Annotated in this window: 50 protein-coding genes and 2 pseudogenes (1 of these 52 only partly in view); 36 read left to right on the top strand and 16 right to left on the bottom strand. The window is 69.7% G+C overall.

What is annotated here, in order from left to right:
• A protein-coding gene (locus ACFT7S_RS31495; RefSeq protein ID WP_382737583.1) for an exodeoxyribonuclease III crosses the window boundary here: on the top strand, positions 1–635 show its 3' portion. Its footprint begins 181 nt before the window's first position; only the last 635 of its 816 coding nucleotides appear in the window; its start codon lies off the left edge, out of view; the stop codon is at positions 633–635.
• A gap of 30 nt (positions 636–665) precedes the next feature.
• Here ACFT7S_RS31495 and ACFT7S_RS31490 read toward each other — a convergent pair whose 3' ends face one another.
• Positions 666–1,310, bottom strand: coding sequence for a MerR family transcriptional regulator (locus tag ACFT7S_RS31490; protein WP_382737630.1), 645 nt, complete (start codon positions 1,308–1,310; stop codon positions 666–668).
• Between the two features lie 168 nt (positions 1,311–1,478).
• On the opposite strand from ACFT7S_RS31490, the gene ACFT7S_RS31485 reads away from it, so the two are divergent.
• From ACFT7S_RS31485 to ACFT7S_RS31470, 4 genes are all read left to right on the top strand, one after another.
• A complete protein-coding gene (locus ACFT7S_RS31485) occupies positions 1,479–3,035 on the top strand; it encodes a flavin-containing monooxygenase (protein WP_382737581.1) in 1,557 nt (518 codons plus the stop codon).
• A complete protein-coding gene (locus tag ACFT7S_RS31480) occupies positions 3,032–3,961 on the top strand; it encodes an alpha/beta fold hydrolase (RefSeq protein ID WP_382737579.1) in 930 nt (309 codons plus the stop codon). Before ACFT7S_RS31485 ends, ACFT7S_RS31480 begins: the two co-directional genes overlap by 4 nt.
• Positions 3,958–4,842: an SDR family oxidoreductase gene (locus tag ACFT7S_RS31475; RefSeq protein ID WP_382737577.1), complete on the top strand. Its 885-nt coding sequence runs from the start codon at positions 3,958–3,960 to the stop codon at positions 4,840–4,842. Before ACFT7S_RS31480 ends, ACFT7S_RS31475 begins: the two co-directional genes overlap by 4 nt.
• Before the next feature lie 94 nt (positions 4,843–4,936).
• On the top strand, positions 4,937–5,131 hold the full coding sequence (locus ACFT7S_RS31470) for a hypothetical protein (RefSeq protein ID WP_382737575.1): 195 nt from the start codon (positions 4,937–4,939) through the stop codon (positions 5,129–5,131).
• Positions 5,132–5,360: 229 nt separating this feature from the next.
• Here the strand turns inward: ACFT7S_RS31470 and ACFT7S_RS31465 are convergent, their stop codons facing one another.
• Entirely contained in the window at positions 5,361–8,807 is a 3,447-nt protein-coding gene (locus ACFT7S_RS31465) for a S41 family peptidase (protein WP_382737573.1), read from the bottom strand.
• Positions 8,808–8,990: 183 nt separating this feature from the next.
• On the opposite strand from ACFT7S_RS31465, the gene ACFT7S_RS31460 reads away from it, so the two are divergent.
• Positions 8,991–9,563, top strand: a complete 573-nt coding sequence (locus ACFT7S_RS31460; protein WP_382737571.1) for a TetR/AcrR family transcriptional regulator — start codon at positions 8,991–8,993, stop codon at positions 9,561–9,563.
• A gap of 119 nt (positions 9,564–9,682) precedes the next feature.
• The gene (locus ACFT7S_RS31455) at positions 9,683–11,920 is read left to right on the top strand and encodes an MMPL family transporter (RefSeq protein WP_382737569.1); all 2,238 of its coding nucleotides are present in this window, start codon (positions 9,683–9,685) and stop codon (positions 11,918–11,920) included.
• A gap of 176 nt (positions 11,921–12,096) precedes the next feature.
• Here ACFT7S_RS31455 and ACFT7S_RS31450 read toward each other — a convergent pair.
• Positions 12,097–12,447, bottom strand: a pseudogene (locus ACFT7S_RS31450) (SsgA family sporulation/cell division regulator); the annotation flags it as partial.
• 180 nt (positions 12,448–12,627) lie between these two features.
• On the opposite strand from ACFT7S_RS31450, the gene ACFT7S_RS31445 reads away from it, so the two are divergent.
• The 8 genes from ACFT7S_RS31445 (at position 12,628) to ACFT7S_RS31410 (ending at position 19,850) form a co-directional block, all read left to right on the top strand.
• The gene (locus ACFT7S_RS31445) at positions 12,628–13,677 is read left to right on the top strand and encodes an energy-coupling factor ABC transporter permease (RefSeq protein ID WP_382737567.1); all 1,050 of its coding nucleotides are present in this window, start codon (positions 12,628–12,630) and stop codon (positions 13,675–13,677) included.
• Position 13,678: 1 nt separating this feature from the next.
• Complete coding sequence (cbiQ, locus tag ACFT7S_RS31440) at positions 13,679–14,440, top strand: cobalt ECF transporter T component CbiQ (RefSeq protein ID WP_382737565.1); 762 nt, start codon at positions 13,679–13,681, stop codon at positions 14,438–14,440.
• Positions 14,437–15,207 carry an energy-coupling factor ABC transporter ATP-binding protein gene (locus tag ACFT7S_RS31435; protein WP_382737563.1) on the top strand — a complete coding sequence of 257 codons (771 nt, stop codon included), beginning with the start codon at positions 14,437–14,439 and terminating at the stop codon, positions 15,205–15,207. Before cbiQ ends, ACFT7S_RS31435 begins: the two co-directional genes overlap by 4 nt.
• Positions 15,204–15,683 (top strand): MarR family winged helix-turn-helix transcriptional regulator, encoded by a 480-nt coding sequence (locus ACFT7S_RS31430; protein WP_382737562.1) that lies wholly within the window; start codon positions 15,204–15,206, stop codon positions 15,681–15,683. Before ACFT7S_RS31435 ends, ACFT7S_RS31430 begins: the two co-directional genes overlap by 4 nt.
• A 98-nt stretch (positions 15,684–15,781) precedes the next feature.
• Entirely contained in the window at positions 15,782–16,945 is a 1,164-nt protein-coding gene (locus ACFT7S_RS31425) for a serine hydrolase domain-containing protein (protein WP_382737628.1), read from the top strand.
• Complete coding sequence (locus ACFT7S_RS31420) at positions 16,942–17,742, top strand: SDR family NAD(P)-dependent oxidoreductase (protein WP_382737560.1); 801 nt, start codon at positions 16,942–16,944, stop codon at positions 17,740–17,742. Before ACFT7S_RS31425 ends, ACFT7S_RS31420 begins: the two co-directional genes overlap by 4 nt.
• A gap of 648 nt (positions 17,743–18,390) precedes the next feature.
• Positions 18,391–18,831 (top strand): hypothetical protein, encoded by a 441-nt coding sequence (locus ACFT7S_RS31415; RefSeq protein ID WP_382737558.1) that lies wholly within the window; start codon positions 18,391–18,393, stop codon positions 18,829–18,831.
• Positions 18,832–18,920: 89 nt separating this feature from the next.
• Positions 18,921–19,850 carry a hypothetical protein gene (locus ACFT7S_RS31410; RefSeq protein WP_382737556.1) on the top strand — a complete coding sequence of 310 codons (930 nt, stop codon included), beginning with the start codon at positions 18,921–18,923 and terminating at the stop codon, positions 19,848–19,850.
• A 10-nt stretch (positions 19,851–19,860) separates the two neighbouring features.
• On the opposite strand, the gene ACFT7S_RS31405 is transcribed toward ACFT7S_RS31410, so the two are convergent.
• On the bottom strand, positions 19,861–20,373 hold the full coding sequence (locus ACFT7S_RS31405) for a YbaK/EbsC family protein (protein WP_382737555.1): 513 nt from the start codon (positions 20,371–20,373) through the stop codon (positions 19,861–19,863).
• Positions 20,374–20,479: 106 nt separating this feature from the next.
• Between ACFT7S_RS31405 and ACFT7S_RS31400 the strand changes: the two genes are divergently transcribed.
• Positions 20,480–21,064 carry an exonuclease domain-containing protein gene (locus tag ACFT7S_RS31400; protein ID WP_382737553.1) on the top strand — a complete coding sequence of 195 codons (585 nt, stop codon included), beginning with the start codon at positions 20,480–20,482 and terminating at the stop codon, positions 21,062–21,064.
• Between the two features lie 69 nt (positions 21,065–21,133).
• Here ACFT7S_RS31400 and ACFT7S_RS31395 read toward each other — a convergent pair whose 3' ends face one another.
• The 7 genes from ACFT7S_RS31395 to ACFT7S_RS31365 all read right to left on the bottom strand — a co-directional run bounded on the left by ACFT7S_RS31395 (position 21,134) and on the right by ACFT7S_RS31365 (position 28,504).
• Positions 21,134–22,768: a penicillin-binding transpeptidase domain-containing protein gene (locus ACFT7S_RS31395; RefSeq protein WP_382737551.1), complete on the bottom strand. Its 1,635-nt coding sequence runs from the start codon at positions 22,766–22,768 to the stop codon at positions 21,134–21,136.
• 259 nt (positions 22,769–23,027) lie between these two features.
• Complete coding sequence (locus tag ACFT7S_RS31390) at positions 23,028–24,287, bottom strand: tyrosine-type recombinase/integrase (RefSeq protein ID WP_382737549.1); 1,260 nt, start codon at positions 24,285–24,287, stop codon at positions 23,028–23,030.
• Positions 24,288–24,739: 452 nt separating this feature from the next.
• Entirely contained in the window at positions 24,740–24,961 is a 222-nt protein-coding gene (locus ACFT7S_RS31385; RefSeq protein WP_382737547.1) for a helix-turn-helix domain-containing protein, read from the bottom strand.
• A 249-nt stretch (positions 24,962–25,210) separates the two neighbouring features.
• Positions 25,211–26,854: an ATP-binding protein gene (locus tag ACFT7S_RS31380; RefSeq protein ID WP_382737545.1), complete on the bottom strand. Its 1,644-nt coding sequence runs from the start codon at positions 26,852–26,854 to the stop codon at positions 25,211–25,213.
• The gene (locus ACFT7S_RS31375; RefSeq protein ID WP_382737543.1) at positions 26,851–27,453 is read right to left on the bottom strand and encodes an HNH endonuclease; all 603 of its coding nucleotides are present in this window, start codon (positions 27,451–27,453) and stop codon (positions 26,851–26,853) included. Before ACFT7S_RS31375 ends, ACFT7S_RS31380 begins: the two co-directional genes overlap by 4 nt.
• Before the next feature lie 2 nt (positions 27,454–27,455).
• Positions 27,456–28,244, bottom strand: coding sequence for a hypothetical protein (locus ACFT7S_RS31370; RefSeq protein ID WP_382737541.1), 789 nt, complete (start codon positions 28,242–28,244; stop codon positions 27,456–27,458).
• Complete coding sequence (locus ACFT7S_RS31365; protein ID WP_382737540.1) at positions 28,241–28,504, bottom strand: hypothetical protein; 264 nt, start codon at positions 28,502–28,504, stop codon at positions 28,241–28,243. Before ACFT7S_RS31365 ends, ACFT7S_RS31370 begins: the two co-directional genes overlap by 4 nt.
• A gap of 316 nt (positions 28,505–28,820) precedes the next feature.
• Here ACFT7S_RS31365 and ACFT7S_RS31360 point away from each other — a divergent pair, with 316 nt between their 5' ends.
• Complete coding sequence (locus ACFT7S_RS31360) at positions 28,821–29,150, top strand: GntR family transcriptional regulator (protein ID WP_382737538.1); 330 nt, start codon at positions 28,821–28,823, stop codon at positions 29,148–29,150.
• Between the two features lie 160 nt (positions 29,151–29,310).
• Positions 29,311–30,558 (top strand): XRE family transcriptional regulator, encoded by a 1,248-nt coding sequence (locus ACFT7S_RS31355; RefSeq protein WP_382737536.1) that lies wholly within the window; start codon positions 29,311–29,313, stop codon positions 30,556–30,558.
• Between the two features lie 553 nt (positions 30,559–31,111).
• Here ACFT7S_RS31355 and ACFT7S_RS31350 read toward each other — a convergent pair.
• The gene (locus ACFT7S_RS31350; RefSeq protein WP_382737534.1) at positions 31,112–31,405 is read right to left on the bottom strand and encodes a hypothetical protein; all 294 of its coding nucleotides are present in this window, start codon (positions 31,403–31,405) and stop codon (positions 31,112–31,114) included.
• A 1,630-nt stretch (positions 31,406–33,035) separates the two neighbouring features.
• Positions 33,036–34,802: a dolichyl-phosphate-mannose--protein mannosyltransferase gene (locus tag ACFT7S_RS31345; RefSeq protein ID WP_382737533.1), complete on the bottom strand. Its 1,767-nt coding sequence runs from the start codon at positions 34,800–34,802 to the stop codon at positions 33,036–33,038.
• Positions 34,803–34,855: 53 nt separating this feature from the next.
• Between ACFT7S_RS31345 and rsmI the strand changes: the two genes are divergently transcribed.
• The 6 genes and pseudogenes from rsmI to ACFT7S_RS31315 all read left to right on the top strand — a co-directional run bounded on the left by rsmI (position 34,856) and on the right by ACFT7S_RS31315 (position 39,308).
• The gene (gene rsmI / locus ACFT7S_RS31340; protein WP_382737532.1) at positions 34,856–35,746 is read left to right on the top strand and encodes a 16S rRNA (cytidine(1402)-2'-O)-methyltransferase; all 891 of its coding nucleotides are present in this window, start codon (positions 34,856–34,858) and stop codon (positions 35,744–35,746) included.
• 165 nt (positions 35,747–35,911) lie between these two features.
• Positions 35,912–36,265, top strand: a complete 354-nt coding sequence (locus ACFT7S_RS31335; protein WP_382737531.1) for a hypothetical protein — start codon at positions 35,912–35,914, stop codon at positions 36,263–36,265.
• 55 nt (positions 36,266–36,320) lie between these two features.
• Positions 36,321–37,187, top strand: coding sequence for a TatD family hydrolase (locus ACFT7S_RS31330; protein ID WP_382737530.1), 867 nt, complete (start codon positions 36,321–36,323; stop codon positions 37,185–37,187).
• Positions 37,188–37,233: 46 nt separating this feature from the next.
• Positions 37,234–37,461 (top strand): annotated as a pseudogene (locus ACFT7S_RS31325) (ubiquitin-like domain-containing protein); the annotation flags it as partial.
• Positions 37,462–37,521: 60 nt separating this feature from the next.
• Positions 37,522–38,406, top strand: coding sequence for a 16S rRNA (adenine(1518)-N(6)/adenine(1519)-N(6))-dimethyltransferase RsmA (rsmA, locus tag ACFT7S_RS31320; protein ID WP_382737529.1), 885 nt, complete (start codon positions 37,522–37,524; stop codon positions 38,404–38,406).
• Entirely contained in the window at positions 38,403–39,308 is a 906-nt protein-coding gene (locus tag ACFT7S_RS31315; protein WP_382737528.1) for a 4-(cytidine 5'-diphospho)-2-C-methyl-D-erythritol kinase, read from the top strand. Before rsmA ends, ACFT7S_RS31315 begins: the two co-directional genes overlap by 4 nt.
• A gap of 76 nt (positions 39,309–39,384) precedes the next feature.
• On the opposite strand, the gene ACFT7S_RS31310 is transcribed toward ACFT7S_RS31315, so the two are convergent.
• Positions 39,385–40,041: a lipoprotein gene (locus ACFT7S_RS31310; protein ID WP_382737527.1), complete on the bottom strand. Its 657-nt coding sequence runs from the start codon at positions 40,039–40,041 to the stop codon at positions 39,385–39,387.
• 147 nt (positions 40,042–40,188) lie between these two features.
• Between ACFT7S_RS31310 and ACFT7S_RS31305 the strand changes: the two genes are divergently transcribed.
• The 8 genes from ACFT7S_RS31305 to galK all read left to right on the top strand — a co-directional run bounded on the left by ACFT7S_RS31305 (position 40,189) and on the right by galK (position 52,176).
• Positions 40,189–42,006, top strand: coding sequence for an ABC-F family ATP-binding cassette domain-containing protein (locus ACFT7S_RS31305; RefSeq protein WP_382737526.1), 1,818 nt, complete (start codon positions 40,189–40,191; stop codon positions 42,004–42,006).
• 82 nt (positions 42,007–42,088) lie between these two features.
• Entirely contained in the window at positions 42,089–43,783 is a 1,695-nt protein-coding gene (locus ACFT7S_RS31300) for a PQQ-binding-like beta-propeller repeat protein (RefSeq protein ID WP_382737525.1), read from the top strand.
• Between the two features lie 243 nt (positions 43,784–44,026).
• A complete protein-coding gene (locus tag ACFT7S_RS31295) occupies positions 44,027–45,904 on the top strand; it encodes a PQQ-binding-like beta-propeller repeat protein (protein WP_382737524.1) in 1,878 nt (625 codons plus the stop codon).
• A gap of 55 nt (positions 45,905–45,959) precedes the next feature.
• On the top strand, positions 45,960–47,789 hold the full coding sequence (locus ACFT7S_RS31290; protein WP_382737523.1) for a PQQ-binding-like beta-propeller repeat protein: 1,830 nt from the start codon (positions 45,960–45,962) through the stop codon (positions 47,787–47,789).
• Between the two features lie 237 nt (positions 47,790–48,026).
• A complete protein-coding gene (locus ACFT7S_RS31285) occupies positions 48,027–48,722 on the top strand; it encodes a LuxR C-terminal-related transcriptional regulator (protein ID WP_382737522.1) in 696 nt (231 codons plus the stop codon).
• A gap of 270 nt (positions 48,723–48,992) precedes the next feature.
• Positions 48,993–50,036 (top strand): galactose-1-phosphate uridylyltransferase, encoded by a 1,044-nt coding sequence (galT, locus tag ACFT7S_RS31280; RefSeq protein ID WP_382737521.1) that lies wholly within the window; start codon positions 48,993–48,995, stop codon positions 50,034–50,036.
• Complete coding sequence (galE, locus tag ACFT7S_RS31275; protein WP_382737520.1) at positions 50,033–51,010, top strand: UDP-glucose 4-epimerase GalE; 978 nt, start codon at positions 50,033–50,035, stop codon at positions 51,008–51,010. The genes galT and galE overlap by 4 nt, the downstream gene beginning before the upstream one ends.
• A complete protein-coding gene (gene galK, locus ACFT7S_RS31270; RefSeq protein ID WP_382737519.1) occupies positions 51,007–52,176 on the top strand; it encodes a galactokinase in 1,170 nt (389 codons plus the stop codon). Before galE ends, galK begins: the two co-directional genes overlap by 4 nt.
• Here galK and ACFT7S_RS31265 read toward each other — a convergent pair.
• Positions 52,169–52,615 (bottom strand): GNAT family N-acetyltransferase, encoded by a 447-nt coding sequence (locus ACFT7S_RS31265; RefSeq protein ID WP_382737518.1) that lies wholly within the window; start codon positions 52,613–52,615, stop codon positions 52,169–52,171. The genes galK and ACFT7S_RS31265 overlap by 8 nt on opposite strands.
• 241 nt (positions 52,616–52,856) lie before the next feature.
• Between ACFT7S_RS31265 and ACFT7S_RS31260 the strand changes: the two genes are divergently transcribed.
• The gene (locus ACFT7S_RS31260) at positions 52,857–53,666 is read left to right on the top strand and encodes a LuxR C-terminal-related transcriptional regulator (protein WP_382737517.1); all 810 of its coding nucleotides are present in this window, start codon (positions 52,857–52,859) and stop codon (positions 53,664–53,666) included.
• Here ACFT7S_RS31260 and ACFT7S_RS31255 read toward each other — a convergent pair.
• The gene (locus tag ACFT7S_RS31255) at positions 53,625–54,122 is read right to left on the bottom strand and encodes a MarR family winged helix-turn-helix transcriptional regulator (RefSeq protein WP_382737516.1); all 498 of its coding nucleotides are present in this window, start codon (positions 54,120–54,122) and stop codon (positions 53,625–53,627) included. The genes ACFT7S_RS31260 and ACFT7S_RS31255 overlap by 42 nt on opposite strands.
• A 73-nt stretch (positions 54,123–54,195) precedes the next feature.
• Between ACFT7S_RS31255 and ACFT7S_RS31250 the strand changes: the two genes are divergently transcribed.
• The 3 genes from ACFT7S_RS31250 to ACFT7S_RS31240 all read left to right on the top strand — a co-directional run bounded on the left by ACFT7S_RS31250 (position 54,196) and on the right by ACFT7S_RS31240 (position 55,853).
• On the top strand, positions 54,196–55,008 hold the full coding sequence (locus ACFT7S_RS31250; RefSeq protein ID WP_382737515.1) for a trans-aconitate 2-methyltransferase: 813 nt from the start codon (positions 54,196–54,198) through the stop codon (positions 55,006–55,008).
• Positions 55,009–55,179: 171 nt separating this feature from the next.
• Positions 55,180–55,443 carry a CopG family transcriptional regulator gene (locus ACFT7S_RS31245; RefSeq protein ID WP_382737514.1) on the top strand — a complete coding sequence of 88 codons (264 nt, stop codon included), beginning with the start codon at positions 55,180–55,182 and terminating at the stop codon, positions 55,441–55,443.
• Positions 55,440–55,853, top strand: a complete 414-nt coding sequence (locus tag ACFT7S_RS31240; RefSeq protein WP_382737513.1) for a DNA-binding protein — start codon at positions 55,440–55,442, stop codon at positions 55,851–55,853. The genes ACFT7S_RS31245 and ACFT7S_RS31240 overlap by 4 nt, the downstream gene beginning before the upstream one ends.
• Positions 55,854–55,899: the final 46 nt, after the last annotated feature.

Here is a 55,899-nt window from a genome sequence, read left to right as displayed (position 1 = left end):
CCGCCGCCAAGGGGCGGGCCGGCGTCTCCCTCTATACGCGGCACGCGCCGGAGCGGGTGCAGATCGGCTTCGGCGGATTCGCCGGGACCGCCGGCGCGGAGTTCGACGCGAGCGGCCGGTACGTCGAGGTCGACCTGCCGGGCGTCACGGTCGCGAGCCTCTATCTGCCCTCCGGCGAGGTCGGTACGGAGCGGCAGGAGGAGAAGGAGCGGTTCATGGCCGCGTTCCTGCCGTATCTGAAGGGACTCAAGGAGCGGTCGGCCGCCGAGGGGCGCGAGGTCCTGGTCTGTGGTGACTGGAACATCGCGCATCAGGAGGCTGATCTGAAGAACTGGAAGGCCAACAGGAAGAGCTCCGGCTTCCTCCCGGAGGAGCGGGCCTGGCTGACCAGGGTCTTCGACGAGGCCGAGTACGTCGACGTGATGCGGGCGCTGCATCCGGACACCGAGGGCCCGTACTCCTGGTGGTCCTACCGGGGACGGGCCTTCGACAACGATGCGGGATGGCGCATCGACTACCAGGTGGCGACCCCGGGGCTGGCCGTGCGCGCGGTCAAGGCGTGGGTCGAGCGTGCCGCCACGCACGGGGAGCGGTGGAGCGACCATGCGCCGGTGACGGTCACGTACGAGCGGTAGCCCCGACGGCGTTCCCGGCGCGGTGCGTGGTCACCCGGCCTTCGGGGGTTGTGTGCCATCCTTGCGCCGCAGGCGGCGGTCCAGTGCCATGGAGAGTTCTGCGTCCACCACGGCCCGTGCCAGCGGGCGGAGTTGGGGTGGCTCCTGCTCGGTGGTGTGGGCGCGCAGGACTTCCACGAAGAGCTCGGCGAGGGCGTCGGCGTGTTCGCGGACGTGGCGGCCCGCGGCGAGCACCGTGGCGAGCGGCACCCCTTCCCGTACGAGCTCCGCCGACACCTCGAGGAGCCGGCGGCTGATGTGTACGATCTCGTCGCCGTCGGTGGCGAGATAGCCCAGGTCGAGGGCGGCGGCGAGATTCTCCGGGGTGGCCTCGCCCTCGAAGTAGTCGGCGAGGCGCTCGGGGGTGAGCCGGACCGGGGTCTCCTCGGTCGGTTCGCCGAGGCCGAGCACTTCGGCGACATCGCGGCCGCTGTCGAAGGTGGCGGCGAGGTCGGCGATGCCGTTGAGGGTGTGGCCGCGTTCCAGCAGGCCAGTCACCGTGCGCAGCCGGGCGAGGTGGTGGTCGTCGTACCAGGCGATACGGCCCTCGCGGCGCGGCGGCGGGATGAGTCCGCGCTCCCGGTAGAAGCGCAGGGTCCGTACGGAGATGCCGGCCTCCTTGGCCAGTTCCTCCATGCGGTACTCACGATGCTCGCGTCCTTCTGCCACAGGGGCACCCTATGTTGTACCGCCGGTAACTTTCCTTGGTCCGACCCCTACCCATCAGTACGGGGCTGCCCTACTCTCCCAACAGCGCCAGTGATTGCTGGCAGAGTCGTGTGACGTATTGCGGGAGGCGGCAGCATGGCCCAGCACGAGCATGTACGAGTGGCGGTGATCGGATCCGGTTTCGGGGGCCTCGGCGCCGCAGTCCGGCTGCGCCGCGAAGGCACCACCGATTTCGTCGTCCTGGAACGGGCCGATTCGGTCGGCGGCACCTGGCGCGACAACAGCTATCCGGGCTGCGCCTGTGACGTACCGTCCCACCTCTACTCGTTCTCGTTCGCCCCCAACCCCGAGTGGCCGCGCACCTTTTCCGGGCAGGAGCACATCCGCGCCTACCTGGAGCACGTCGCCGACACCTTCGGGCTGCGCCCGCACCTCAGGCTCAACCACGAAGTGACCGTGATGCGCTGGGACAACGACGAGCTGCACTGGCGCATCGAGTGTGCCAACGGGGCCACGATCACCGCCGACGTCGTCGTCTCCGCGACCGGTCCGCTCTCCGACCCGAAGATGCCCGACATCCCCGGGCTCGCCGAATTCCCCGGCAAGGTCTTCCACTCGGCCCGCTGGGACCACGACTACGACCTGACCGGCAAGCGCGTCGCCGTGATCGGCACCGGCGCCTCCGCCATCCAGATCGTCCCGGCCATCCAGCCGAAGGCCGCCAGGGTGACGCTCTTCCAGCGCACCCCGCCGTGGGTCATGCCCCGTATGGACCGGGCCATCAGCGGCGCCGAGAAGTGGCTCCACCGCACCCTGCCCCTGACCGGCACCGCGCGCCGCGGACTGCTCTGGGGCGTCAGGGAGTTGCAGGTCAGCGCCTTCACCAAGCATCCGAACCAGCTCGGCCTGGTGGAGAAGATCGCCAAGTCCAACATCGCCCGGTCGATCAAGGACCCGGCGCTGCGGGCCAAGCTGACGCCCTCGTACCGCATCGGCTGCAAGCGCATCCTGCTGTCCAGCGCCTATTACCCGGCGCTCGCCCAGCCCAATGTGGATGTGGTCGCCTCCGGTCTGACCGAGGTGCGCGGCTCCATGGTCGTCGCCGGCGGGGGCATCTCCCAGGACGGAGTCTCTGGGGGAGGTACGGAGGCCGAGGTCGACGCGATCATCTTCGGCACCGGCTTCCATGTGACGGACATGCCGATCGCCGAGCGGGTCGTCGGGGCGGAGGGCATCACGCTCGCCGAGCACTGGAAGGGCGGTATGGAGGCGCTGCGCGGCGCGACCGCGGTCGGCTTCCCCAACTGGATGACGATCATCGGGCCCAATACCGGGCTCGGCAACTCCTCCATGATCCTGATGATCGAGTCCCAGCTGAACTACATGGCCGACTATCTGCGTCAGCTGGACGTCCTGGGCGGACGCGCCGCGCTCGGCGCGCGGCAGTCGGCGGTGACGGCGTGGAACCACCGGGTCCAGCAGCGGATGAAGCGCACCGTGTGGAACACCGGTGGCTGCACGAGCTGGTACCTCGACGCCGAGGGGCGCAACACCACGGTCTGGCCCGGGACGACGTCCGAGTTCCGCAAGGCGACCCGGTCGGTCGACCTGGCGGAGTACGAGGTGATCCGGGTACGGAAATCCGGAGCCGCCGAGGGTGACAAGGCACCGGCCGAGGAGGCTGTCGCATGAGCAGGCTGCTGCGGCGCGAGGACGCGCCGCCCGTACCCGTACGCGAACTGACCGCGGTCTCGGCGGACGGCTCACGCCTCCACGTCGAACTGCACGGGCCCGAAGGCGCCCCCGCGGTCGTGCTCGCGCACGGCTGGACGTGCAACACCCACTTCTGGGCCGCCCAGATCCGGGACCTCGCCGTCGATCACCGGGTCATCGCCTACGACCAGCGCGGGCACGGCAGGTCGCCCGAGGGCGGCGTCGCCGGCTACGGCACGAACGCCCTCGCAGACGACCTCGAAGCCGTCCTGGCGGCCACCCTCGCACCGGGGGAGAAGGCGGTGCTCGCCGGACACTCCATGGGCGGGATGACGCTGATGGCCGCCTCGCGGCGGGCCGGACTGCGGGAGCACGCGGCGGCGGTCCTCCTGTGCAGCACCGGCAGTTCACGGCTGCTCGCCGAGTCGCTGGTCGTCCCGCTGAAGGCCGGCGCGGTCCGGACCCGTCTCACCCGCGCCGTTCTCGGTGCGCGGGCGCCGCTCGGGCCGGTCACGCCGCTGTCGAGGAAGATCCTCAAGTACGGGACGATGGGCGCCGGTTCGGCGCCCGAGCGGGTCGACCTCTGCGCCCGGATCGTGCACGCGTGTCCGCGGCGGGCGCGGGTGGCATGGGGGCATGTGCTCGCCGACCTCGATCTGGACACGGGGGTACGGGAGTTGCGGGTGCCGACCGCGGTGATCGCGGGTACGGAGGACCGGCTGACGCCGCCCGTGCACGCCCGGGCGGTCGCCGCGGCGCTGCCGCAGAGTCTGGGCCTGACCGAGCTGACGGGCATGGGTCACATGACACCGGTGGAAGCGCCGGAAGTGGTCACGGCGAAGATCCGCGAGCTGGTGACCGAGTACGTCACGATGTCCGCCACGGGCAAGGAGGAGGTCGCATGAGCAACAAGCGGAGTCTTGAGGGACAGGTCGTCGTCGTCACCGGCGCGGCCCGCGGCGTGGGTGAGCTGCTGGCCCGCAAGCTGTCGGCGCGCGGTGCGACGCTGGCACTGGTCGGCCTGGAGCCGGACGAGCTGAAGCAGGTCTCCGAGCGGCTGCACGGGGAGAGCGGCCACTGGTACGCGGACGTCACCGACCATGTGGCGATGGCCCGGGTCGCGCAGGAGGTCAAGCAGCGCTTCGGCAAGGTCGACGTGGTCGTCGCGAACGCGGGGGTCGCCGCGGGCGGGCCGTTCGTCGACTCCGACCCGGAGGCGTGGCGGCGGGTCATCGAGGTCAACCTGATCGGCGGGGCGGTGACGGGTCGGGCGTTCCTGCCGGTGCTCATGGAGAGCCGGGGGTACTTCCTCCAGATCGCGTCGCTGGCCGCGATCACCCCGGCGCCGATGATGACGGCGTACTGCGCGTCGAAGTCGGGCGTCGAGGCGTTCGCGCACAGCCTGCGGGCCGAGGTCGGCTACCGGGGCGTGCGGGTCGGGGTCGGCTATCTGTCCTGGACGGACACGGACATGGTGCGGGGCGCGGACGAGGACGACGTGATGCGCGAGCTGCGGCAGCGGCTGCCGTGGCCGTCGAACCGCACGTACCCGCTCGGCCCGGCCGTGGACCGGATCGTGGCGGGGATCGAGCGGCGTTCCTCGCATGTGTACGCGCAGTGGTGGCTGCGGGGGATGCAGTCGATACGCGGTTATCTGCCGACGGTCATCGGGATCGTCGGGCAGCGCGAGATGGCGCGGTTCGGGGACCGTCTGGCGGGTGTGGGCACGGGTCTTGTGGGGGCCGGGGGTGCGGCGGACCAGGAGGCGCGCACGCAGCGTAAGTGATCGAAATGCGCGGAATGTCCTGACGTGTAAATCTGGTCGAGGTCCCGGTCCGACGGGGCCGTCCCCCCACGCACCCCACATAGGAGTGAACAGCATGGGCATCGCCGACCAGTTCAAGGACAAGGCGCAGGAGCTTGCCGACCAGGCCAAGCAGAAGAAGACGGGCGACAAGAAGGGCGAGGCGCGGGAGCGTCCGTCCGAGGAGTCGGAACGGGGTTCGGAGCAGTCCGGGCTTCGCGACCGCGCCCAGGACATGACGGACGAGGCGCGCGAGCGTTTCGACCGTTGATGTCTGCGGCAGCCTGACCCTGCGCGCTTGCGCGTCCGCGCGCCCGCGCCTGCAAGGGGCGCACCCGACTCACCGGGTGCGCCCTTTCGCACGCCGTGACGCTTTGCCCTCAATCGCCGGGCGGGCTTGGTTTTGCGCGTTCGGCTGGACGAGTGGCCAAGCCCCTCCGGCGATTGAGGAGCGGGGTCCGGGGCGGAGCCCCGGGGGTGGGAGGAAGACCGGGTCGCCCCTACCGCGGCGGCAGCGGCGGGCGGCGCAGTACCGGGGCCGTCGCATACGTCGGCGGTGTCGACGCCGGATGCTTCGACAGCAGGCCCAACGCCACCCGCACCGCGTCATCCAGCACCGCATGCCGTCCCTCCGCCCAGTCCAGCGGCGTGCGCAACGCCTCCAGGTCCGGTTCCACGCCGTGGTTCTCCACCGACCAGCCGTACGTGTCGAACCACGCCGCGTTCATCGGCACCGTGATCACCGTGCCGTCACCGAGGCGGTGGCGCCCCGTCATCCCCACCACCCCGCCCCACGTGCGCTGCCCCACCACGGGCCCCAGCTTCAGCAGCCGGAACGCGGCGGTGATCATGTCGCCGTCCGAGGACGTCGCCTCGTCGGCCAGGGCCACCACCGGCCCCCTCGGCGCACTGGACGCGTACGAGACCGCCTGCGCGTTGCGCGTCAGGTCCCAGCCCAGAATCCGACGGGTGAGCTTCTCCACGACCAGCTCACTGATGTGGCCGCCCGCGTTGCCCCGTACGTCCACGATCAGCGCCGGACGGGACACCTCAAGCCGCAGGTCGCGGTTGAACTGGGCCCACCCCGAGCCGCCCATGTCGGGGATGTGCAGATAGCCGCACTTGCCGCCGCTCAACTCCCGTACCACTTCACGGCGTTTGGCCACCCAGTCCTGGTACCGCAACGGCCGCTCGTCGACGAGCGGGAGGATCGCGATGCGGCGGGTCTGCCCGCCCCCCGGATTCAAGGGGCCCGCAGGGCCTTCGTCAGAAGGGTGGTGGTGGGAGACGGGCGGGCGGAACGTCAGCTCCACCGTCGTGCCGCCCGCCGCAGTCAGCAGCGGGTACGGTCCGGCCACCGGATCGACCGGCCGCCCGTCGACATGGGTGAGGACCGCGCCCTCCCTGATCCCCGTACCGGCGAGCGGCGAGCGCGCCTTGGAGTCCGAGGAGTCTCCGGGCAGGATGCGCTGGACCAGCCACTCCCCCTCCCGGCACACCAGATTCGCGCCGAGCAGCCCGATCGCCCGCTGGTAGTGCGGCGGTCCCTCGTTGCGGCGGGCGGGGGAGACGTACGCGTGCGAGGTGCCCAGTTCGCCCAGGACCTCGCGCAGCAGATCGGCGAACTCGTCGGGGGAGGCGACCCGTTCGATCAGGGGCCGGTACTGGTCGAGCACCGCCGGCCAGTCGATGCCGCACATGTCCGGCTCCCAGAAGTAGGAGCGGATGATCCGCCCCGCTTCCCCGTACGCCTGGCGCCACTCCGCGGGCGGGTCGACCTCGTGCAGGATGCGGCGCAGATCGAGATAGACCGTGGAGTCGTTGTCGCCCGCCTCGGTCGCCGGTACGGCACGCAGCTCGCCCTCGTCCATCACGACCAGCCGGCTCGCGTCGCCGCTGACCGCGAACCAGTCGAGGTGGTCGACGAGTTCGGTCTTCCTGGCCTTGGCGATGTTGAAGTGCTCCAGGGTGGGCCGCCCCGACATGTCGGCCGGGTTGGCGAACGTCTCGCCCAGCGCCCCGGAGATCGGCCAGCGCAGCCAGACGAGCCCGCCGCCGCTGACCGGACGCAGCGCCGAGTACTTCGACGCCGAGACCGGGAACGGCGTCACCCGGCTCTCCAGGCCCTCGAACTCGACGGTGACCGCCGCCCCCTCGCCCGTACCGCCGTCGGGAATGTCCACCGGGTCGAGTCCGCCCGCCGCCGGGCGGCCGTCCGGCAGGAGTGCGAACGGCGACGGGGTGGCCGAGGACAGCGGGACCAGATAGGGGCGGCAGCCCAGCGGGAAGGAGAGGTCGCCGGTGTGGACGTCGTACACCGGGTCGAAGCCGCGCCAGGAGAGGAAGGCGAGGTAGCGGCCGTCGCCCGTGAAGACCGGGTTCTCGTCCTCGAAGCGGCCGTTGGTGACGTCGACGATGACGGGGGAGCCGGGTCCGGTGATCCGCGCCAGTTTGATCTGGCGCAGGGACCGGCCGACGCCCGGGTGCGACCAGGTCAGCCAGTGGCCGTCGGGTGAGAACGCCAGATCGCGGACCGGCCCGTTCGTGGAGCGGATCAGCTCGGTGACCTCGGCCTCGGGGGCCGTCGCGGCGGCCTCGTCCACGGCCCGGATGAGATCGGCCCGGGTGGACCCGGTTCCGGCCTGCTCCTCGGCTGACTCCGCGGCTGACTCCGCGGCCACCGCCTCGGCGGCCACCGCCTCCGCCGTATCCAGGAGCAGCAGCCGCCCGTCGTTGGAAGCGATCGCGAGCCGTTCGCCCTCCGGGTCGGAGGTCATCTCTTCCACCCGCCCCAGCTTCCCCGCGGCCAGCAGCCGGGGTTCGCGGTCGCCACTGGCCCGTGGCAGGTAGGAGATCTCGATCGCGTCGTCGCCCTCCGCGTCCGTCACGTACGCGACCTGGCCGCCGCTGCCGAGCATCTCCGGCAGCCGCACCCGGACCCCCGGGGTGTCGGTGATCGTCCGCGCGGGACCGTCGCGGTGCGTGAGCCAGTACAGGCTGCCGCGTACGGCGACGGCACTCGCCCGGCCCGTCTCGTCGACGGACAGCGAGTCGACGTTGTTCGCGGCCGACACCTGGTACGAGCGCCGCCCGGCCCGCGGCCCGCCGAGCCGTACCTCCAGCTTCCGCGGCGCGGCGTCCGGCGCTTCGAGGTCGTCGACCAGCCACAACTCGCCGGCGCACTGGTATATGACCCGGTAGCCGTCGCTGGAGGCGTTGCGGGCGTAGAACGCGTCGTGGTCCGTGTGGCGACGCAGATCGCTGCCGTCCAGCGCGCACGAGTACAGATTCCCGACGCCCTGGTGGTCGGAGAGGAACGCGATGCGGCGTCCGACGATCATCGGCGAGTCCAGGTGCCCCCCGATGTCCGGCAGCAGCCGCTCGCCGTGCAGCCACAGCCGCCCCATGGCCCCGCCCCGGTACCGCTTCCACGCCGCCGGTTCGTGCGGCGGCGTGCCGGTGAGCAGCAGCGTGCGCCGCTCCCCGTCGATGTCGGCGACCGCGATGTCGGAGACCGGGCCCCAGGGCAGTTTCCCGCCGGGGCTGCCGTCGGTGGGGACGCTGTAGGCCCAGGAGAAGTACGAGAACGGCTGGTTGTGCGAGGAGACGGCGAGGATCTGCGAGGAGTCGCCCGGGTCGGGACTCCAGCCGCAGACCCGGGCGTCGGTCGAGCCCCAGTAGGTGAGTCTGCGGGCGGCCCCGCCGTCGACGGGGGCCAGATGGATCTCGGGGTCGAGCGTGCGCCAGGTCGTGTAGGCGATGCGGCTGCCGTCGGGCGAGAAGCGTGGATGGCTGACCCTCGTCCGGTCGACGGTCACGCGCCAGGCGCGGCCGGGCCGGTGCCCCGCGGCGGCGAGAGGAGCGACCCATAGGTCGTCCTCGGCCGCGAAGCAGAGCAAGTCCTGGTGGAGGTGCGGGAACCGGAGATACGCGACGTCGTCACTCACCCCCCAATGCTTTCGGTGCGCAGGGCCCGCGGCAACTTGTGGTGCAGCACACAAGCGAAACGATTTCGTTTCGCTCCATGGCGGGAGTACGGTTCAGGTGTACGAAACGGTTTCGTTCGATGGACTGGTGATCCAGTGATGATCACCGGACGATCGGCGGACGTATGGACGGGAGGTCGACACATGGCACGCACCAGGCTCACACCCGAGCGTGAGAGCGAGCTGTACGCCGCCGTCCTCGACCTGCTCCGCGAAGTCGGCTACGACGCCCTGACCATGGACGCCGTCGCCCAGCGCACCCATTCCAGCAAGGCCACCCTCTACCGCCAGTGGGGGAGCAAGCCCAAGCTGGTCGTCACCGCTCTGCGGCACAACAAGCCGGTAAGTCTCGCCGGGATCGACACCGGCTCGCTGCGCGGGGACTTCCACTCCGTACTGAGTCGTACGGACGACTGCCAGATGGAGAAGGACTCCGCGCTGCTGCGGGGTCTGGGCCATGCCATCCATGACAATCCCGATCTGCACCAGGCACTGCGCGAGCTGCTGATCGAGCCGGAGATGACCGGTCTCGAAACGCTGCTCGAACGGGCCGTGGACCGGGGCGAGCTGCGCGCGGACAATCCGGCGCTGAAATATGTACCGCACATGCTGATCGGCGCTTTCGCCGCTCGGCAGCTGGTCGAGGACCGCGCCGTCGACCAGGCGTTTCTCAGTGACTATGTCGACTCCGTGGTCCTCCCCGCCCTCGGCGTCTGACGTCCCCGTTCGTTTCGTACGGCCCTCTCCCCAAAGCCCCACCTGACACGCCGCTCTCGTCGTCGGGCTGGTTCCTCACGCCCATTTCCACTCCACGACCTGACCGGGAGTACGCCCCCGTGGCCACTTTCCTTTACAAGCTCGGACGGCTTGCCTTCCGGCGCCGCCGCTATGTCGCCCTTGTCTGGGTGGCACTGCTGGCGCTCGCCGGATTCGGCGCGGCCTCCGCATCGCCCGCCACCTCGAGTTCCTTCTCGATTCCGGGTACGGAGGCCCAGAAGGCCTTCGACCTGCTGGAACAGCGCTTCCCCGGAGGCAGCGCCGACGGCGCCACCGCCCGGGTCGTCTTCAAGGCCCCCGAGGGCGAGAAGGTGACCGACGCGGCGAACAAGGCCGAGGTCACGGAGATCGTCGGCGAGCTGAAGTCCGGCTCGGACCAGATCGCCTCGGTCGCCGACCCGTACGCGGCGAACGCCGTCAGCAAGAACGGCTCCACGGCCTATATCTCCGTCTCGTACAAGGTCAACTCCATGGAGCTGACCGACGCGACGCGGGAGGCCCTGGAAGAGGCCGGTACGTCCGCCGAGAAGGGCGGCATGACCGTGGAGATCGGCGGTGACGCGCTCCAGGTGATGCCGGAGACCGGAGCCGGCGAGATCGTCGGTGTCGCCATCGCCGCGGTGGTGCTGGTCATCACCTTCGGCTCGCTGATCGCCGCCGGACTGCCCCTGATCACCGCGCTCATCGGCGTCGGTGTCGGCGTCTCGCTGATCACCGCCCTGGCGAACGTGCTGGACCTCGGCTCGACCACCTCCACCCTCGCGATGATGATCGGCCTCGCGGTCGGCATCGACTACGCGCTCTTCATCGTCTCCCGCTACCGCGCCGAACTGGCCGAGGGCAGGGAACGCGAGGAAGCCGCGGGACGCGCGGTCGGCACGGCCGGTTCCGCGGTCGTCTTCGCGGGCCTCACCGTGGTCATCGCACTGGCCGGTCTGGCCGTCGTCAACATCCCGATGCTGTCGAAGATGGGTTTCGCCGCCGCCGGTACGGTCGCGATCGCCGTCCTCATCGCGCTCACCCTCGTCCCGGCGCTGCTGGGCTTCGCGGGCAAGCGGGTCATGGGACGCAAGGCGCGCAAGGCCGCCGACGCCCTCGCCAAGTCCGGGGACAAGGCCGAGCCGAAGCCGAACATGGGCACCCGCTGGGCGCGGTTCGTGCTGCGCAAGCCGGTGTGGGTACTGCTGGTCGGTGTCCTCGGCCTCGGCGTCATCGCCGTACCGGCCGCCTCGCTGGAGATGGGCCTGCCCGACGACGGCTCGCAGCCCAAGAGCACCACGCAGCGTCAGGCGTACGACCTGCTCTCGGACGGCTTCGGTCCCGGCTTCAACGGACCGCTGCTCGTCGTCGTCGACACCGAGAACAGCTCGGACGGCAAGACCGCCGTCAACCGCGTCTCGGAAGAGATCGAGACCATCCCGCACGTCGTGGCCGTCACCCCGGCCGCCTTCAACAAGGCAGGCGACACCGCGACGATCACTGTCATCCCGCAGGACCGGCCCAGCTCCGCGCAGACCGAGGAGCTCGTCCACTCCATCCGTGACGCGGGCGGGGACATCAAGCGCGACACCGGAGCCGAGGTCCTGGTCACCGGCGCCACCGCGATGAACATCGACTTCTCGCAGAAGATGAACGACGCGCTGCTGCCCTACCTGGCACTCGTCGTCGGCCTGGCCTTCCTGCTCCTGATGCTCGTCTTCCGCTCGATCCTGGTGCCCCTGAAGGCGGCCCTCGGCTTCCTGCTCTCGGTCGTCGCGGCCCTGGGCGCGGTCGTCGCGGTCTTCCAGTGGGGCTGGCTCGGCTCGCTCTTCGGTGTCGAACAGACCGGCCCGATCATGAGCATGATGCCGATCTTCATGGTCGGTGTGGTCTTCGGTCTCGCCATGGACTACGAGGTCTTCCTCGTCACGCGGATGCGTGAGGCGTACGTCCACGGGGAGTCGCCCGGCCAGGCGATCGTCACCGGCTTCAAGCACGGTGCCCGCGTGGTCACGGCAGCTGCCGTGATCATGATGGCGGTCTTCTCCGGCTTCATCAGCTCCAGCGAGTCGATGATCAAGATGATCGGCTTCTCGCTCGCCATCGCCGTCTTCTTCGACGCGTTCGTGGTGCGGATGGCGATCGTGCCCGCCGTACTCGCCCTGCTCGGCAAGCGCGCCTGGTGGCTGCCGCGCTGGCTGGACCGCGCCCTGCCCAACGTGGACGTCGAGGGCGAGGGGCTCCGCAAGGAGCTCACCGACGCTCCCGGCGCCTCCGGCGGGGAAGCGGACGACGAGCGTGAGCTGACCCGGGTCTGACCCGGTCGGACAGAGCTCCGGGGGCCGCGTGTGAGCGGAGCGCGACCCCCGGCAGCACCGGTTACCTGTGGGGACGGGGGACCGGAGCGACAGGAAGCCCCCGTGCGAGCGGCACGGGGGCTTCCGTCATGCGTGGGCGATTGTATGCAGGGCCTGCCCGCCGGTGTTCACGGCGTGCCCGTCGCCGCGGCCGGGGCCGCCGTCGCCTCGTACGTCCGGTGCAGGAAGCGGATCAGGGGTGCGTTGTCGATCTGGAACACCTCGACACCCTCGGCCGAATGCAGTTCCACGATGAGCTGGGCGCGCCCGCAGGGCCAGACCCGCACATTGCCGCGTTCGGCGGGGAAGCGGAGTCCGCTCTCCAGGAGGTCGCGGCCGACGGCCCAGTCCGTTCCGCTGGCGAACGTCACATGGACGGTCGGTGACGCGTCGGCGGGGTCGTACCGCAGGTCGACGGGGACGGGTCGGGTGAGGGGGCCGTCAGTGATGAGCCGGGCTCTTGCGTGTTCTTCGATCACGGGGGACATGGGCCGGCTCCTCCTGTTTGTAGCACTTTGCACTCTAATGTCCCATATTTTGCGCCAAAAGCACCCTGGTGAGGGCCTGTGCAGTTGTGACAGACCCGCTCTTGCAAGCGATGCGCAACAAGGCTCTATCATTGGTGGGTTCTGACCCCGCCCCAGGAACGCAGGAAAGCGGAGCCTCCCATGCATGTACCCGACGGATTCATCAATGCACCCGTCTCGGCAGTTGCGGGAGTCGTCGCCGCAGGCGCGGTCGCCGTCAGCCTCCGTGGCGCCCGGCGTGAACTCGATGAGCGCACCGCCCCGCTGGCCGGGCTCGTCGCCGCCTTCATCTTCGCGGTGCAGATGCTGAACTTCCCGGTCGCCGCGGGCACCAGCGGACACCTCCTGGGCGGGGCGCTGGCAGCGATCCTGGTCGGCCCGTACACCGGCGTCCTCTGTATCTCCGTCGTCCTGCTGATGCAGGGCATCCTCTTCGCCGACGGCGGTCTCACCGCACTCGGCGTGAACATCACGGTGATGGGTGTCGTCACCACCGTCGTCGCGTACGCGCTGTTCCGCGGCCTGACCGCGGTACTCCCGCGCACCCGCCGCTCCGCGACCGTCGCGGCCTTCATCGCCGCGCTGGTCTCCGTACCGGCCGCGGCCTGCGCCTTCACCCTGATCTACGCCGTCGGCGGCACCACCGACATCCCCATCGGCAAGGTCCTCACCGCGATGGTCGGCGTGCACGTGCTGATCGGCATCGGCGAGGCGTTCATCACCGCGCTGACCATCGGCGCCGTGATCGCCGTCCGCCCGGACCTGGTCCACGGCGCCCGCGGCCTGGCCGCCCCCCTCAAGCTCCGCGTCGGCGGCGAACTGGTCGACGCCCCGGTCACCGCCCCCGCCCCGGTCGCCGCCCGCTCCACCCGCAAGGTCCGGGCCACCGGCCTGGTCACCGCGTTCGTCCTCGCGGGCTTCGTCTCCTTCTACGCCTCCGCCAGCCCCGACGGCCTGGAGAAGGTCGCCGCCGACAAGGGCATCGACGCCAAGGCCGAGGAGCACGCCGCCGCGGACTCCCCGCTCGCCGACTACGGCGTCAAGGACGTCACCGACGCCCGCCTCTCGGGCGGCCTCGCCGGAGTGATCGGCGTCGGCGCCACGGTGGCCGTCGGCAGCGGCGTCTTCTGGGTGGTGCGCCGCCGACGTACCGACGAGACGACCACCGCCTCCGTCACGGAGACCGTCTGACATGGGCGCCGGCCACGCCCACAAGCTCTACCGGCACGCCCACTCCCCGGTCCACGACCTGCCGCCGCACTGCAAGCTCGCCGCCGTCTTCGGCTTCGTGCTCGTCGTCGTCTCCACACCGCGCGAGGCGGTCTGGGCCTTCGCGCTGTACGCGGCGCTGCTCGCCGCCGTCGCCGCGGTGGCCCGTATCCCGGCCGGATTCCTGCTCAAGCGGCTGGTCATCGAGGTGCCGTTCGTGGCCTTCGCGCTGCTCATGCCGTTCGTGGTCCCCGGTGAGCAGACCGAGATCCTCGGCGTCTCCGTCAGCGTCCCCGGCCTCTGGGGCGCCTGGAACGTCCTGGCCAAGGGCACCCTCGGCGTCGCCGCCTCCGTGATCCTGGCCTCCACCACCGAGCTGCGCTCCCTGCTGCTCGGCCTCCAGCGGCTCAAGCTGCCGCCGCTGCTCGTCCAGATCGCCTCCTTCATGATCCGGTACGGGGATGTGATCACCGGCGAGATGCGCCGGATGTCGATCGCCCGCCGCTCCCGCGGATTCGAGGCCCGGGGCGTACGCCAATGGGGTGTCCTCGCCAAGTCGGCGGGCGCCCTCTTCATCAGGTCGTACGAGCGCGGCGAACGCGTCCATCTCGCCATGGTCAGCCGTGGCTACACCGGCACCATGCCGGTCATCGACGAGGTGACGGCCTCCCGCACCCAGTGGGCGTACGCCGGCGCACTCCCCCTGCTCGCCCTCGCTATCTGTCTGCTGGGATGGACCCTATGAGCAGCCCGACCCCCGCATCCGCGCCCTCCCTGGAGGTCAGCGGCCTCGCGTACGCCTACCCCGACGGCCACCAGGCGCTCTTCGGCGTCGATCTCACCGTGCACCGCGGCGAACGTGTCGCGGTCCTCGGCCCCAACGGCGCGGGCAAGACCACGCTCGTCCTCCACCTCAACGGCATCCTCGACGCGGGCGCGGGCACCGTCCGTGTCGCCGGGCTCCCCGTCGCGAAGCGCAACCTCGCGGAGATCCGCCGCCGCGTCGGCATCGTCTTTCAGGACCCCGACGACCAGCTCTTCATGCCGACCGTCCGCGAGGACGTCGCCTTCGGACCCGCCGCGTCCGGACTGCGCGGCCCCGAACTGGAGGAGCGCGTGCACACAGCCCTCAAGCAGGTAGGCATGGAGGAGTACGCGAATCGCCCCCCGCACCACCTCTCCTTCGGGCAGCGCCGCCGTGTGGCCGTGGCCACCGTCCTCGCGATGGAGCCGGAGATCCTCGTCCTGGACGAGCCCTCCTCCAACCTGGACCCCGCCTCGCGCCGCGAACTCGCCGACATCCTGCGCTCGCTGGACGTCACCGTGCTGATGGTCACCCACGACCTGCCGTACGCCCTGGAGCTCTGCCCGCGTGCCGTCATCCTCAGCGACGGAGTCATCGCCGCCGACGACCGCACCCAGGATCTGCTCGGCGACGAGGACCTGATGCGCGCCCACAGGCTGGAGTTGCCGTTCGGCTTCGACCCGCGCTCCGTGACAATGGGCGCGTGACCAAGGACGCTCCCGCCGCGCGCGGCCCTCACCCGCCGGCGCCCTCGCTCTTCCTCGACGACCAGCTGTGCTTCGCGCTGTACGCGGCTCAGCGGGCCGTCACCGCCGCCTACCGGCCGCTCCTCGACGAGCTCGGCCTCACCTACCCGCAGTACCTCGTGATGCTGGTCCTGTGGGAGCGCGGTGAGCTCCCCGTCAAGGAGCTGGCCCGTTCTCTGCACCTCGACTACGGGACCCTGTCGCCCCTCCTGAAACGGCTGGAGGGCGCCGGTCTCGTACGCCGCGTCCGCTCGCCCGCCGACGAACGCTCCGTACTCGTCGAACCGACCGCCGACGGCGCGGCCCTGCGCGAGCGGGCGGCCTGCGTACCCGGGGAACTGCTCGACGCCGCCGGACTGGCCTCCGCCGAAGTGGCCAGGCTCCGCACCGAACTGCACCGGCTGACGGCCCGCCTGGAGCACCCGGAGAAGGGCTGAGGCCGAGCCTGAGGGACCGCCTTGTTCACTGCCCCGGCACACCGTTCACCTGCGGCGCGATGCACCATGGGGGGATGAGCGGCAGTGCGGGAGCAGGCGTGGATGTACGGGGCACGGTGTCGCCCGGGTTCGAACCGGTAAGGGACGCTTTCGTCCGCAACTTCGAGCAGCGGGGCGAGCGCGGGGCAGCGGTCGCCGTCTACCGGCACGGCCGCAAGGTCGTTGATCTGTGGGCCGGTACGAGGGATGTCGACGGGGTCGAGCCGTGGGCCGTCGACACCGTGCAGATCGTCCGCTCGGCGGGCAAGGGCATCGCCACCGCCGTACCCCTGCTGCTGCACCAGCGAGGCCAGCTCGACCTGGACGCCCCGGTCGGCACGTACTGGCCGGAGTTCAAGGCCAACGGCAAGGAACGCGTCCTCGTACGCCACCTCCTCGCCCACCGGGCCGGGGTCCCCGCGCTCGACCGGCCCCTGACCCCCGCCGAGGCGGCCGACGGCACGTCCGGACCCCGGGCGGTCGCCGCCCAGCGCCCCGAGTGGGAGCCGGGCACCGACCACGGCTACCACGCCCAGACGTACAGCTGGCTCGTCGGCGAACTGGTGCGCCGGGTCACCGGGCGCACCGTCGGCCGCTGGATCGCCGAGGAGATCGCCCGCCCCCTCGGTCTGGACTTCTGGTTCGGCCTCCCGGCCGACGAGGCCCACCGGATCGGCCGGATCGGCCCCGTCGAACCCCCGGTAGCCGAGGGGAGCAGCGGCGCGTTGCGCCTGCGCCCCAAGCGGTCCGTCGTCGAGGCGTACCGCGACCCGGACTCCCTCACCCGCCGCGCCTTCGGCGCGATCGACCCGCTGCCGGACGAGAACGACGCCGCCTACCGTGCGGCCGAACTCCCCGCGTCCAACGGCATCGCCACCGCCCGCGGGCTGGCCCGCTGCTACGCCGCGATGATCGGCGAGGTCGACGGCTACCGCCTGTTCGCCCCGGCCACGCTCACCCTGGCCCGCACCGAGGAGTCCGCGGGCCCGGACCGGGTCCTGGTCGTCAGCACCCGCTTCGGCCTCGGCTTCATGCTGCACGGCCCGGCCGCCCCGCTCCTGGCCCCCGGCTCCTTCGGCCACCCCGGACGCGGCGGCTCGCTCGGCTTCGCGGACCCCGAATCGGGCATCGCCCTCGGCTATGTGACGAACGGTCTGCAGAAGGGAGTTACCGCCGATCCCCGTGCCCAGGCACTGGTCAGAGCAGTACGGTCGGCCCTATGACTTCTCCTGCGCCGACCACCGCACGGTTCGACGGCTACTCCGTGCTCATCACGGGAGCAGGCCAGGGAATCGGCGCGGCCACCGCCCGCCGCCTGGCATCGGAGGGCGCGTCGGTCCTGGTCACCGACCTGGACGGCGCCCGCGCCGAACACGCGGCAGCGGAGATACGTAAGTCGGGCGGCCGGGCCGACTCCCTGCCCTGCGACGTGGGCGACCGGTCGGCGGTCGAAGCGGCTGTCGCCCACGCGGTCGCCGTCTTCGGCCGCCTGGACGTCCTGGTCAACAACGCCTACTCGGCCGGTACGGACGCCCCGCTCTTCGAGGACGAGACGGACGAGGTCTGGCAACGCGACCTGGACATCAGCCTGTCGGGCCCCTTCCGCTGCTCCCGCGCCGCACTGCCCCACCTGGTGGCCTCCGGCCGGGGCGCGATCGTCAGCATCGGCTCGGTCAACGGCGAACAGGACTTCGGCGGCCACGCCTACAGCGCCGCGAAGGCGGGCCTGGCCAGTTTGACGCGCACGCTCGCAGGCCATGCGGGGCCCCGAGGTGTCCGCGTCAACCTGGTCGTCCCCGGCACGATCCGCACGGACGCATGGTCGGGCCGAGAAGCCCAACTGGACGCGCTGAGCACGCTCTACCCCCTGGGCCGCGTCGGCGAACCGGACGACATCGCGGCAGCGGTCGCCTTCCTCGCCTCCAGCGACGCGTCCTGGATCACCGGGACGGCCCTGCGCGTGGACGGTGGCCTGCTGGCCGTGAACACGGGGTCCCGCCGGGCGACTTCGGAGGCGTGAAGTCGCGTGCGGCACTCGCCTGGTGGCTTTCTCGCCCCGCGCCCAGGCGGCGGGTGCGACCGAAGCCACGGCCGCAAGCGCCTCCACCTGCTCATCCCCTTGCATCCTGGGTGCCCGCACATGAGCGCACCCAGATTTTGACCGCCTCGTTATCGATGTGAGCGAAGACGGTACTCCGCTGGTCGGGCATTCCGTATCCACCGACAACAGCTATTCCACGCCCAGCGGTCAGGACAGGCATGTGGCGTGGGCGATCGCGTTCCAACTGGCGTGCGTGACCGCGGCTATCAGGACCGCGAGCGTGACCAGCGGCGTCACGGGGCGCCTTGGGGTGTACTCATGGTCCGCACGCTAGCTCAGCCGGCCGGAGACCATGGAGCCGGTTCCTGGACCGCCTTCCCTGTCCGGGCCGCCGGTCGAAGAGTGCCTGTTTCCCTCACTGAGAGACAAAGCAGCCGTCTGGCAAATTGCGTTAAATCCGAGGATGGCATATTGGGGAATAGTAAATCCGAGATGCAGGAAATGGAATGTAATGGGCTCGCCGGTAGTTGCTCATCGGCTCGGTCGGCGGCAATGAAGACCTTGCGGCTTGTGGATGGTGATCGTTAAGATCGGCCGACCGATTCAGGCTACCGCAGGGATTGATAAATGAAGTTTTCTCGTGTTCGCATCGCAGCCGCCCTCTCTGCGCCGCTGACTGTCGCCACTCTTTTCGTGGCGGCCCCCCAGGCCGCGGCGGCTACCGGAACATCCTGTGATGTCAGTGCTGGTACCGGATGCCTCACGCTGTACTACAACAGCAACAGATCCGGTTCCTACACGTACTTCTACGGCAGCAATGTCTCTGACTTTGCGTCGTACAAGTTCCTGGGGACCGGTGCCGGGAAGGGGCTGAGCGTGAAGAACAACGCTGCCTCGGGTGACAACGTTTCTCCGAACCCCACCACCATTTTCTACAACAGCAACTACGGCGGGTCCTGCGACACGCTCACCTACTATGCCATCGCTTCGCAGTTGCATAATACGTACAACAACAACGCGTCCTTCAAGTTCAACTACACCGCTTCCTCCTGCTACAAATTCAATTGATTCGACGGTGCAGCCATGCCCGCGCCCTCATCGGGGCGCGGGCATGGCTGCACTGCTCAATGCTTCTGCGCACGGAAACGGCACACTCGGTGAATAAGCATCAACTCCTCTTTCGTCGCCGTCGGCCGTTCGCGGCGGCCGCGCTGGTGGCATCCCTCGGTCTGCTCGCCGGTTGCGCTGGTTCGCAGAGCGAATCTTCCGCCGACGGGGCCGAGCCCCGCGGGCCGGCGGACAGTTCGGCGAGCCCGTCCTCGCCGGTCACAGGTGATTTCACGTTCCGGCTTCCCATAGCGAAGTACTCCTACACCGCGGCGGAGGATGCCGTGATCAGGGGTGCGGAGGATGTGCTGACCGAGCAGTGCATGCGGAAGCTCGGCATGTCCTACCGGGCTGTTGCGGCCCCCGAAGCAGTCAGGGCGTCCGACCGGAGGTACGGGTTGTCGAGTGTGGAGGACGCCTCCCGCTACGGCTACCACCTGCCCCCCGAGCCCTTGTTCGACCAGCATGAGGGCCTGGATGCCGAGACGCTGTCCGCTCTCTACGGCAACTCCGCAGGAGCCACGGGGAGCCCCGCGCCGAAGGGGAAGATCCCTCCACGCGGCTGCCGAGGTGAAGCCGTCGTGACCTTGGCGTCGAAGCACCGGTATACGGCCGGCGCGGAGATCGCGAGCGGCATCGCCAACGGCAGTTACGAGGAATCCAGGCAGGACCCGCGGGTGCGGGCAGCCGTAGGCCGGTGGTCCTCATGCATGGCCGAGCGCGGATACTCCTATGCCGACCCGATGGCTTCGTTGGGGGACAAGCAGTTCTTGGACAAGAAGGTCGGCGAACAGGAGATAGAGACCGCACAGGCGGATCTCAACTGCAAGGCCAGGACCCGGCTGCTGCAGATCTGGTTCGCGGCGGAGACGCACATCCAGAACGGCCGTATTGCCGAGCACCTCGGAGAGCTCGAGAAGCTCGCGAAGTCGCACGCCTCCAAAGTCGCCGAGGCTCGGCGGATCACTTCACCGGGCTGACGTCACGGCGTCACTTCGTCTGCTCGCGCACGTCCACGAGGGTGCCGCCCGCGTGCCCGATCAGTGTCTTCGGGTCGAGAGGGAAGACCGTGTACGGGGTGCCTGCCGCGGCCCACACCACGGCGTGGTCGAGCAGTGCCCGGTCGGCCAGGACCCGGGTCTTCGTGCGGTGGCCGAAGGGCGGTACGCCCCCGATCGCGTACCCGGTCGTCTCCCTGACCAGGTCCGCCCTCGGGCGGGTGACCTTCGCCGCGCACAGTTCGCGGCGCACCAACTCCACGTCCACCCGGGAGGAACCGTCCATGAGGACGAGGACCGGTACGCCGTCGGCCTCGAAGATCAGCGACTTCACGATCGCGCTGAGCTCGCAGCCGATCGCGGCGGCGGCCTCCGCGGCGGTGCGGGTGGCCTCCGGGAAGCGGCGGACCTCGACCTCCAGGCCCAGTTCGCGCAGGGCTTCGGCGAAGCGGGGGTGGGCCTCGGAAGGGGTGGCGGGTGCGGGAGTGGTTCCGGGTGTGCTCATACCCGCACGCTAACGGTCGGTGTAAGAGGCATGCGACACGGTTTCGGAGTGTGGGCGGGCCGTAGTCCCGGTGACGTGGCAGCGGGATGCTGCCTACCCTCCGCCCATGGAAACGGACGATGCCCTGCTCAATGTGATCGATGTCGAATCGACCTGCTGGGAGGGGCAGCCGCCGCCCGGACAGGTCAGCGAGATCATCGAGATCGGACTGACCGTCGTCGACCTGCGGGCGGGAGAGCGGCTGGCCAAGCACCGGCTGCTGGTGCGGCCCGTGCGGTCCGAGGTAAGTGCCTTCTGTACCGGACTGACCGGGCTCACCCAGGCCGAGGTGGATGCGGGCACCGGCTTCGCCGAGGCATGCCGGGTACTGGCGGCCGAGCACCGGAGCGGATCGCTCCCGTGGGCCGGCTGGGGCGACTACGACCGCAATATGTTCACCCGTCAGTGCCGGGCCACCGGGACCGCGTACCCCTTCGGCCGACGGCACACGAACGCCAAAGTCGCCTTCACCGCCGCCTACGGGCTCCGCAAGCGCCCCGGTATGGCGCAGGCGCTGGAGGTTGCCGGACTGCCGTTGGAGGGGCGCCACCACCGGGGCGACGACGACGCGTGGAACATCGCCGCCCTGGTGCTCGACATGGCGGGGAAGGGCGGCTGGCCGGCCCATCCCGTAGGGCAGGCCAACATGTAGGGACCTAGGGGCCTCTCGTTTGGATCATGCCGGGCTCGCGGGGTCCGATCCAAATGAAAGACCCTGAGGTCAGCTGCCCGCTCGCAGTACCGCCGCCACCACCGGGCCCGCCGCGTCTCCGCCGTGGCCGCCGGACTGGACGACTGCCGCTGCGGCCAGGTCATTGCTGAATCCGGTGAACCAGCTGTTGGACACGGCCTGTCCGTCGACCTCCGCCGAGCCCGTCTTGGCGCCCTTGTCGCCGCCGACCGAGGCCATGGCGGCCTTGCCGGTGCCCCAGGCCGCCGTCGCGCGCATCATGTTGTTCAGCTGGTCGGTGACATGGGCCGGCAGCGAGCGGGACGCGACGGCGAGCTGCCGGCCGTCCAGGGACTGCGGCACGATGACCGGCTGGTGGAAGGTGCCGGTGCGGGCGGTGGCGGTGATGGACGCGATGTTGAGGGCGTTCATCTGAACCGTGCCCTGGCCGATGTACTGCGCCGCGGCCTCGCCGCCGACCGCCTCGGGAATGCTGCCGTCGGTCGAGAAGATGCCGGTCTTCCAGTCAAGCCCTATCCCGAAGACGTCCCTCGCCTCCTTGCCGAGCGCGGAGTCGTCGTTCACCTCGTCGATCTTCTTGATGAAGGCCGTGTTGCAGGAGCGGGCGAAGCTCGTCGTGAACGCGTCGGTCGGCGGGAGGGAGAAGCGCTTCAGATTGTGGAAGGTGTTCCCCTCGTACAGCACCTCCTCGGGGCATTCGACCGGGCGGGTCGCCGAGACCAGACCCTTCTCGATCAGCATCGCCGCGGTCACGATCTTCAGCGTGGAACCGGGCGCCTGCTTGCCCTGCATCGCCGCGTTGAAGTCGGTCACCGGGTTGTTGGCGACCGCGCTGATCGCGCCCGTCGAGGGCTGGACCGCGACCACCGACGCCTGGCTGTACTTCTTCACGGCCTGCTCGGCCGCCGCCTGGGCACCGGCCTCGATCGTCGTCCGGAGCCTGCCGGGCTTCCCCTTCGTCAGGGTCAGCAGCGTCGTCTTCGGCGCCGACTCGTCGGCGGGCTCGATCCAGGTCTCGATCCCTGCCGTGCCACCGCTCTTCGCCCCGTACTTCTCCCGCAGCGTGGCCAGCACCGGTGCCAGCGACGGATACGTCTTCGTGTCCAGGACCTTGTCGTTGCGGTCGACGGCCTCGATCTCCGGCGTCGACGACTGGCCCGTGTGCAGGGTCGCCCCGTCGGTCAGCTGCGGGTGGATCACCGTGGGCTCCCAGTCGACGAGCGCCTTCCCGCTGGTCAGGCCCCGCACCACGGTCAGTTCGGAGGCGTACGACAGGGTCTTCGTCCTGCCCTCGTACGAGACCGTCGCCTTTACCGTGTACGGCACCTTCGCGCCCACCGCGGGACCCGGAGTGATCACGGCCCGGGTGACATGGGCGTCCTCGGTGTAGCCGGTGAGCAGCGGTGCGGCGCCGGACTCGTTATTGGTGAGCAGGGACGCGGCCGTCGCGTCACCGGCCGCCCACGCCTTCAGGAACTCCTTCGAGGTCCCGGTTATCTCCGCCTCGCTGGGCGGCCCCGTCTTCACCTCCGAGGAGGCGTCCGTGGCTTTCAGCCCGTCGTCCTCGCTGCCGCCCCCGACAACGTTGTACGCGCCGTAGCCGACGCCGCCGGCCGCCAGCATGAACACGCCGCCTATTACGGCGACCTTCGCTCCACTGCGCATCGTGCGGTCCCCTCCCCAGGAGCCCCCTTGAACATGTTCAAGGGGAATTTCCCGGCACTCTACGGGAGAGCAGGGACAGGTGGGGCGGCTGTTATTGGACCGGGATCAGACCCACGTATCGAGCCACATCCGGTCGCGCCAGGAGTTCTCCGGGATGGACGTGCCCGTGTACAGCGGCCAGAAATAGACGAAGCTTCGTGCATGGGTCATGCCCTGGCCCCGACCTGCGGTTTCGTCGCAAATCGGGGCCGTCGGGCGGTTACTGGGCCGTCTCAGGGCCGTGATCATGCTTCCCGGGAGAGCGGTAGAGCCCATCCACGGCCTTCCGGGTACGGCCCTCGCTGCTCGGCATGAGGTGCGTGTAGGTGCGGAGGGTGAAGCCAGGGTCGGAGTGACCGAGGTACTGGCTCACGGCCCGGATGTTCTCCCCCGCGTCCAAGAGGACCGACGCGTAGAAGTGGCGAAGAGCATGCATCCCGTGCTGGGGCGCCGCCGCGTACCGCTGGCCTTCCTCCGGTTCGGGAATGATGCCCGCGGCTGCGAGTGCGGGCTTCCACATGTGGTCGTTGAAGTGGCTCACACGTACATGGTCGTCGGAAGGCCCGGTGAAGATGAGCTTCTTCGTGACGGGCGGGCCGTCCGGTGTCCGCCAGGGCAACGTCACCTTGACCGGCGGATGCCGCTCGATGTGAGCGCGAATCGCGTCGGCCACAGCGTCCGGGAGAGGCACATCGCGGAGCTTCCTCCCCTTCGGGAGGGCGAAGACGAACTTGCCCCTGATCCGCTTGAGCTGATGCTGAACTGAGAGCCAGCCACCCTCGCAATCCAGCTCCTCGACGTCGAGACCGAACACTTCCCCTTGTCGTAGTCCGCACCCGCCGGCCACGTCCACGGCTAGACGCAGGTGCTCGGGCAGGGCGGCTTGCACGCCGAACACCTGCGAGGCGGTCCACGGTACGACCCGAGGACGGCTTGGCTTCGGTGTCTGCACCGACCGGGCTCGGCAGGGGTTCTTGGTGAGGAGACCGTCATCCGTGGCTGCGCTGAAGGCGGCGGACACGGTGCCGAAGATGATGCGGCGGTGCGAGGCCGCGGGCACGGCGGCTTCAAGCTCACCGAGCCAAGTGCGGATATGGCCGGGCTGGAACGAGGGGAGCGGCCTCGTTCCGATGTACGGGTATGCGTGCAGCCTCAGTCGCCGCTCGGCGGCCTCGCGGCTGTTGATCTCGGTGGTGTGGGTCTTCACCCAGGTCTCGGCGAACTGCTGGAAGGTAATCCGTGCTCCTCGCGGATCGGTGTACTGCCCGCGCGACATGTCGACAGCCGTCGCGGTCAACCACTGTTCGGCGAGGCGCTTCTGTCGGTCGGGGAAGGACTTGCTCTTCTCGGTTCCGTCGGGGCCGATGTAGCGGGCGCGGTATCGCATGCCGGTGCCGTGGCGGTCGGTCTGGACGCGTACGGGCTTACCGGCGGGGCCGGTCTCGGTCTTGTACCAGCGGTCTTGGATGTGGCCAGCCATGTGGCTGTGTCCTCTCGGTATGTCCGGATGGGTGCTTGGAGAGGGAGGCAGGAGTGCCCCTCGGCGTGGACCCCTGACGGGGCCTTTTCAGTGCTGCGGGCGGACGCCTCCCTGCCTCCCTGGAAGGTGTTTGCGCTGGTCAGATCCAGGGAGGTGGGTCAGGGAGGCGGTGAGGGAGTTCTCCCTGCCTCCCTGGTGCGCGGGGCGTCGACTCCCTGCCGCGCACCGGGCGGTCGTGGGCGGCAAGGCACGGGTTTCGGTGGTGGCTGCCCGTGCCCCCTCTACCGGCTTTACCTCGCAGGTCAGGGGCCCTTACCGCCCCCTCTACCGGGGTAGAGGGGGCCCGCTACTTGAGGGGGCTGGGTAGAGCCATCGCGGCGGCGTGATTGTGGAGCGCTCGGGGTCTTCGGGTAGAGGGGGAGGGCTCTACCTCCCCCCTCTCGGTCACTGCGTCAGGCGGCGTCGCGGTCGGTCTGCTGGTCGATCCAGGCGCGGACTGCGGCGGGGTCGTAGCGGACGTGCCGGCCGACGCGGAAGCCGGGCGGTCCGATGCGCTGCTTGCGCCAGTGGTAGACGGTCTCGATCGGCAGGACGAGCATTGCGGCGAGGTCTTCGGGGGTGAGGTAGCGGTCCGGGAGTCCTGCGCGGAGGGTCGCGCGGGGGTCGGTGGCCATGGCGGTGGTGACTCCTCGTGTCCGTGGTGCGGTGCGTGGGAGTGGTGCCGGTCGCCGTCCTAGAGAGTTGGTGTATTTCAGTGTCCGCAGCGTCCCAGCGTCCGACAGAGCGCTTTTCCGCAGTTCAGGAAGGGTGAGAGCTTCGGACGCTGTGCGGACGCTGCGGACACTGGACGGCTTCAGCGTCCGCAGCGGGTGACGTATCCGGGCCGCTGTTTCGCGGCCCGGCCCGGTGGTGTTCCGGCTACGTCAGTGCAGGTCGGGCGGGTTGTGGCCCTGCCCGGCGGGGGTTACCTCGGGCCACAGGGCCGCCTCCTGCGGTGCGGACACTGCGGACGCTGTGCTCTCCGTCCGCGAGAGAACGAAGAGGCGGTGGCGGTGCTTGCCGGGGCTACGCTGCGTGTCGTCCACGGTGATCCCAACGGACCGCAGGAGCGGGGCGAGGCGTTTGACCTTGCCGCCCGCGCGGGTGGCGTCCTTGGGCCAGTTCTGCGGCCGGACACCGCCGGGCGGCTGTGCCTGTTCCAGGAGTTGGGCGGCTGTGCCGGTCCAGGTTCCGGCCTGCTCGACCAGGGCGGCGACGGCGGAGCCGAACTGGTCGCCCTCCAACGCGTCTCCGGCGACGTTCGCCGATGCGGCGAGGTAGTCGTCCAGGGTGTTCCAGTCCATGACCTGGTCGACGGCCGCGAGCACGCGGGCGAAGTCGGCCATGCGCGGCATCGTGGCGAGCCGGATGGACGGCAGGACCGCGAGCACGGTGGCCAGCAGGTCACAGAGCGAGCCGAGGACGGACGGGCGCACGGCCTCGAACGCGTCGTCCAACTCCTCCTCGGTCCGGCGCCGTTCCTCGTCGATCAGCTGGAGATCGAGCATCAGCAGCCGTTCGGCGAGGTCCCCCGCGAGCGCTCCGGCGTCGATGGTCGTCATGGCGAGCACACGGCGGAAGGAGAGAACGACGACGTCGTCGTCGGTGTACAGGGCCCGGTCCACGATCCCGTCCCCGGTGACGGCCTTGCACAGGGTGTCGGAGAGCCACGGCGGAATCGTGCTGATGTTGTCCAGGCACAGCGCCCAGGAGTTGAACGCCTGAGCGGACCACGCCTTGATGTCCCGCGGCTGCGACCGCTTCGAAGCGGGCGACGGGTCGATGAGATTCACGACCATCTGCGCCGTCTTCGACTTGCCCGTGCCCTGCTCGCCCTTGAACGTCAGGACCGGGTGCGGGATCTTCGGAATCCAGGCGGCGACCAGCCACGCCACGAGCTGACGGAACGTGGACTCATCCATGTTCAGCAGCGCGTGAAGCTTCGACAGACCATCCCCCACCAGAATCGGGGTGGGCATCGGCGCCATGGCCCCCGACCGCCGGAAGAGAACCGGCGAGCGGTCCACGACGTGCCATCCGCCGGCCGACAGAGTCACCGCACGGCCATCGGCCGTACCGAGGTCGACCACGAGGGTTCCCGCGTCGTCGTGTCCGACCCGCAGATGCACCGGCACCGGGTCGTTGGAGTCGGCGATGCCCTCCAGGACCGTCATGGCATCGGCGAGCGCGGACTGTGACGCCACGTCCCCTTCGAAGGTGTCGGCGTACAGCCGGGCCAGGCGCTGGCGCAGACCGGTGCGGCCACGCAGCGGAAGCGCGAGGTTGGGCCCGTCGATCGCGACCGCGTAGGGACGGCCGTCGGTCGACATGACGAACGTGTACTGCTCGCGGGCCATGGCCACGAGTCGGACGGCCGCAGACGGCTTCTTGCCGCCGTCCTCGGTCGGCTGCTTCGCCGGTCGGGTCTTGTTCACGGCCGGTCGACCCGCCGACTCGGTCGGGGCGATCGGGGCGATCGGGTCGATCGGTCGGGTCGTCCCGTTCACGCGCTGTACGGCGGTGTTCATGCGCTCACCCCTCGATCGGTCGGCTGTTCATACGTGTTCAGTCGGGCGGTCCGTCGGGCGTGTTCGAGCCGACCGAACCGCACCGCCCGGCGGGCCGTCGTGTGGTGTTTTGTCTGGTCAGGGGTCGACCGTTCAGTGGCCGGTCGGGCGTGAACGAGTCGGGCCAGCAGCAGCCACCGCACGTGCTGCGGGCCGAGTCCGGTCGGGCCCGGTCGGGTCGACGGGTCGGTGTCGGTGAACACCGATCGGTCGGCCGTGAACACGTCGTCGGTCGGGTGAACGCCCACACCGATCGGGTCGGTGTGACGGGGGGTGTGACGCGCCTCGTCACGCTGGTCAGGCAGGTAGGTCCAGGCCAGAAGGAGGGCGATGGAGAGCGGGAGCCGGTCGGCCTTGGCGTGGTTGCAGTCGACGCACGCCAGGGTCAGGTGAACGACCGACCATGTGCGGAACAGGGAGACCGGCACGATGTGGTCCAGGGTCGCGTCCCGCAGCGACGCGAACGGGCGGCGGCAGTACGTGCACCGCTGCCCGTGGCGGCGGGCGAGCTGTTCCTTACGGGCGCGGCGGCGCGACGCGGTGAGGTGACGGACACTCACGCCTACCACTCCGCCCGCATCGACCGCACCCGCACGCCACCCGGGCCAGCAGGCGGGGTCAGGCCGACGGTGTGCCCGCCCGTGTCCGGCCGGACGATGAGCGGCATGGGCTGGGACTGCGCCTGGCCGGAGCGCATCACGTCGAAGCAGAACCGGCGCCGGTGGTAGTCCGGGAGTGCCTGCTTGTACAGCCACTCCCGCTCGCGCTGCCGGTCGGCCGGCACGCCGAACTCGGCGGACATGAACGCCCCGAGCCGGATCAGTGTCTCCGTGGGCACCGCCACGACCCCTTCGTGCAGGGAGCGGGAGATCAGCAGGGCCCGGCGCGGGAGCTCCCGGAAGTCGGCCATGCGGTAGCGGTGCAGGGACGACAGGTACAGGGCGACTCCGGCTTCCCCGACGGTCATGGGGCGGGAGCGGGCTCCGGCGTACCAGAAGGACAGGGCCAGGCGGTAGGCGAAGCGCTGGCAGTGACCGACCCTGGGGGACCCGGCCTGGGGCAGGTCCGCGAACCTCTGGGAGACCTCTGCGATACCTGCCGGGCCCAATGTGGTGACGGCCGTTCGCAAGGCGCTGTAGAGGTGATCCGTGGTGGGGACCGGGAGGGCGAAGCCGTCGGCCACGACCTCGAACAGGGCGGCTGCCGCCTCGTTGACGTCCAGCTCCAGGCCGTTCACGGGGATGGTGGGGAAGTCATCCCCCTCCTGCCTGCGGTCCATCTCCGCGAGGCAGAACACCGGCCCGGGCGGCAGCGTGACGTGCGCGTACAGCGCGTCCAGGGCGGTCGTCATGCCGACACCCCGAACACGCGGGTGATGGCAGCCGCCAGGGACGTGACGTACTCGAAGTCCTCGGGCTTGCCGTTGCCCTCGTACATGGCCATCGCCCGCAGGGCGTAGGACTCCATCGCGTACAGGTCCGTCTGGAGCACGGCGTACTGGAGCGACTCGCGGATCGTTGCCTCGTCGCTCAGCTCGTCATGCGTCAGCGAACCCTGGAACATCAGCAGCCCCAGCAGTTCCGCGAACGTCAGGCACACCGGGATGCTCACCGCGACCCGCACCTCACGACCCTGCGGCTCACAGCTCCCGAACACATCAACGTTGCTGACCAGCCGACCAGCGGCAGCGCGCTCCGTAAGGATTCCAGGCATCATGGTCTTACCCCTTCGAGGGTCGGGGAGCGGTGACTTTGCTTGGCCGCGAGCGCCGCTCCCTGCTGAGCCCTAGGTCTTTGACCAGGGCTTTTCTGCGTTTAGAGCCCCGTTCACTGGCTCCATCTATGAACTAGCGTGCACTAGTGTGAGCTAGTCGTCAAGTGCCACGCGGTAGCGTGCGCTAGTTCGCTCTAGTGGGTACTCTCAGGGCATGACTGACACTGGGATTCCCAAGCCGAAGGCCGTGCAGGTGGCCGATGTGCTCCGCGAGGACGTCAGGAGGATGCAGCCTGGTGAACGGCTGCCCACGCAAAGGGAATTGGTGGACCGGTTCGGGTTCGCCGGCCAGACCATCCAGAACGGCCTTGCGATCCTGCGTGCCGAGGGAGCGATCGTCTCGGCGGGAAATATGGGCAACTTCGTGAGTGGCGGCGGAGCGGGCGATAAGGGCGACGAGCTCAAGGAAATCCGCTCCCAGATTCAGGCGTTGACTGAACGGGTCGCAGCGCTGGAAGGGCGCTCCGATTCGGGCCGTGCTTGATCTGTATCCACCCTGCGGGAAACGAGGCGTGTGCAGTAGGTGACACCTGGGGGGCATTGCGGCCGTCGTGGGGACAGCACCGATGTCCCCATACTGTCCTCTTGCGTGTCCCCCCGGCGGATCGGCCAGACTCGCGGTAAGCACTCGGAGAAGAGGGCACATGGGCGACGACAGGCCCGCATGGGCAAGGCGAATCGCTGCGGAGCGAGCGGCGCGTGATTGGGCACAGCGGGATGCGGTGCGAGCGCTTCGCGGCCACGCGCCGTCGGAGCTCCCGTCCGACGACAGCATGATCCGGCAGTGGAAGCGCTGGGAGTCTGGTGCTCTCCCGAACGAGTTCTATCGCCCCGTTATCGCGGCCGTCTTCGGCACAGTGACGCACGCGCTGTTTCCGGCGCCGTCCCGGCGAGACGGAGAGAGGGAGATCCTGGCTGTGAGCGGTATGGAGACGCTGGAAATCGTGAGTCGTCTCAACCGATCCGACGTGGACAACGCGACGCTCGACGCTTTGCGGATCACGACTGACCGGCTCTGCTCCGAGTATCCATTCATGCCGAGCAGCCAACTCCTCATCGAGGGGCGCCAGTGGCTGCGACGGGTTGTGGAGCTCCACTCGAAGAGCCTCACGCTTGCCCAGCACCGCGAGGTACTCGCGCTGTCCGGGTGGCTGGCCCTCCTCGTTGGCTGCGTCGAGTACGACTCTGGGGATCGTCATGCGGCCGAGTCGACGCGGCGGGCCGCCCTGTCTCTCGCGACCGAGTCGGACCACCCCGAAGTGGCTGGTTGGGCACACGAGATGCGAGCCTGGTTCGCACTCACCACTGGTGACTACAGGGGAGTCATCGTCGCGGCTCAAGCCGGTACAGAAGTCGCAGCTCACCACGGAGTGGCCGTGCAGCTCGCAGGTCAGGAAGCGAAGGCTTGGGCGCGACTCGGTGACCGTCGACAGGTCGAGGTCGCTCTCGACAGAGGCCGGCGCCTACTCGAAGGTATGCCGCATCCGGAGAATCTGGACAACCACTTTGTGGTCGACCCTGCGAAGTTCGACTTCTACTCGATGGACTGCTACCGCCTGGTGGGCGAGGACAAGCTGGCCCGGAACCTTGCCGAGGAAGTGCTCCGTGCGGGTACAGATTTCGACGGCACGGAGCGATCCCCGATGCGCAATGCTGAGGCGCGGGTGACGCTCGGTGTGACTGCGGCGCGCGAGGGCGACCTGGAACAGGCGCTCATCATGGGGGAGCGGGCGCTTCAGGGCGACAGGCAGTCGGTGCCCTCGCTCATCATGACGAGTCGCGAGCTCGCGGCAGAAGTCAAGCGCCGATACAGCGATGAGCCCTCGGCTCAGGACTACCTCGCACACTTGCGGGCGCTGGGCCAAGAGAAGCCCGGCTTCCTGCCTCAATAGCGCGTACCTATGCCTACAGAACCCCGGGTTCACGTCGAAGCCGGGGTTCTGACGTGTGTGCCGATAGCCGCTAGTCCGCTGGTCAATCCCAGTTTTGGCCGCTAGCGGCGGTGCTAGACCTAGCGGGGGTGGGCGCTAGGTCTAGCAGGGCAATCCAGGGCCCCGCTGGCCAGAAAGGCGATGTACGGAGCGGCCAAGCCGCACATTCCTTGGCAGCTCGCTGCGCGAGCGCTCGTCGATCGCCCCGCAGCCTGGCTGCCGCGGCGCATCGACGGAGGGCGACACGGGGCAACACAGGAACTGGACCACTAAGCGTGGCCGGTGGTCGGCCACTCGCCAGCTCTCGATTCGAGATAACGATCATGGCGCGTTGTTGGGCCCGTCTGCGGAAAAGCGCAGCGCCCGACCGACATATCGGCCGGGCGCTATTTCTCGTTGCTGACCATCTTCTCAACTCTGGTAATTCAGTATCGAGAATTTGCGTGACCTGTCGACAGGTCAAGCGCGACTGCAGTGGCGAGGGCGTCAGTCATGTAACGAGTGGCAGGCGGATTTACCGCTTCTCGATCCTGATATCCGCCAGGTCGAACCGGCACTCAAGCACGTTCTTTCGGAGAGTTCCGCCGCTCTGCGAGTACCACACGCTTGTGCGGTCTGCTTCAAAATCGCAGATCGAGACCGTACGCCACTGGCCGCTGCCCGTGCACTCGACCCAGCCCCCTGTCCCACCGACGCTCTTTATGCAGGACACCGTCTGCACGCCTACCTCGCCAGCCACCGCCTGCGGGGCAGTGAGGCCGAGGGTGGCCATAGCGCCGAATCCGATCGCTGCAATGGTGCGCTTCACGCTTACCATTCTGAGCCTCTTCTCTTTTAGAGTCGGTCTCGCGAATTTGAGCATCAGGCCAGCAATGGATCGACGTAGTGTCTACCGGAGCTGACTGAAGTAGTGCTTGGGCTCTGTTGCTCTGCCCAAGCGGCAGGCTCGAACCATTCTTTACATGGGAGTCACGTAAAGGCAATCGCTTTCTCGCCAAGGGCTGGAGATGATTCTGGCGCCCCCGACGGAAGGGGCGCGGCGGACTCAATGGGTTTGAATGTGATCCATTCGGGCAGGGGGCATTTCTTGTCAACTGCCAAGCCGACTGGCCGAAAACTCCCATACGAGCGAAAATCGGCCCGATATTCTGGACAACGTAAGGGTGCCAGTGCGCAGGTCATGTCAGGTTTTCCGCTAGCGGCGACGCTTAAGTGGAAGATTCTGCCCCGATGTTTCAGCCAACCTCCGTCGAGGGCTAGCGTCCGTAGCGTCCGCACTGCCTATCTGTTAAGAGCCGTCTTCACCTGCGGTAATGCTCTTAAGCGGGGGAAGTCGTTGCGGACGCTGCGGACGCTGGCGGACACTACACATTTTGCTTAGCGTCCGCAGTGTCTGTACAGGTCAGGGCTTGTGCGGGTGCATGTTCGGACGCTGCGGACGCTGTCTTCTCTCAACTCTCTAGTAAGAGGTGCGGGGAGAGCTAAGCGGAAGGCCTCCTGCCCCACTGAAATGCGTCGGTGAGCCACCCAGGAGGGGCGGGGGCCGGACGTGCTCAAGCGCCGATGCCCTCTGACGCTCTGTTGTGGGCTACGGACGGCATTTCAGTGGGGGGCGGTCGCGCCGAACAGCAAGAGGAGCACGACCCACGCCCCGACTGGGTGCTCTTCTTGCTTGTGCTTGTGCTTGTGCTTGTGCTTGTGCTTGTGCGTGGGCGGTCGCGGGAAGGGGCCACGGCCCCAGGAGCTGAGTGGTGTCTTCAGGTGATGACTGCCCCTGAGGCAAGCAGCCGCCACCATCGCAGGGAGCGGCGAAGTTTCCGGTTTCCCAGTTTCCGGCAGGATTCCTACGCGTGCGCGCGCGAAGCGCGAAACTGACGTCACGCTGCGTCGCTACGGGGCTTCTCGGGGCCTATCTCACCCCCGGGGGTCTCGGACCCTCACCGAGGGAGTGCGGGGCTCTACGGGCCGGTGTGCATCTGGGCCTTACGGCAGGGCCGTGCGACGCCTTCCAATGGGGAACGACGCCCCTCTTGGAAGGCATCCGTCAGGCATCTGTGCCCCGCGGGCGCACACGAGCCTCCGGGAGCTCCCGAGAGAGGGCGCCCGAAAGCCGTCCGCCCGAAGGGTGGTCCTTCTTGCCCTTCCTTCTGACCCGCGCCGCTGGCCGGGCGGCCCGATAGCGTCACCGCCGGCCGCGTGGCTACGGCCGTGGGACGCGGATCGGGGTCTTCCGTGGGCGGTCCGCTATGCGCTAGCGACCTGATCAGGGCCCACTTGGGCCGCTATCGGGGCTGCTATCGATAGCAGGTCGGCCCGCTATCGATAGCAGCCCGGGCCGTCTGTGGGCCGTCCGACGCCCGCCAACGGTCACCAATGGCGGCCAACAACCACCAAGAGGGCGCGGCCAGTGGCCGCGCCCTCTTTACGCCTCTTCCCTGCTAGACCCAGGTGTCCAGCCACATCCGATCGCGCCAGGAGTTCTCCGGGATGGACGTGCCCGTGTACAGCGGCCAGAAATAGACGAAGTTCCAGACGATCAGCAGCACCAGCACACCGGCGGCCACCGCCCCCAGCGTCCGCCGGCGTTCACCGGACGGATCGCTCGTCGTCAGATCCAGGTCCTTGCCGGGCACCGCTCCCGCGGCGGGTCCGATCATCGCGCCGATCATCATCGTCACCGCCAGACACAGGAACGGTACGAAGACGACCGCGTAGAACAGGAAGATCGTCCGCTCCTGGTAGAAGAACCACGGCACCCAGCCCGCCGCCACACCGCACGCGATCGCACCCGCCCGCCAGTCGCGCTGGAAGAACCACCGCCACAGCACGTACAGCAGCGCGAAGCACGACGCCCACCACAGCATCGGAGTGCCGATCGCCAGCACCTCGCGCGCGCACTTGCCGGTCGCCGACGCCGCGCAGCCCGCCTGCTCCTCGTAGAAGTACGAGACGGGGCGGCCGAGCACGATCCAGCTCCATGGATTGGACTCGTACGTGTGCCCGGAGGTCAGCCCGACATGGAACTCGTACACCTGGTACTCGTAATGCCACAGGCTGCGCAGCCAGTCCGGCAGCCAGGTGAACGAGCCGCCCTTGCCCTCCGTCGCCGCCCAGTTCCGGTAGTACCCCTTGTCCGTGACGATCCAGCCCGTCCACGTCACGAGATACGTGCCGATCGCGACCGGCACCGTCGAGACGAACGCGGGCACCAGATCCCGGCGCAGTACGGCCGCGTACGGCTGCACCGCACCCGCCGTGCGCCGCGCGCCCACGTCCCACAGCACCGCCATCACACCGAACGCGGCCAGGATGTACAGACCGTTCCACTTGGTCCCGAAGGCCAGTCCGAGCATCAGGCCCGCCGCGAGCCGCCACGGCCGCCACCCCAGGCGCAGCGTCTCCGCGATCCGGGCGTCGGGGCGCATGACCCCGTCCTCGTCGACCGGGAGCGCGGCCGCCAGTCTCCGGCGTGCCCAGTCCCGGTCGGCCACCAGGCACCCGAAGGCCGCGAGCACGAAGAACATCAGGACCAGGTCGAGCAGCGCGGTGCGGCTCATCACGAAGTGCAGCCCGTCCACCGCGAGCAGCGCGCCCGCCAGGCAGCCCAGGAACGTGGAGCGGAACAGCCTGCGGCCGATCCGGCAGAGCATCAGCACGGACAGCGTGCCGAGCACCGCCACCATGAAGCGCCAGCCGAACGGGGTGAAGCCGAAGAGCTGCTCACCGGCCCCGATGATCCACTTGCCGACCGGCGGATGCACGACATAGCCGGGCTCCACCGGGATCGGCACCTTCGAGGGATCGGCAAGAATCGACTTGTCGATGTCCTTGGGCCAGGCCCCCTCGTACCCCTGGTTGACCAGCGCCCAGGCGTCCTTCGCGTAATACGTCTCGTCGAATATCACCGCGTCCGGCTTGCCCAGATTCCAGAACCGCAGCACCCCGGCGACCAGCGCCACCAGCAGCGGCCCGCCCCACGCGGACCAGCGGACCAGATGGCCTGCCAGGGTCGGCGGCACCCCGAGCGCCGCCCAGAACCGGCGTCCCGGGCGGGTGTACGGCGGTACCAGCCGTTCACGCAGCCCTGTCTCCGGCCGGGGCACATGGCCGAAGCGGCGCAGCCGCTGCTGCCAGGCAGGCGGCTGCGCGCCGTAGGCGTCCCCGGCGTCCTGGCCCTGCTGTGCTTCGGGTGCAGTACTCGTCACCGCGCCATCGTAGGGAACGCATCTGTGCGAAGGGTGCCGCCCGTGCTGGGAGGATGGCCCATGTGACTGGATCGACTGGAACGCTGGTACTCGCAGGGACCCCCATCGGCGACGTGGCGGACGCCCCGCCACGACTCGCCGCCGAGCTGTCGACGGCCGACATCGTCGCCGCCGAGGACACCCGGCGGCTGCGCCGCCTCACCCAGGCGCTGGGCATCCAGACCACGGGGCGTGTGGTCTCCTACTTCGAGGGCAACGAGACGGCCCGTACGCCCGAACTCGTCGAGGCACTGATCGGCGGCGCCCGCGTCCTGCTCGTCACCGACGCCGGGATGCCGTCCGTCTCCGACCCGGGCTACCGGCTCGTCGCCGCGGCCGTGGAGAAGGACATCAAGGTCACCGCGGTGCCGGGCCCCTCGGCCGTGCTGACCGCGCTCGCCCTGTCCGGCCTGCCCGTTGACCGTTTCTGCTTCGAGGGCTTCCTGCCGCGCAAGGCGGGCGAACGCCTCGGCAAGCTCGGCGAGGTGGCCGGCGAACGTCGCACGATGGTCTTCTTCGAGGCCCCGCACCGGCTCGACGACACCCTGGCGGCGATGGCCGAGGTGTTCGGCGCGGACCGCAGGGCCGCCGTGTGCCGCGAGCTGACCAAGACGTACGAGGAAGTGAAGCGCGGCCCGCTGGGCGAGCTCGCCGTCTGGGCGGCCGAGGGCGTACGCGGCGAGATCACCGTCGTCGTCGAGGGCGCCACGGACTCCGGCAACGAGGGCCTGGACGCCGAGGAGCTGGTGCGCAGGGTGCAGGTGCGCGAGGAGGCGGGGGAGCGCCGCAAGGAGGCCATCGCCGCGGTCGCCGCCGACGCGGGCCTGCCCAAGCGCGAGGTGTTCGATGCGGTGGTCGCGGCAAAGAACGCGGCTCGAACTGCCCCTGCCGAGGGCAAGGACTAATCTGAAAGGCAAAGCCCGAGCCGCGTACCGGGCCCTTTGGCCACGAGAAGGCCAAGACCGCTCCAACACTCGGCTTGGCCTGGTGCGCTCCCGCCGGGAAAGGCGTCCACTGGATGGTGGGACGCATTCCTCGGAGTGCTTGTCCGGCGGACAAGAGGAGCAGGCATGAGCGAGATCGCAACCACCGTGCATGAGGCGTACGCGTTCGCGTGCATGAGGTGCGGATACGGCTGGGAACAGGCCTACGAGATAGAGCACCACGTCGACGGTTCCGGTAACGCATTCGTCGTCTACAAGGCGGACGGGGAACGCGTGCCGTCCCCGCTGTCCACGCCGACCTGCACGAACTGCGGCGGGCACGTCGTCCGGATCATGCGGTCCGGCCGGGTCTCGACCGTTCAGCAGCTGCTCGAACACCGGCTTCCCGAAGGGACCGCGTCAGCCCCCGCGCCGGTCTCGCCGGAGCCGGAACACCACTGGCACTTCTCCCACCTGCTGCACCCCTTCCACCGCAAGTGAGCCGGTGCTCCACCGCACGTGAGCCCGTGCCCATGATCCTCGTACGATCGTGGGCATGAGCCGTACGGAAGCCCCGCCGCTGCCCGAACCCCTCCGGGTGCCGGTCGCCGATTCGCACACCCACCTCGACATGCAGGACGGAACCGTCGAGGAGGCCCTGGCCAGGGCCGCCGCCGTCAATGTGACGACCGTGATCCAGGTCGGCTGCGACGTGGCCGGCTCGCACTGGGCCGCCGACATCGCGGCGGCCCACGCCGCCGTCCACGCCTCCGTCGCCCTCCACCCCAACGAGGCGCCCCGCATCGTGCACGGCGACCCGGAGGGCACCGCGCGCCAGGGGGTCCGGGAGCCGGGCGGGAAGGCGGCGCTCGACGAAGCGCTCGCCGAGATCGACGTACTGGCCGCGCTCGACCATGTACGCGGAGTCGGCGAGACCGGCCTCGACTACTTCCGTACGGGCCCCGAGGGCATGGCCGCCCAGGAGGAGTCCTTCCGGGCGCACATCGAGATCGCCAAGCGTCACGGCAAGGCCCTCGTCATCCACGACCGCGAGGCGCACGCGGACGTGCTGCGTATCCTCGCCGACGCGGGTGCCCCCGAGCGGACCGTCTTCCACTGCTACTCCGGCGACGCCGACATGGCCCGGATCTGCGCGGACGCCGGATACTTCATGTCCTTCGCGGGCAACGTCACCTTCAAGAACGCCCAGCCGCTGCGCGATGCCCTGGCCGTCGCGCCGATGGAGCTGGTCCTGGTCGAGACGGACGCACCCTTCCTCACCCCCGCCCCGTACCGCGGACGGCCCAACGCGCCCTACCTCATTCCGGTCACGCTCCGCGCGATGGCCGAGGTGAAGGGGGTCGGCGAGGACGCCCTGGCGGCGGCGATCTCCGACAACACGGCACGCGCATTCGACTACTGAGCCGCGACACGGCCACGCTGTGTAGTCGCATTGCTTTGGAGGGTCACCGAAGCTCGCAAGGCAGTCACCATGCAGGGCGCGGCGGCCGGCGTACGCCGGCCGCACCCGTCGCCGTCTGCGACGGCTCGTCCCGCAGGCCCTGGTCGTCGCTTTCCTGGCCGGTGGTACCTCGGCGTTCGTCGTCCACGACAAGGCCGCCCGGCTGAGCGTCGACGGGCAACCGCGCACCCTGCACACCTTCGCCGACGACGTCGGCGACCTCCTCCAGGAAGAGGATGCTCTACGTGCAACGGGGGGCGAGTCCGTGGCCGCACTGCGGCCGTACGCTTAGCGGGTGAGCAGCACAGAGCCCGACGCCCTCCTGGGCCCCGCAGACATCCGCGACCTGGCAGCGAAACTGGGCGTACGCCCGACCAAGCAGCGCGGTCAGAACTTCGTCATCGACGCCAACACCGTCCGCCGGATCGTGCGCACCGCCGAGGTGCGCCCCGACGACGTCGTGGTCGAGGTGGGGCCGGGACTGGGCTCGCTGACCCTGGCGCTGCTGGAGGCCGCCGACCGGGTCGTCGCCGTCGAGATCGACGACGTGCTCGCGGGCGCCCTGCCCGCCACGGTCGCAGCCCGGATGCCGGAACGCGTTGACCGGTTCGCCCTCGTCCACTCCGACGCGATGCTGGTCCGCGAGCTGCCGGGCCCCCCGCCCACCGCGCTGGTGGCCAATCTCCCGTACAACGTGGCCGTGCCGGTCCTGCTCACCATGCTGGAGCGCTTCCCGAGCATCGAGCGCACGCTCGTGATGGTGCAGGCCGAGGTCGCCGACCGGCTGGCCGCGAAGCCGGGCAACAAGGTCTACGGCGTGCCGTCGGTCAAGGCGAACTGGTACGCGGACGTCAAGCGCGCCGGGTCCATCGGCCGCACGGTCTTCTGGCCCGCGCCGAACGTCGACTCGGGGCTGGTGTCCCTGGTGCGGCGCACGGAGCCGATCAGGACCAGCGCGAGCCGTACCGAGGTCTTCGCGGTCGTCGACGCCGCCTTCGCCCAGCGCCGCAAGACGCTGCGCGCCGCCCTGTCCGGCTGGGCGGGTTCCGCGCCGGCCGCCGAGGCCGCGCTCGTCGCGGCCGGTATCTCGCCGCAGGCCCGCGGCGAGGCGCTGACGGTCGAGGAGTTCGCCGCGATCGCCGAGAACAAGCCGCAGAGCAAGCCGGAGCCGTCCGCATGACCCGCAGCGTCACCGTCCGCGTCCCCGCCAAGGTCAATGTGCAGCTCGCGGTCGGCGCTCCGCGCCCCGACGGCTTCCACGACCTGGCCAACGTCTTCCTCGCCGTCGGCCTGTACGACCAGGTCACCGTCACCCCCGCCGAGCGGCTGACGGTCACCTGCTCGGGTCCGGACGCCGCGCAGGTCCCGCTGGACGCCACGAACCTCGCCGCCCGCGCCGCGATCGCGCTGGCCGAGAGGCACGGCCTCGCGCCCGATGTGCACATCCACATCGCCAAGGACATTCCGGTCGCGGGCGGCATGGCGGGCGGCAGTGCCGACGGCGCCGCCGCCCTGCTGGCCTGCGACGCCCTCTGGTCCACCGGATCCACCCGCGAGGAACTCCTCGCGCTCTGCGCCGAGCTGGGCAGCGACGTTCCGTTCAGCCTGGTCGGCGGGGCCGCACTCGGCGTCGGACGCGGCGAGCGGCTGACCCCGATCGAGGTCGGGGGCACCTTCCACTGGGTCTTCGCGGTCGCCGATGGCGGGCTGTCCACCCCGGCGGTCTACAGCGAATTCGACCGGCTCACCGCGGATACGGACGTCCCGGAGCCCGCCGCGTCCGCCCCGCTCCTGGACGCGCTGCGCGCCGGGGACACCACCGCACTCGCGGACGCCCTGAGCAACGACCTCCAGGCCGCCGCCCTCTCCCTGCGCCCTTCGCTGGCCGACACCCTCGCCGCGGGCACCGCGGCGGGTGCCCTGGCCGCCCTGGTCTCGGGCTCCGGGCCCACGACCGCGTTCCTGGTGGCGGACGAGGAGTCGGCGCAGAAGGTGGCACAGGCACTGATCACGTCGGGGACGTGCAGGACCGCGCGGGTAGCCGTGTCTCCGGCACCGGGGGCGACGGTCCTGACCCCCTAGGGCCGGAAACAGGGCCCGGAAACAGGGCCCGGAAACAGGGCCCGGAAACAGGGCCGGAAACAGGCCCGGAAGGGTGTCAGCCGAGCTTCAGGGTCTTCTTCGCCAGCTCGTACGCGGGCAGCATCTGCTGGTGCTCGTCGGAGTCGAGCCCGCCCAGGTGCACCACGACCGGGCCGTCCGGGGTGGCGACCGCGAAGGCGCGCTCGGTCTTCGGCTCGTCCAGCAGCTCGCTGCTCACGGTGTACGTGACCTCCGTGGCGGTCAGGGAGCCGGCCTCGAACTCGGTGTACGCGGCCTTGCCGGCGGTCGGGTCGGCCGCGAGGAACGCCTCAAGCACCGCGCGCGGCCCGCTGTCGGACGGGTCGCCCGCCCACACCCGGAGGTAGCCGATGTTCCCCGCCGGCTTCGCGTCGATCTCGCAGACCATCCTGACCGGGCCCTGCTCACCCAGCGCGGCCAGCTCGGAGCCGGGGTCCACCTCGACGGCCTCCGGCTTCCAGGACGTCGCGTAGTCGAAGGCGACGGGCATCGGGCAGGCCGAACCGGCGGCGCCGAGCGTGCCGCCCTTGGTGACGGGCTTCCCGGCAGCGGTGTCGGCGCTCTCGGCGGTGCCGGTCGTCTTCCGTGACTGCTTGGCGGTGCCCGTACCACCGTCCGAAGACGAGCATCCGGTCAGCGCCACTGTCGCCAGGACCGCCGGAACCAGAGTCCGTACCGCGTACCGCTTCTTCATGAAGTCCCCACCCCTGAGATGTTCCCCACCGCTCCGACCTGGGGTTACTCCCCAAGATCGATTGCCGCACGCTATCGCACCTCTGGCGGCGACTACCCTGGGACTTCGAGCGGTCCCCGACGCAGGGACCCCCCAGGCAGGAGTGAAATGGCCGTCAATCTGGTCAATGTCGAGCAGGTCAGCAAGGTGTACGGCACCCGTGCCCTGCTCGACGGTGTATCTCTCGGGGTGTCCGAGGGCGACCGGATCGGTGTGGTCGGCCGTAACGGCGACGGCAAGACGACTCTCATCCGGATGCTCGCCAAGCTGGAGGACGCGGACACCGGCCGCGTCACCCACAACGGCGGGCTGCGCCTCGGTGTCCTCACCCAGCACGACTCCCTCGACCCGACGGCGACCATCCGTCACGAGGTCATCGGCGATCTCGCCGACCACGAATGGGCGGGCAGCGCCAAGATCCGTGACGTACTCACCGGACTCTTCGGCAGCCTCGCACTCCCCGGCTTCGAGCACGGCCTGGACACCGTCATCGCCCCCCTCTCCGGTGGCGAGCGGCGCCGCATCGCGCTCGCCAAGCTGCTCATCGGCGAGCCGGACCTGATCGTCCTCGACGAGCCCACCAACCACCTCGACGTCGAGGGCATCTCCTGGCTGGCCGGCCATCTGCGGACCCGCCGCTCGGCGCTGGTCTGCGTCACTCACGACCGGTGGTTCCTCGACCAGGTCTGTACGAGCATGTGGGACGTCCAGCGCGGCTCGGTCCACGAGTACGAGGGCGGCTACAGCGACTACGTGTTCGCGCGGGCCGAGCGGGAGCGGATCGCCGCCACCGAGGAGGGCAAGCGACAGAACCTGATGCGCAAGGAGCTGGCCTGGCTGCGGCGCGGCGCCCCCGCCCGTACGTCCAAGCCGCGCTACCGCATCGAGGCGGCCAACGAGCTGATCGCCGATGTGCCGCCGCCGCGCGACACCAGCGCGCTGATGAAGTTCGCCAATGCCCGGCTCGGCAAGACCGTCTTCGATCTGGAGGACGTGACGGTCCAGGCCGGACCCAAGACGCTGCTCACCCACCTCACCTGGCAGCTCGGCCCCGGCGACCGGATCGGCCTGGTCGGGATCAACGGTGCGGGCAAGACCTCGCTGCTGCGGGCGCTCGCCGAGGCGTGCCGCACGCAGGGCGACGAACAGCCCGCCGCGGGCAAGGTCGTCGTCGGCAAGACGGTCAAGCTGGCCTACCTCTCGCAGGAGGTTGCCGAGCTCAACCCGAACCTGCGGGTGCTGGAGGCCGTGCAGCAGATCCGCGACCGCGTCGACCTCGGCAAGGGCCGGGAGATGACCGCGGGGCAGCTCTGCGAGCAGTTCGGCTTCACCAAGGAGAAGCAGTGGACGCCCGTCGGTGACCTGTCCGGTGGCGAGCGGCGCAGGCTCCAGATCCTGCGGCTGCTGATGGACGAGCCCAACGTCCTCTTCCTCGACGAGCCCACCAACGACCTGGACATCGAGACCCTGACGCAGCTGGAGGACCTCCTCGACAGCTGGCCCGGGTCGATGATCGTGATCTCCCACGACCGGTTCTTCATCGAGCGGACCACCGACAAGGTGATGGCCCTGCTCGGTGACCGTGCGCTGCGGATGCTGCCGCGCGGGATCGACGAGTACCTGGAGCGCAGGCAGCGGATGGAGGAGACCGCCACCCCGGCCTCCGCGTCCGGGACCTCCGGAATGAGGCCCGCCCCGGCCGAGGTCGTCTCGCCGCAGGCCGCGCGTGCCGCGAAGAAGGAACTCCAGAAGGTCGAGCGGCAGCTGGAGAAGATGTCGACGAGGGAAACGACCCTGCACGCGCAGATCGCCGACAACTCCACCGACTTCGGGAAGGTCGCGAAGCTCGACGCCGAGCTGCGTGAACTGGTCGCGGAGCGCGATGTGCTGGAGATGCGCTGGCTGGAACTGGCCGAGGATTCCTGACCGTCGACTGTGACCGGTGGTGCGTTCGGGGCGGGTGATAGAAAGAATCCTTGCCCGGAACGCACCCAGGGGGAACGCACGGATGAGTCAGCCGCCCGGCCAGCAGCCGCCGCAGGGGGTCTTCGGGGCCCCTTATGAGCCGGAGCCCGGAGGGTTCGGGGGATCACCTGAGCCGTACGGGCAGCAGGTGCAACCGGGGTACGGGCAGCCCGGTTACGGCTATCCGCAGCCCCAGCCCCAGCCCCAGTCGCAGCCCCCACTCCCGCCTCGGCCGCCCAACGGGCCAGGTCGTGGTGGGCGCTTCAAGGGGAGGCCCGCGCTCGTCGTCGCCACGGTGCTCGCCGTCGCCCTTCTCGCGGGTGGCGGTGTCTGGTTCGCCACGAGCGGCGGCGACAGCGACGGAGGGAAGAAGCCCACCGCCGGGAAGAGTTCCGAGTCCGGGCAGCCGTCCACGTCGCCCACCGGGGACGACAGCAAGGGCAAGGGCAAGGGCACGGGCAAGGACAAGGCTGCCGATCCCGAGAGCGCCGAGAAGCTCAACGCCGGTCGCAAGCCGGGCGAGGCGAAGGTCCTGTGGATTCAGCGGAACGGCGTCGACCTGCCCCGTAACGGCTTCGACGCCCACGGCCCGTGGATCGTCGGCGACACCGTCGTGAAGGCCATGTACCGCACGGTGTCCGGCTATTCGGTCACCGACGGCAAGCAGAAGTGGAGCCTGCGCCTCACGGGCGAGGTCTGCGCGGCCCCCACCCAGGCGTCCGCCGATGGCAAGCTCGTGATCGGTATCGAGGACAGCACCGCGAGCGACGCGTTCTGCGACCAACTCCAGATGATCGACCTCACCACGGGGAAGGCGGGCTGGCACAGGTCCTATGTGCGCTCGGGCGCCTGGGACGAACTGTCCGACGTCTCGATGGCGATCAACGGCGACACCGTGACCGCAGGACGCACCAGCCGGACGAATGCCTTCCGGATCAGTGACGGCAAGCAGCTGTGGGACAAACTGCCCACCAACTGCCAGCCGTTCGGCTTCGTCAGCGGACCGCTCCCGCTCGCCGCCGCCAGCTGTCAGACGGAGGCGGACGACCACCTCGAGCAGCTGGTGCAGCGGATCGACCCGGTCACCGGCAAGGTCGCGTGGACGTACAAGGTCAAGAAGGGCTGGACGGTGGACCAGTTCTACTCGGTCACCCCGCCGATCGTCTCCCTGAAGAAGGTCGACGGGTGGGCCATCGTCGTACTCAACGCCGACGGCACCTTCCGCTCCCAACTGATCGGCGGCACCGACGACTACGCGACGCGGTGCGGCAGCGACCTCCTCACCCGGGGCAAAAACGTCGACAACTGCCTGGGTGTCGCGGCCGATGCCGACACCGTCTACCTGGCGACGAAGCCGGAGTTCGTCGGCTCCGGGATGACCAACGCGGTCGTGGCCTTCGACCTGGACACCGGCAAGTCCTCCTGGAAGGTCGCGGCGCCCGCCGGACAGACCCTCATGCCGCTGCGGGTGGAGGGCGGCAAGGTGCTGAACTACCTGTCCCCGGGGGAGGGAAAGACCAAGAACCAGGGTGGCGGGATCATGGCGCTCGCGCCGACGGGTGGCGCTTTGCAGCCCGTTCTGCGGCACCCCTCCTCGGGGGCTGCCGTGGAACGGGGCTTCTTCAGTCCCCGGGTCGTCTACGCGAACGGGCGCTCCCTCCTCATGCACGCCTATGTCACCGGGCCCACCGATGAGGAGGAGATCGCGCTGAGGACGATGATCAGCTACGGCGACTGACAGGCTTTCAGCTCCGGCTGAGGCGTAACGAGGGAATCACGGGGCGGTTCTCCCTTGGGAACAGGGGGTGGACCGACCCCGTGTTCGATGTGGTGCGAGTGGTAAAAATAAGCCCCGCTCGACTGTCGCAACACCGCGGAAGCCATGCCCGTTTCGCTCCTTTCCGAGGGGTATCAGCCCAGCGGAAACGCGGGGGAGACCGAAACGGGCACCGGGCCGCGCCGCACGAAGGGGGACGTGCTGATGACCCAGCCGCCCAGCCAGCAACCGCCGCAGGGAGGCTTCGGGGCTCCGCAGGAGCCGCCGCAGGGAACTCCTCAGCCGCCGCCGCCCCACGGGCAGCCCCCGCAGACCCCGCCGCCCGCGCAGCCGCCGCAGATGCCGGCCGCCGCCCCGCAACCGCCGCCGGGCCAGCCCGGTTACGGCTATCCGCAGGCGCCTGGCCAGGCCCCGGGCCAGGCCACGGGACCGTACGCCCAGCAGCCCGGCCCGTACGGGCAGCAGCCGGGGCCGTACGGCCAGCAGCCCGGCCCCTATGGCCAGCAGCCGGGGCCGTACGGTCAGCAGACGCAGCCCGGTTACGGCTATCCGCAGCAGCAGTACCCCGGTGCGCCCGTCCCCGGCGGCCCGATGGGACCCGGCGGGTCCGCGGGACCCGGCGGAGGTAACCCGTTCAAGGGCAAGCCCGCGATGATCATCGGTGCGGCGGTCACCGCGCTGCTCGTCATCGGTGGCGTGGTGTTCGCGACGAGCGGCGGCAGTGACGACGGCAAGAAGCCCATCGCCAAGAAGAGCACCGACGCCGGGCCGAGCGCGTCCCCCACGGTCGACGAGGGCGACGGCAACGGCGACGGCCGCGAGGTCGACGACGACCTGAACGCCGGTCGCAAGCCGGGCGAGGCGAAGGTCCTCTGGCTCCAGACGAACGACGTCGACCTGCCCCGCAACGGCGCGGACGTGTACGGCCCCTGGATCGTCGGCGACACCGTCGTCAAGGGCATGTACCGCACGGTCTCCGGCTATTCCGCCGCCGACGGCAAGCGGAAGTGGACCCTGCCGCTGCCCGCCGATCTGTGCGCCGCGCCCACGCAGCCCACCGCCGACGGCAAGCTCGTCATCGGCGTGAAGGACAGCACCAAGGACAGCGCCGACTGCGCGCTGCTCCAGATGATCGACCTCAACACCGGCAAGGCCGGCTGGAAGAAGACGGTCGAGAAGAGCAGCACCTGGGACCTGATGTCCGACATCGGACTGGCGATCAGCGGGGACACCGTCACCGTCGGACGCACCAGCAACTCCAACGGCTACCGCGTCAGCGACGGCAAGGAGCTGTTCGGCAAGCCGGAGGGCAACTGCCAGCCGTTCGCCTTCGCGGGCGGCCCCAAGCTGATCGCCGCGGCCAGCTGCCGCACCGATGACATCGAGAACCCGCAGCACCAGATCCAGGAGATCGACCCCGTCACCGGCAAGCCCAAGTGGACGTACAAGCCCGCGCGGGGCTGGGAGATCAACAAGGTCTACTCGGTGAGCCCGCTGGTCGTCTCGCTGACCCAGGAGAAGGACGGGAAGCAGGAGAAGTGGTCCATCCTCGCCATCAAGGAGAACGGCACGCTCCGTTCCCAGCTGGTCGGTGACGAAGAGGACAAGTTCTCGCCCAACTGCGGCGGCGGCTTCGCGATCTTCGGCGAGGAGCTCGAAGGGTGCACCGGCGTCGCCGCCGACGCCAACACCTTCTACATGGCGACGGAGGACGACTCCAGCGGCGGCAGCCGTACGAACAAGGTCGTCGCCTTCAACCTGAACACCGGCAAGCCCAAGTGGAAGGCCGCGGCCCCCGCCGAGCGCGTCATGACGCCGCTGCGGATGGAGGGCGGCAACGTGCTGCTCTACCTGGAGGCCTCGTACGACAAGGGCGGGGCCATCGCCACGCTCGCTCCGACCGGCGGCGCCCCCACCGTGGTGCTCCAGCACCCCGAGTCGACGACGGGCATCGAGAGCACCTTCTACTCGTCGAAGATCGCCTACGCGGGCGGCCGTTCGTTCATCCTGAGCGGGCGCGTCAGCGCCGGCAGCGACAAGGAGGAGAAGGAGCAGAAGACCATGATGGTCTTCGGCAAGTGACGGTTCACGACGGCACTCGACCCCACACTCCCCTTCCTTCAGAGGTAAGCACTCCATGACCCAGCCGCCCCAGCCGTCCAACGAGCCGCCCCAGGGCGGATTCGGTGCCCCGCAGAACCCGCCGCCGTCCGGCGGCTTCAGCAAGCAGCCGCCGCCCGCACCGCCGACCCCGCCGGCCCCCGCTCCGGGCGGCTACGGCACCCCGCAGGCGCCCCCGCCCGGGATGCCGCCGCAGAACCCGGGTTACGGCTACCCGCAGACCCCGCCGCAGACCCCGCCCCCGGGAGCGCCCCCGGCACAGCCCGGTTACGGCTTCCCGCAGACCCCGCCGCCCGGACAGCCGGGCATGCCCCCGCAGCAGGGATACGGCTACCCGACCGCGCCCATGCAGCCGCAGTACCCGGGACAGCCGGCCGGGAACGTCAAGAAGTTCTCCACCCAGATGCAGATCATCGTCGCGGCGGCGGCCGCCGTGGTGCTGATCATCGGCGCCGGAGTCGTCTACTCGGCCACCAGCGGTGACGAGGGGACCGGCAAGGACATCGACGTGTCGACGGCCGGCCCCACCGGCGGCGAGAACAAGGGCGGCGAGGACGGCGGCCTCGGCGGCGGCGACGAAAAGGCACCGGCGAACAACAAGTCGACGGTCGGCTTCCAGCTGCCCCAGCCCAAGGTCACCGACACCACGACGGTCGCGGGCTCCTGGCTCACCGACAAGGTGTACGTGAAGACCGGTGTGTACGAGATCGTCGGCTACGACCCCGCCAAGGGCACCAAGCTCTGGTCGATCCCGCTGCCCGGCCAGGTCTGTTCCGCGTCCAAGCACATGAGCAAGGACTTCAAGACGGCCATCGTCTTCGAGGCGGGCAAGCCGACCAAGGCGGAGAAGTACCAGCCCTGCAACCAGGTCGGCGCGCTCGACCTGGCCACCGGCAAGCTGCTCTGGAGCAAGTCGGTCACCGCGGCCACCGGCGGCGACGAGCCCGTCAGGTACGACGAGGTCACGGTCAGCGGCAGCACGGTCGCCGCGGGCGGTACCAGCGGCGGCGCCGCGTTCAACCTCACCACCGGCGCCGAGCTGTGGAAGCCGACGGCCGACGCGGACGGCTGCTACGACATGGGTTACGGCGGAGGCGAGGCCCTGGCCACGGTCCGCAAGTGCGGTTCGTACGACAGCCCGCAGCTGACCGTCCAGGCACTGAACCCGACCACGGGCGCCCCGATCTCCTCGTACAAGATGCCGCCCGGTATCGAATACGCGAGCGTCGTCTCCACCAAGCCGCTCGTCGTCGCCGCCGACGTCGGTGACACCGCCGGTGACGGCAGCGGCATCTCGGACTTCTTCTCGATCGACGCGGCCACCGGCAAGCTGCTCGTCCGGATCTCGGCCGACGCGGACAAGTACGCGGCCCGCTGCGGTTCCACCGAGGTCGAGACCTGCCAGCACCTCGCCGTCGGCAACAACAGGCTGTACGTGCCGACCGAGGAGCACGAGGGCGGTGGCGAGTACGGCGACACCAACGAGATCGTCGCCTTCGACCTGACAACGGGCAAGCTCGTCGGCGGCAAGGCGGACGCGGGCGACCGTTACACGCTGACGCCGCTGCGCATGGACGGCACCAACGTCATCGCGTACAAGGCGCCCCCGTACGACAAGGGCGGCCAGATCGTCTCCATCGACGGTGGCACCTTCAAGGAGACGCTGCTGATGGAGAATCCGAGCGACGAGGCGGTGCGCGACGCGGAGAGCAGCTTCTCCGGGGACTACGCCGAGGTCATCTACTCGAAGGGACAGCTGTTCCTGTCCGAGACGATGATCAGTGAGCCGCGCGAGAGCTCACTGGACGACAAGGAGTACCTCGTCGTTTCCTTCCGCACCAGCTGACCCAACTGACGCGCTGACCCAGCGGATGCACGCACACGGCCCTGCCGGTCGATCAACCGACCGGCAGGGCCGGTCGTTTTCTGACCGTCAAATGCCCTTCAACCAAGCAGAATTCGGCATTCCCGGACGCTTCTGAGGGGTAAGGGGCGCGCAAGGTCGAACAAGCGTGTAGCTTGCCGGGTCACGGCCGGGGGGCCGGGCTCGCAGGGGCATACAGGGGTACATGGGGGTTGCTCGATGAGCGTGCGGCTCATGGTGGTCGACGATCACAGACTGCTCGCCGAGGCACTTGCCTCGGCGCTGAAACTGCGCGGACACCGGGTGCTTGCCGCGGCCGCGCCGACGTCCGGTGCGGCCGAACTCGTCGTCAGCAGGGCGCCCGAGGTCTGTTTGTTCGGTACCGCGACGCCCGCGGAACCGGGGACGTTCGACCCGATCGCCCGGATCGGGCGGGAGCGTCCCCAAGTGGCGGTCGTAGTGCTCGGCCCCGTGTCGAGCCCGCGCGGGATCGCGGCGGCGTTCGCGGCGGGGGCCGCCGGGTACGTGCGTCACGACGAGCGGATAGAGGGCGTCGAGCGGGCGATCATCAAGGCCAGGGCCGGTGAGGCGGCGGTCGCGCCGCAACTGCTCAGGGCGGCGTTCACGGAACTGCTCAACCCGGCGGTGCAGCCCGACGACGAGGGACAGCGGCTGCTGCGGATGCTCACCCCGCGCGAGGTCGAGGTGCTGGTGCGGGTCGCGGAGGGCGAGGACACCCGGCTGATCGCGGCCGGCATGGGGATCGCGTCGAGCACCGCGCGTACGCATGTGCAGCGGGTACTGATGAAGCTGGGTGTCGGTTCCCGCCTGGAGGCGGCGGCGCTCGCCGCCCGTACCGGGCTGCTGGACCGGGCGGTCCTGGATACGAGGCAGGCGCCGGACCTCCTCGCCTGATCACGAAGAACAGCCCGGGCGCCGGCATGGCGCCGTTTCGCGGTGAGCCGCGCACTGGTTCGCGGACAGCCGCGCGCACTGGCGACCGCCACGTACTCACGACTGTGACCCACTGACGACTGCGACGCATCGAGCCGTCTTCGCTCAGGCACGCGCCGCACACCACCCACGCATGGCCACGCACGGCACACGTGTGCCCATTTCCGCAGGCCCGTTGACGTGTCTGTTGGGTTGTGATTCATTGTGTGCGGTTATGTTTGGAGGAACCTGGTGAAGAAGACGGTTACGAGCCTCGCCGACGGCCGTGAGCTGATCTATTACGACTCCGCGGACGACACCGTCCGCGATGCCATCGACCGCCGACCGCTCGACGCCGTTTCGACCTCGTCCGAGGTCCGCCGCGATCCGCTGCTCGGCGACAGCGTCGCCATCGCCTCGCACCGTCAGGGGCGCACGTACCACCCGCCGGCGAACGAGTGCCCGCTCTGTCCCTCCCAGGGCGACCGGCTGAGCGAGATCCCCGACAGCCACTACGACGTGGCCGTCTTCGAGAACCGCTTCCCGTCCCTCGCCGGGGACGCGGGCCGCTGCGAGGTCGTCTGCTTCACCTCCGACCACGACGCCTCGTTCGCCGACCTCACAGAGGAGCAGGCGGCCCTGGTGCTGGAGGCGTGGACCGACCGCACCGCCGAGCTCGCCGAGCTCGACCAGGTCACCCAGGTGTTCTGCTTCGAGAACCGGGGCGCCGAGATCGGCGTCACCCTCGGCCACCCGCACGGGCAGATCTACGGCTACCCCTTCGTCACCCCGCGCACCGAGCTGATGCTGCGCTCGGCGCACAAGCACCGCGAGGAGACCGGCCGCAACCTCTTCGACGACGTGGTGGCCCGTGAGCTCGCCGACGGTGCCCGCGTGGTGCTGTCCGGCGAACACTGGGTGGCCTTCGTGCCGTACGCGGCGCACTGGCCGTACGAGGTGCACCTGTACCCGCGCCGCCGCGTCGCCGACCTGCGGGACCTCGACGAAGCGGCCCGCACAGAGTTCCCACAGATCTATCTGGAACTCTTGAGGCGATTCGACCGGATCTTCGGCCCCGGCGAGCCGCCGACCCCGTACATCTCGGCCTGGCACCAGGCACCGTTCAGGGTGGCCGGCCGCGAGGACTTCGCGCTCCATCTGGAGCTTTTCACCATTCGGCGGACCTCGGGCAAGCTGAAGTTCCTCGCGGGCTCCGAATCCGGTATGAGCGCATTCATCAATGACGTGCCGCCGGAGGCCGCGGCCCAGAGACTGCGAGAGGTAGCGAGCGAGTGAGCAACTCCCGGAAGAAGTACCTGGTGACCGGCGGGGCGGGATACGTCGGCAGTGTGGTCGCCGCGCATCTGCTGGAGGCCGGTCACGCGGTGACCGTGCTGGACGACCTCTCGACCGGATTCCGGGAGGGCGTCCCGGAGGGGGCCAAGTTCATCGAGGGCCGCATCCAGGACGCCGCCAAGTGGCTGGACCCCTCCTACGACGGCGTGCTGCACTTCGCCGCGTACTCCCAGGTCGGCGAGTCCGTCGTCGACCCGGAGAAGTACTGGGTGAACAACGTCGGCGGGACCACCGCCCTGCTCGCCGCGATGCGCGACGCCGGAGTGCGGACCCTGGTCTTCTCCTCCACCGCGGCGACCTACGGCGAGCCCGCCTCCAGCCCCATCACCGAGGCGTTCCCGACCGCGCCGACCAACCCGTACGGCGCGAGCAAGCTCGCTGTCGACCACATGATCACCGGCGAGGCCGCCGCACACGGCCTGGCCGCCGTCTCGCTGCGCTACTTCAACGTGGCGGGCGCGTACGGCAGTTCGGGCGAGCGGCACCACCCCGAGTCGCACCTCATCCCGCTCGTCCTCCAGGTCGCCCTCGGACAGCGCGAAACGATCTCCGTGTACGGGGACGACTACCCGACCCCCGACGGCACCTGCGTCCGCGACTACATCCACGTCGCCGACCTCGCCGAGGCCCACCTCCTCGCACTGGAGGCCGCCGCCCCCGGCGAGCACCTGATCTGCAACCTGGGCAACGGCAACGGCTTCTCCGTACGCGAGGTCATCGAAACCGTCCGGCAGGTCACCGGCCACCCCGTCCCCGAGACCGCGGCCCCCCGCCGCGCCGGCGACCCGGCCGTCCTCGTCGCCTCCGCCGCCACCGCCAGGGAGCGCCTCGGCTGGCAGCCGTCCCGCGCAGATCTGGCCGGCATCGTCGCCGACGCCTGGGCCTTCGCCCGCAGGGAGGAATCCGCCTCATGACATCCGGACCCGCAGACATCGAGGCCACCTTCACCGAGCTGTACGGGAGCGCTCCCGAAGGGGTGTGGGCCGCACCCGGACGGGTGAACCTGATCGGTGAGTACACCGACTTCAACGACGGCTTCGTGATGCCGCTCGCCCTCCCGCACACCGCGCTCGCGGCGGTCGCCCGCCGCACCGACGGCGAGCTGCGGCTGCACTCCACCGACGTGCCCGGCGGCGTCGTCCAGCTCCGCGTCGACGAGCTGGCCCCGCACGAGGGCCACGGCTGGGCGGCCTACCCGGCCGGCGTGGTCTGGGCCCTGCGCGAGGCCGGTCACCCGGTCACCGGCGCGGACATCCAGGTCACCTCCACGGTCCCGACCGGCGCCGGGCTCTCCTCGTCCGCCGCCCTCGAAGTGGTCACCGCGCTCGCCCTGAACGACCTGTTCGAGCTGGGCCTGAGCCCCGCCGAGCTGGCGGTGCTCGGCCAGCGCGCCGAGAACGCGTTCGTCGGCGTCCCCTGCGGCGTCATGGACCAGATGGCCTCGGCGTGCTGCACCGACGGCCACGCCCTGTACCTCGACACCCGCGACCTCACCCAGCGCCAGGTGCCCTTCGATCTGGCCGCCCATGGCCTGCAGCTCCTGGTCGTCGACACCCGGGTCAAGCACGCCCTGGGCGACGGGGCGTACGCGGAGCGGCGCGCCGGCTGCGAGGAGGGCGCCCGGCTGCTCGGCATTCGGACGCTGCGCGAGCTCCCGTACGACGGTCTCGGCGCCGCGCTCGACGCCCTGGCCGCGGCCGGCGCCGACGAGTCCGTCGTGCGCTACGTACGCCATGTGGTCGGCGACAACCACCGGGTCGAGCAGGTCATCGCACTGCTCGACGCGGGCGGGGTGCGTGCGGCGGGCCCGGTCCTCAACGAGGGCCATGTCTCGCTCCGCGACGATCTGCGGGTCTCCTGCCCGGAGCTGGACCTGGTGGTCGCCACGGCGAACGCGGCCGGGGCGCTCGGTGCGCGGATGACCGGCGGCGGTTTCGGCGGCTCGGTGATCGTGCTGGTGGAGGAGGCGGACGCCGAGGCAATCACCAAGTCGGTGCGGGAGGCGTTCACTTCGGCCGGTTACGCCGCGCCGGGGGTCTTCCCCGCCGTGCCGTCCGACGGAGCGCGCAGGCTCAGCTGACGATTCGTTTCACCAGGATGAACTCGGTGACGCCCGGCGGGTAGTTGTCGATCTGCCCGACCACCTCGTACCCCTGTTTCTTGTAGAAGGCGGGGGCCTGGAAGTCCCAGGTCTCCAGCCGGGAGTCGGTGCAGAACCGCTCGGTGCGGGCCACCCGTTCGGCTTCGGTCAGCAGTCGTGAACCGAGGCCGAGTCCGCGGTGGCTCGCCTCCACCCAGATCAGATGGACGTGGAGCCAGTACGCCCAGGTTCGCCCGCACAGACCACCGATGATGCCTCCCTCCTCGTCCAACGCCCAGACCTCCAGGGGCACTTCGTGTTCGGCCGGGGTGGAGAGCAGTGCGCGGAGCTCGGGTGACGCGGCTCTGTTGTCATCACGCAGTCGACCGCTCAGCAGAATGCGACGTTCTTTGTCTACTTCTGTCTCAAGACGGAACATGAAGCACACCCTAAACACCCTGGGCGACCAGTTCTGCGAATTCGCTTCCGCTCCCGGCCCCCGCCCGTACGCTGATGCTCAGCACCGGTGGGGGCCGGTGCCGATTCAGGGGAGCGAGACAGTCGGGTACGACGCCCGGGACGGGTGGCAGTCGGCGTACGGCGGCGGCCGTGTACCGGGGACCGCCGGAACGTTCCGGACGTCGTACCCGTAGCTGTCGGTCCCCACGATGGGGGTGTCTGTGGCTCGTATCCGGGTTCTGGTGGTCGACGACCATCGCATCTTCGCCGAGTCGCTCGCGGCGGCCCTCGCGGCCGAACCGGACGTCGACGTGTCGGCGGCGGGCAGTGGCCCGGCCGCGCTGCGCTGTCTGGAGCGCGCGGCCGCCGAGGGCCGTTCGTACGACGTCCTGCTGATCGATGCCGAACTGGGCATTCTGGCAACGGGCGGTGCCCGCGCCGTCCCCGTACCGAACAACGGGGAGAACGGCCTGGTCGACGGCATCTCGCTGGTCGCCGGAGTCCGTACCGGCCAGCCGTCCGTCCGTACGGTGGTGCTCGCCGAGCGGGACGATCCGCGCCGCGCGGCGGCGGCGCTCCAGGCCGGTGCGTCCGGCTGGGTGGCCAAGGACTGCTCGCTGCAACGGCTGCTCGCGGTCATCCGGGGTGTCCTGCGCGACGAGACCCATCTGCCGCCCGCGCTGCTGACCGGTGTCCTGCGGGAGCTGACGGCGGCGCGCAAGCACCGTACGGAGGGCGAGCGGCTCATCGAGTCGCTGACCCCGCGCGAGTGCGAGGTGCTGCGGTGCATGGTGGCGGGGCTGGGCCGCAAGGCGGTCGCGGAGCGGCTCTTCCTGTCCCCGCACACGGTGCGTACGCATATGCAGAACGTGCTGGGGAAGCTGGGCGTGCACTCCACGCTGGCCGCGGTGGCGCTGGCGCGGCGGGCGGGTGTCGGACCGGCCGATCTGTCGGTCGGCCCGCTGTCCGGACAGGCCCTAGGGCCTGTCCTAGCCGGGCACGTTGTCGAACGGGGCGGTCAACTCGCGTAGCAGTCCGGCCAGTTCGCCGCGCTGCTGGCGGGAGAGCTGTCCCAGGATGGCGCGTTCCTGATCGAGGAGGCCGGCCAGTGACTGGTCGGCCTTGTCCTGGCCCTCGGCGGTCAGCCGCACGAGTACGCCGCGCCGGTCGCTCGGGTCGGGGAGGCGCTCGACGAGATTCTTCTTGGTCAGCCGGTCGATGCGGTTGGTCATCGTGCCCGAGGTGACCAGCGTCTGGGTCAGGAGCTGACCGGGGGAGAGCTGATACGGGGCGCCCGCGCGCCGCAGCGACGTCAGTACGTCGAACTCCCACGGCTCCAGGTTGTGCTCGGCGAAGGCGATCCTGCGGGCCCGGTCGAGGTGGCGGGCCAGGCGGGAGACGCGGCTCAGCACCTCGAGTGGTTCCACGTCGAGGTCGGGGCGCTCTCGGCGCCATGCAGCGACCAGTCGGTCGACCTCGTCCTCCATGTGGATCAGTGTAGAGGGTCTGTCGACATAGAGTCTCTTGAATTCGAGTCTCTTGACATCAAGATACTTTGGGATGATCCTGGCTCCCATGACCGCACCCCTCTGGGATCCGCAGCAGTATCTGCGCCACGCGGACCACCGCACCCGCCCCTTCCGCGACCTCCTGGCCCGCATCGGCGAGCTCCCGGGCCTCCCCGCGCCCCGTATCGCCGACCTCGGCTGCGGGGCGGGCAACGTCACCACCGTGCTCGCCGACCGCTGGCCGCAGGCCCGTATCACCGGTTACGACAACTCCCCGGAGATGCTGTCCCGCGCCGCCGCCCACGCCCGGCCGGGCCTGGACTTCGCCACGGCCGACGCCGCGACCTGGGAGCCGTCGGAGCCGTACGACCTGATCGTCTCCAACGCCCTGCTCCAGTGGGTCCCCGGCCACGCCGACCGCTTCCCCGTCTGGCTGGACGCACTCGCCCCCGGCGGCACGTTCGCCTTCCAGGTCCCCGGCAACTTCACCGCCCCCAGCCACACCCTGCTGGCCGCACTCCGCGACTCCCCCCGCTGGCGCTCCCGCCTGCACGGCGCAGGCGACCGCACCGCAGCGGTTCTCGGCCCCGCCGACTACCTGACCCGCCTGCGCTCCCTCGGCTGCGAGGCGGACGTCTGGGAAACCACCTACCTCCAGACCCTCCAGGGCGAGGACCCGGTCCTCGACTGGGTCAAGGGCACCGCACTGCGCCCGGCCCTCACGGCTCTCGCCGACGACCCGGAAGCCCGCGACGCCTTCCTCACCGAATACCGCGACCTCCTGCGCACCGCCTACCCGACGGGCCCGCACGGCACGGTGTTCCCGTTCCGCCGCATCTTCGCGGTGGCGCGCAAGGGGGCGTGATGATCGCCGCACTCGACCACGTCCAACTCGCCGCCCCCGAAGGCTCGGAGGACGCGCTGTGCACGTACTGCCCGCTCTTGCTGCTGCAGGAATGCTTACCTGCTCTGGCCTTCGCCGATGCAGGTATGGATTCCCGGGCGGTCAGGGAGGATCAGAGGTAGGATAGGTAGCATGAGCGAGCCTACCGGCAAGTACTCGATCACCATGCCTCGCGACATCGCCGAGGCCGCCCGCACTCGAAGTGGCCCCTCCGGCCTGTCGGCCTATGTCGCCGCCGCTGTCGCCCGCCAGATCGAACGAGACAACCTCAACGAGCTCATCCAGGTCGCCGAGGCAGAGCACGGGCCCATCGCCGACGAGGAGATCCAGGCGCTGCGGGACCAGCTCCACCAGGCCCGTCAGCAGCAGGCGCGGAGCGAGGCGGACGCCGCGTGACCCGTGCCCCCGCCACGCCCGGCGGCACCCTGGTCCTGGACAGCGAGGGGCTGGCCAAGGCCGTTCTGCGCGACCGCACGGTCACCGGCTGGCTGGCCCTCGCCCGCGCCGACGACATGCGCGTCATCACGTCCGCGGCCACGCTCGTGGAAGTGGTCCATCCCCGGATCAACCGCCCGGCCCTGGAGTGGACCCTGTCCCGCATCGTCGTGGAACCGGTCACCGAACCTCTGGCCCGCCACGCCGCAGGGCTCCTCGCCGACGCCGGTCTGCACGGACACAAGTACGCCATCGACGCCATGCTCAGTGCCGCGGCGCTGGCCGCCCCCAGTCCCGTCACCGTACTCAGCTCGGACCCTGAGGACCTCACCGTGCTGTGTGGTGGACGCGTCACAGTCATCAAGGTCTGATCCCGTTTTCGGGAGCAACGGGCCGCGCACCCCCGGATTCCAGGGG

The sequence above is a fragment of the Streptomyces sp. NPDC057136 genome, from assembly GCF_042670885.1.
Taxonomy (GTDB): Bacteria; Actinomycetota; Actinomycetes; order Streptomycetales; family Streptomycetaceae; genus Streptomyces.
This window is presented reverse-complemented; position numbering and strand designations above follow the sequence as displayed.

What these genes read in the sequence shown, in the direction of transcription:
- ACFT7S_RS31330 (WP_382737530.1), top strand. Translation starts at nt 36,321, where the DNA reads ATGAGCCGTACGGAAGCCCCGCCGCTGCCCGAACCCCTCCGGGTGCCG.
- ACFT7S_RS31255 (WP_382737516.1), bottom strand. Translation starts at nt 54,122, where the DNA reads ATGGAGGACGAGGTCGACCGACTGGTCGCTGCATGGCGCCGAGAGCGC.
- ACFT7S_RS31485 (WP_382737581.1), top strand. Translation starts at nt 1,479, where the DNA reads ATGGCCCAGCACGAGCATGTACGAGTGGCGGTGATCGGATCCGGTTTC.
- ACFT7S_RS31475 (WP_382737577.1), top strand. Translation starts at nt 3,958, where the DNA reads ATGAGCAACAAGCGGAGTCTTGAGGGACAGGTCGTCGTCGTCACCGGC.
- ACFT7S_RS31265 (WP_382737518.1), bottom strand. Translation starts at nt 52,615, where the DNA reads ATGTTCCGTCTTGAGACAGAAGTAGACAAAGAACGTCGCATTCTGCTG.
- ACFT7S_RS31435 (WP_382737563.1), top strand. Translation starts at nt 14,437, where the DNA reads ATGAGCAGCCCGACCCCCGCATCCGCGCCCTCCCTGGAGGTCAGCGGC.
- ACFT7S_RS31390 (WP_382737549.1), bottom strand. Translation starts at nt 24,287, where the DNA reads ATGGCTGGCCACATCCAAGACCGCTGGTACAAGACCGAGACCGGCCCC.
- ACFT7S_RS31470 (WP_382737575.1), top strand. Translation starts at nt 4,937, where the DNA reads ATGGGCATCGCCGACCAGTTCAAGGACAAGGCGCAGGAGCTTGCCGAC.
- rsmI (WP_382737532.1), top strand. Translation starts at nt 34,856, where the DNA reads ATGGCCCATGTGACTGGATCGACTGGAACGCTGGTACTCGCAGGGACC.
- cbiQ (WP_382737565.1), top strand. Translation starts at nt 13,679, where the DNA reads ATGGGCGCCGGCCACGCCCACAAGCTCTACCGGCACGCCCACTCCCCG.
- ACFT7S_RS31250 (WP_382737515.1), top strand. Translation starts at nt 54,196, where the DNA reads ATGATCCTGGCTCCCATGACCGCACCCCTCTGGGATCCGCAGCAGTAT.
- ACFT7S_RS31400 (WP_382737553.1), top strand. Translation starts at nt 20,480, where the DNA reads ATGGAAACGGACGATGCCCTGCTCAATGTGATCGATGTCGAATCGACC.
- ACFT7S_RS31335 (WP_382737531.1), top strand. Translation starts at nt 35,912, where the DNA reads ATGAGCGAGATCGCAACCACCGTGCATGAGGCGTACGCGTTCGCGTGC.
- ACFT7S_RS31415 (WP_382737558.1), top strand. Translation starts at nt 18,391, where the DNA reads ATGAAGTTTTCTCGTGTTCGCATCGCAGCCGCCCTCTCTGCGCCGCTG.
- ACFT7S_RS31380 (WP_382737545.1), bottom strand. Translation starts at nt 26,854, where the DNA reads ATGAACACCGCCGTACAGCGCGTGAACGGGACGACCCGACCGATCGAC.
- ACFT7S_RS31295 (WP_382737524.1), top strand. Translation starts at nt 44,027, where the DNA reads ATGACCCAGCCGCCCAGCCAGCAACCGCCGCAGGGAGGCTTCGGGGCT.
- ACFT7S_RS31315 (WP_382737528.1), top strand. Translation starts at nt 38,403, where the DNA reads ATGACCCGCAGCGTCACCGTCCGCGTCCCCGCCAAGGTCAATGTGCAG.
- ACFT7S_RS31310 (WP_382737527.1), bottom strand. Translation starts at nt 40,041, where the DNA reads ATGAAGAAGCGGTACGCGGTACGGACTCTGGTTCCGGCGGTCCTGGCG.
- ACFT7S_RS31385 (WP_382737547.1), bottom strand. Translation starts at nt 24,961, where the DNA reads ATGGCCACCGACCCCCGCGCGACCCTCCGCGCAGGACTCCCGGACCGC.
- ACFT7S_RS31420 (WP_382737560.1), top strand. Translation starts at nt 16,942, where the DNA reads ATGACTTCTCCTGCGCCGACCACCGCACGGTTCGACGGCTACTCCGTG.
- ACFT7S_RS31360 (WP_382737538.1), top strand. Translation starts at nt 28,821, where the DNA reads ATGACTGACACTGGGATTCCCAAGCCGAAGGCCGTGCAGGTGGCCGAT.
- ACFT7S_RS31490 (WP_382737630.1), bottom strand. Translation starts at nt 1,310, where the DNA reads ATGGAGGAACTGGCCAAGGAGGCCGGCATCTCCGTACGGACCCTGCGC.
- ACFT7S_RS31290 (WP_382737523.1), top strand. Translation starts at nt 45,960, where the DNA reads ATGACCCAGCCGCCCCAGCCGTCCAACGAGCCGCCCCAGGGCGGATTC.
- ACFT7S_RS31245 (WP_382737514.1), top strand. Translation starts at nt 55,180, where the DNA reads ATGAGCGAGCCTACCGGCAAGTACTCGATCACCATGCCTCGCGACATC.
- ACFT7S_RS31285 (WP_382737522.1), top strand. Translation starts at nt 48,027, where the DNA reads ATGAGCGTGCGGCTCATGGTGGTCGACGATCACAGACTGCTCGCCGAG.
- ACFT7S_RS31305 (WP_382737526.1), top strand. Translation starts at nt 40,189, where the DNA reads ATGGCCGTCAATCTGGTCAATGTCGAGCAGGTCAGCAAGGTGTACGGC.
- galK (WP_382737519.1), top strand. Translation starts at nt 51,007, where the DNA reads ATGACATCCGGACCCGCAGACATCGAGGCCACCTTCACCGAGCTGTAC.
- ACFT7S_RS31460 (WP_382737571.1), top strand. Translation starts at nt 8,991, where the DNA reads ATGGCACGCACCAGGCTCACACCCGAGCGTGAGAGCGAGCTGTACGCC.
- ACFT7S_RS31395 (WP_382737551.1), bottom strand. Translation starts at nt 22,768, where the DNA reads ATGCGCAGTGGAGCGAAGGTCGCCGTAATAGGCGGCGTGTTCATGCTG.
- ACFT7S_RS31370 (WP_382737541.1), bottom strand. Translation starts at nt 28,244, where the DNA reads ATGACGACCGCCCTGGACGCGCTGTACGCGCACGTCACGCTGCCGCCC.
- ACFT7S_RS31445 (WP_382737567.1), top strand. Translation starts at nt 12,628, where the DNA reads ATGCATGTACCCGACGGATTCATCAATGCACCCGTCTCGGCAGTTGCG.
- ACFT7S_RS31355 (WP_382737536.1), top strand. Translation starts at nt 29,311, where the DNA reads ATGGGCGACGACAGGCCCGCATGGGCAAGGCGAATCGCTGCGGAGCGA.
- ACFT7S_RS31480 (WP_382737579.1), top strand. Translation starts at nt 3,032, where the DNA reads ATGAGCAGGCTGCTGCGGCGCGAGGACGCGCCGCCCGTACCCGTACGC.
- ACFT7S_RS31405 (WP_382737555.1), bottom strand. Translation starts at nt 20,373, where the DNA reads ATGAGCACACCCGGAACCACTCCCGCACCCGCCACCCCTTCCGAGGCC.
- ACFT7S_RS31300 (WP_382737525.1), top strand. Translation starts at nt 42,089, where the DNA reads ATGAGTCAGCCGCCCGGCCAGCAGCCGCCGCAGGGGGTCTTCGGGGCC.